Below are 57,671 nucleotides of genomic sequence, written 5' to 3'. Positions count from 1 at the left end.
CGAGCGAGACCCGCGAGTACCTGGACAAGCAGGGCGCCGGGACGAAGATCAACTACGGTTCCTTCCAGTTCCCGATGCCCGAAGGCGCCACGCACGACACCGTCGAGCAGATGTCGATCGGGTTCTCGGTGACCAAGAAGGCCAAGCACGCCGAGGCGGCCAAGGCGTTCATCGCCTACTTCCTCAACAAGGATCTGCTCGCCGGGATCCCCGTGGTGGCCGACAACCTCGTGCCGCGCGCGGACCTCGCCGTGCCGGACGACCTGAAGCAGGTCAAGGCCGCGCTGGACGACCCGAAGAAGGAGCACGTCCTGCAGTACGACGGGATCGACGGCATCGCCGGCGGCAAATGGCAGACCGACGTCTTCGACCCCGCCGACATCGCGCTGCTGAAGGGGCAGATCACCCCGCAGCAGTTCGTGGACCAGCTCGCCACCAAGGGCGCCGAGTTCTGGAAGAACCAGGGCTGATGGCGACGGTCACGAATCCGCCGGCGCGGGCCGTGAAGGCCGGGGCGCACCTGAGTCGCAAGAAACGGCTGTTCTGGCCGTTCGCCGCGCCGGCGCTGGTGCTGTACCTGGCCTTCCTGGTCCTGCCGACGATCGCGACCGTCGTGCTGAGCTTCACCAGCTGGGCCGGGGCGGGGGACACGCCGGAACCCAACGGCGTCACCAACTACACGCAGATGTGGGCGAGCGACTCGTTCCAGTACGCCTTCCGCAACACGCTGATCTACGTGTTCCTCGGCGGGATCGGCACGTTCGCCCTCGCGTTCCTGTTCACCATGGTGCTTCGGGACATGAAGGGCGGCAAGATCGTCCGCGCCATCCTGTTCTTCCCGAACATCGTGGCGCCGGTGGCACTCGGCATGTTCCTCGGCTTCGTCTTCAAGTACCAGCCGGGAAAACAGGGACTGGCGAACTACGTACTGGAAAGCCTCGGCGCGGACGCGGCGAAGTTCCTCGCACCGTCCAATGTGACCGGTGTGGTGACGGCATCGCTGATCTGGGCCAGTTCGGGTTTCTACATCACCATCCTGATGGCCGCGGTCGACCGCATCCCGCCGTACCTCTACGAGGACGCGGAGCTGGGCGGCGCGTCGCCGTGGCAGAAGTTCAAGAACATCACGCTGCCGATGACCTGGGACGTCGTCGGCGTCGCGGGGGTGCTGTGGACGATCAACGCGCTCAAGATCTTCGAGCTGGTGTTCGTGCTGGCCGGTCCGGGCACCTACGCCCCGCCCAACGAGGCGTGGACGCTGGGGATCTACGTCTTCGACCGGACCTTCGGCTCGAACGGCACCCCGGACTTCGGCGCCGCCTGTGCCTGCGCGGTGGCGATGATCGCGCTGGTGTCCGTGCTCGTCGTCCTGCTCCGCCGGCTGATGCGCCGTGACGCGATCCAGTTCTGAGGGAGACGAAATGTCCGTCACCGACGTCGAGGCGCCCGCACGGCGAGCGGCGAAACCGGTGCGCAAGCCGCCACGCAAACCACGTCCGGCACCCGGGTCGAAACGGTTCAGCCCGTTGCGCGTCCTGGGTTCCACGATCGTGTGGCTGTTCACCGCAGGCAACATCCTGGTGCTGTACTGGCTGCTCACGGCGTCGTTCAAGACACCGGTGGAGATCTTCACCAAGCCGTTCGACCTGCCGTACCAGTGGTTCAAGGTCGGCAAGCCGTTCCGGAACTTCATCTACGCCTGGAACAACGCCGGCTTCGGCGAGGCCGTGCTGACCACCGTGGTCCTGGTCGGGCTCGCGACGGTCGTCACGGTCGCCGTCTCGGCGCCCTGCGCGTACGCCCTGACCAGGCTCGGCGTCCGCGGGGCCGGGCCGATGACGAACGTCGTCGCGATCGGGATGGGCGTGCCGTTCCAGACCGTGATCATCCCGCTGTTCGTGGTGCTCAGCAAAGTGCACCTGGACAACGAATACGGCCTGTTCGTGCTGTACGTGGCGCTGTCGATCCCGTTCACGGTGTTCCTGATGACCGGGTTCTTCCGGTCGCTGCCGGACGAACTGGAGGAGGCGGCCGCGCTCGACGGCGCGTCGCCGATGCGCACGTTCTTCTCGGTCATGCTGCCGCTCACCCGGGGCGGCATGATCACCGCGCTGACGCTGAACGCCATCGGGTTGTGGAACGAGACGCTGCTGGCGATCGTGTTCCTCAAGGACCAGGCGCATTTCACGCTGTCGCGCGCGCTCTTCACCTTCTACGGGGCCGCGAGCTACCAGTCGGAGTACGGCGGACTGATCGCCGGTGTGGCGATCGTCGTGCTCCCGATGCTCGTGCTCTACCTCGTACTCGCCCGCCGGATCATCACCGGCCTGACCCTCGGCGCCGGAAAGTAGGACCTGATGGCCACCGTGACCTTCTCCGACACCACCCGGTTCTACGCCGGGGTGGACCGTCCCGCGGTCGACGGCCTCGACCTCGAGGTCTCCGACGGCGAGTTCCTGGTGCTGGTCGGCCCGTCCGGCTGCGGGAAGTCGACCACGCTGCGCATGCTCGCCGGGCTGGAAGGCGTCGACGACGGCTCCATCCACATCGGCGACCGCGACGTCACCGAACTCCCGCCGAAGGACCGGGACATCGCCATGGTGTTCCAGAACTACGCGCTCTACCCGCATATGACGGTGGGGGAGAACATCGGCTTCCACCTGAAGCTGGCCAAGATGCCCAAGACCGAACGCGAGCGCAAGGTGCGCGAGGCCGCGGCCGTGCTCGACCTGACCGAGTACCTGGACCGCAAACCCGCGAAGCTGTCCGGCGGTCAGCGGCAGCGCGTCGCGATGGGGCGGGCGATCGTGCGCGAGCCCAGTGTGTTCCTGATGGACGAACCACTGTCCAATCTGGACGCCAAACTCCGGGTGCAGACGCGGACCCAGATCGCCTCGCTGCAGCGGCGGCTGGGCATCACGACGCTGTACGTCACGCACGACCAGGTCGAGGCGATGACGATGGGGGACCGGGTCGCCGTGCTGAAGGACGGGATCCTGCAGCAATGCGACACACCGGTCGGGCTGTTCGCCAAGCCGGTCAACGTGTTCGTCGCCGGGTTCATCGGCTCGCCCGCGATGAACCTGCTGGAGACCACTGTGGACAGCGACGGCGCCGTCGCCGGTGGCACCCGGCTGCCGCTGACCCCGGCACAACGTTCGGCGCTGACCGGGCCCGGCATCGTCGTCGGTGTCCGGCCAGAGGGCTGGACGATCGGTGACGGCGGTTTCGAAGCCATCGTCGAGGTCGTCGAGGAACTGGGTAGTGACCAGTACCTCTACTGCCGTGACGGCGACCGCGTGCTGACGGTCCGCACCCCGGGGATGGCCCCGTGGCAACGCGGCGAGCCGATCTCCCTGACGCCGCAACCGGGCGCGGTGCACCTGTTCGACGCCGCGACCGGCGACCGGCTCCCGGACGCATGACCAGCCTGTACCGCACCGGGCTGGTGCTCCCGGCCGCCGAGCTGGGGCCGGAGAACCCGTTGCCGCCGCTCCGGAAACCCGAGGCGGTGGCCAAGGTGTCCAATGTGGACGAGTTGCCGCCGGACCTGGCGGAGAACATCGGCTACGGCCGGTTGGACACCACGCTGCCGTGTCTCCTGCAGGACGACTACACCCGCGAGCGCACCGAGCGTGAACTCCCGGCGGTGGTGCTGGAGAACGACAAACTCCGTGCCACCGTGCTGCCGTCGCTGGGCGGGCGGCTGTATTCGCTGGTCCACAAGCCGTCCGGACGCGAGCTGCTCTACCGCAACCCGGTGTTCCAGCCCGCGAACCTCGCGCTGCGGGACGCGTGGTTCGCCGGTGGTGTCGAGTGGAACCTCGGCAGCACCGGGCATACGACGCTGACCTGCGAGCCGATGTTCGCCGCGGAGATCGAGGGACCGGACGGCACGCCGGTGCTGCGGCTGTGGGAGTGGGAACGCACCCGCGACCTGCCGTACCAGGTCGACTTCTGGCTGCCCGAGGGGTCGGAACACCTGCTGGTGGCGGTGCGGGTGCGGAACCCGCATCCCTACGACGTCCCGGTGTACTGGTGGTCGAATATCGCGGTGCCGCGGAACGAGGGCACGCGGGTGCTGGCGCCCGCGACGCAGGCCTGGCACTACGGCTATTCGGGACGGCTGGATCTGGTCGACGTGCCCGGCGAGCTGACCTATCCGGCTCGCGCCGAGGCCGCGGCGGACTACTTCTTCGAAGTGACCGGGCGACCGTGGGTCGCGGCCGTCGAGCAGGACGGGACGGGGCTGGCTCAGCTGTCCACCGGCCGGTTGCGCGGCCGGAAGCTGTTCCTGTGGGGTGAATCCGACGGCGGACGGCGCTGGCAGGAGTGGCTGGCTCCGGGAGCCGGTGGCTATCTGGAGATCCAGGCCGGGCTGGCCCGCACCCAGCTGGAGCATCTGCGGTTGCCGCCGGGGGAGAGCTGGGACTGGCTGGAGGCCTATGGCCCGGTCGCCGCCGATCCGGCCGCGGCGCATGGTGACGACTGGACAGCGGCTCGCGAAGCCGTCGCCGCCGGTCTGCCGTCGGCGGAGACCATGGACGAGTACCACGACGACTGGCGCAAGATCGCCGACGTCACCCCGGAATCCTTCCTGGCCACCGGTTCCGGCTGGGGTGCGCTGGAGAACCGGCGCGCTCCCATGTGTCTTCCGGGCACGCCGTTCCCGGACGAGTCACTCGGGCCGGACCAGGAACCGTGGCTCGCGTTGCTCGACGGGACGCCGCCGGACGGCGATCCGCTCGCCGTTCCCCCGGCGACGCTGGTGAACCGGTACTGGGCGGATCTCATGGAGTACGCCCCGAAGAACTGGCTGACCTGGTACCACCGCGGCGTCGCGCACTGGGCGGCCGGACGGCAGTCGGACGCGGTCCGCGCCTGGCGTGAGTCCGTGTCGGCGGCCGAGAACCCTTGGGCCCTGCGGAATCTCGCGATCGCCACGGCCGGGCACGAGGCCGCCTGGCTGTACCGGCGGGCGGTCGCCCTCGCGCCGTCGCTGCGTCCTCTGGTCGTCGAGGCCATCGCGGCGCAACTCGCCGCGGGGCTCCCGGACGAAGCGAGCGTGCTGCTGGAGGGGCTGCCCGTGGCAGGGCGGATCGCCCTCCTGACCGCTCGAACCCGGCTCGCGCTCGGCGACGTCGCCGGGGCCAAGGCCGTGTACGACAGCGGTTTCGAAGTCGCGAACATCAGGGAAGGGGAAACGTCTTTGTCCGACACCTGGGCGGCGGTTTCCGATGAACCGCTGCCGGAACAGCACGACTTCCGGATGAAGTGACCGGCTGGGCCATTCGACCGGCGTGCCGCTCGCGGTGGACAACCGCGATGCAGCATACTGCTCGAAACAGTGGCCAACAGCGCACCGGTATGCGCGATAGGCCGCAGCGAGCTAGGAGTGGCGCCGATGGCCCGGCACGAACGGCTGAGCACCCTGCTGGACCTGCTGGGGCAGCGGGAGAAGATCGACGTCGAGGACGTGGCGGAGGAGCTGAACGTTTCCGCCGCCACGATCCGGCGCGACCTCGATCACCTGGCGGAGCAGCAATTGCTCACCCGCACCCGAGGCGGCGCGGTGGCCAACGACCTCGCCTACGATCTGCCGTTGCGCTACAAGACCGCGCGGCACGTGCCCGAGAAACAGCGGATCAGTGTCGCCGCGGCGGCGCTCGTCGCGCAGGGCATGGTGGTCGGCCTCAACGGCGGGACGACGACGGCCGGGGTCGCGCGATCGCTGGCCACCCGATCCGACCTGGCCGGACGCGGTGATTCACCGGGGCTGACCGTGGTCACCAACGCGCTGAACATCGCGCACGAACTCGCGGTGCGGCCGCATGTGAAGATCGTGGTCACCGGCGGTGTCGCGCGTCCGCAGTCGTTCGAGCTCAGCGGGCCGCTGGCCACCCGCGTGCTCAGCGAACTGACGATCGACCTGCTGTTCCTCGGTGTCGACGCGTTCGATGCCGACGCCGGCGCCTTCGCTCACCACGAGGGTGAAGCGAGTATCAACCGGCTGATGGTCGAGCGGGCGGAACGCGTCGTCGCGGTCGCCGACGGATCGAAGCTGGGGCGTCGCGCGTTCGCACGGATCTGCGCGACGCCGCAGGTGCACGCCCTGGTGACCGATTCCAACGCCGACCCGAAGGTGCTGCGGGCGTTCGAGGCCGCCGGCGTCGAGGTCCAGGCGGTCTGACCCGCTCACTCCCGGATGTCATGAAAGGGTCGTTCAGGACAAAAGATGTCCTGAACGACCCTTTCATGACATCCGGGGCACGAACACCCGTTGCCGCATAAGGATCTTCACACGACCCGACGAAAGTCGGCAGCACCGCTTCGGCGGATGACTTTGCGCGAACCGTGCGCTATACAGAGACCCTATTGCGTATTCATGCGCGAAAGGTGTCTCGAATGAGCAGAGTTGCGCAATCCTTGAGTTGTTTGGCCGCAGTGGCCCTTCTCGGGCTGTCTCCGGTCGCCGCACACGCCGACCCGGCCGCGGCGGCATCCGGCAAGCTGGGCGATCTGACCGGGATCTCCACCGAAGGCTCCACGGTCACGCTGAATTCGGGAAGCGCCGCGGTCCGCGTCGGCTTCCCTGCCGAGGGCGCGGTCCGGGTTTGGCTGGCGCCGGACGGCACGTTCACCGATCCGGCCGGGAGCAAGATCGTGCTGCCGCGCACCGGCGCCCCGATCACGCCCAAGACGGCCGACAAGGGGGACTACTGGGCGGTTTCCACGGCCAAGGCGACGTTGCGGGCGTACAAGCACCCGCTGCGGCTCGCGTTGTACGACGGCGCGGACCGCAAACGGCTCTGGGAGGAGTCGGCGCCGCTGTCCTGGACCGGCAAACAGACCACGCAGACCCTGGCGCGGACGGCGACCGAGCAGTTCGTCGGCGGCGGCGAGCAGAACGGCCGCTTCAGTCACCGCGACCAGACGATCCGGATCTTCGCCGACTACAACTGGAACGACGGCGGGGCCCCGAACTCGCAGCCGTTCTACGCCTCTACAGCGGGATACGGCGTGCTGCGCAACACCTTCGCGCAAGGTACCTACGCCTTCACCGAACCGGTGCGCACCACACACGACGAACGCCGCTTCGACGCGACGTACGTCGTCGGTGAGGGGCTCAAGGACGTCATCACCGGCTACACCGATCTGGTCGGGAAGCCTTTCCTACCACCGCTTTACGGGCTCGAACACGGTGACGCCGACTGCTACCTGCACAACGCCAACCGCGGCGAGCGGCACACGCTGGACGCGGTGAAGATCGCGGAGGGCTACACCGAGCACGGGATGCCGAACGGCTGGATGCTCGTGAACGACGGCTACGGCTGTGGTTACGAGAACCTCCAGCAGACGGGCGAAGGCCTGCGCAAGAACAACATGCAGCTGGGCCTGTGGACCGAGAACGGCGTGCCGAACCAGGTCGAAGAGGTCAAGGCCGGGGTGCGGGTCCGCAAACTCGACGTCGCGTGGGTCGGCCCTGGCTACCAGTTCGCGCTGGACGCCTGCGACACCGCGCACAAGGGCATCGAGGACAACAGCGACGCTCGCGGCTTCGTCTGGACACCGGTCAGCTGGGCGGGCGCGCAGCGCTGCGGCGTGCTGTGGAGTGGCGACCAGGCCGGTTCCTACGACTACATCAAGTGGCAGATCCCGACCTACGCCGGCGCCACGACCTCGGGGATCGCTTACAACACCGGCGACATCGACGGTATCTTCGGCGGCAGCCCGCAGACCTACGTCCGCGATCTGCAGTGGAAGGCCTTCCTGCCGGTCTCGATGACGATGGACGGCTGGGCCGCGTCGGACAAGCAGCCGTGGCGGTACGGCGAGCCGTACACCTCGATCAACCGCAAGTACCTGCTGCTCAAGGAGCGGCTGCTGCCCTACACCTACAGCCATTCGGTGGAGGCGCACGAGTCCGGTGTCGGCCAGGTCCGCCCGCTGGCGCTCGAATACCCCGACGACCCGAACGTGTGGGGCGAGAAGGCGAAGTACGAGTTCCTGTCCGGCAAGGACTTCCTCGTCGCGCCGGTGTACGAGAACTCCACCGTACGCAACGGCATCTACCTGCCGAAGGGCACCTGGGTCGACTACTGGAGCGGCAAGACCTACACCGGTCCGACCACTGTGGACGGTTACGACGCGCCGCTCGACACGCTTCCGTTGTTCGTCCGCGCCGGTGCCGTGGTGCCGATGTGGGCCGAGGGCACGAAGTCGTGGCAGACGCGGGACAAGGGCGTGCTCGATCTAGACGTCTACCCGCAGGGCAAGGGCTCGTTCACGCTCACCGAGGATGACGGCGTGACGAGGGCGTACAAGAACGGTGACCAGGCGAAGCAGACGTTCACCGTGGACGCGCCGACGTCCGGGCTGGGCACGGTGACGGTCGGGATCGGCGCCAGTTCCGGTACCTACGCCGGAAAGCCGGCGTCGCGGAACTACCAGCTGACCGTCCACACGGGAAGCAAGCCCGCGACGGTGCTGGCCGGGAACTCGATCCTGCGGCAGTACGGCAGCAAGGCCGAGCTGGACGCGGCGCCATCGGGCTGGTGGTTCGATCCGGCCACCGGCGGGGTCGCGCGGGTCAAGACCGGCAAGATCGGCGCCGGTGACCGCCAGGACGTCCGGCTGTTCGGCACGAGCGCCGTCGGCGGGATCTTCCCCGAAGACCGCGATGGCTCGGTCACGCTGTCCGTCCCGGCGGTCGCCGGCCCCGGACAGACCGCGACAGGCACGCTGAGCTTCACCAACGGCACGCCGCTGCCGGTCCGGGACGTCACGTTCTCGTTGCCCGCCAACGGCTTCCGTGTCGAGGTGCCCGCCGGTCCGCGACTGGTGATGCCCGGCGCGACCGTGCGTGTCCCGGTGAAGGTGACACCGGACGCGGGCATCGAACCGGCTGACTACCAGCTCACGGCGTCGGCGTCGTACCAGGCGCGGCTCGGGGAGAACCGGGTCACCGACTCGGTGACGGTCACCGTCCCGCACGGTTCACTGGCCGCGGCTTACGGCAACGTCGGCGTCACCGACGCGGCCCACGTCGCGGTGGGGGACATCGACGGTGGCGGCAGCAGTTTCCGGGCGGAAGGCCTCGCCGAGGCAGGTCTCAAACCGGGCGCCGGCTTCTCCGCGCTCGGTGCGCGGCTGACCTGGCCGCAAACCGGTACGGGACAGAAGGACAACGTCCTCGCGTCCGGCCAGACCATCGCGGTGCGCGGCACCGGGGCGAAGCTCGTGCTGGCCGGAACCGGTACCGGCACGGCGAAGGGCACCGTTGTCGTCCGCTACGCCGATGGCAGCACGAGCCAGGCCGAACTCGGCTTCCCCAACTGGTGCTGCGCGGATCCCGCCCAGTACGGCGCGACCACGGTGGCCACCGTACTGGGCAAGAACACCCGCACGGGAGCCGCGTATCCGACCACGCCGTACCGGGTGTTCGCGAACTCCGTCCCGCTGACCGCGGGCAAGGAGGTCGTCGCGGTGACGCTTCCGTCCAACACCGCGATGCACGTGTTCGCGGCGGGCATCGGCTGAGTCAGGCCGCCACCGGCGTCCACAAGGCGTCGATGGCGCGCTCGGCCTCGGCCTGGCTCTCGTCGGCCAGCGGGATGAGGTCCGCCATCGCCGGGTTGACCTTCGCCAGGGTCAGCTCGGCGGTGACGAACCGCGGCTCAAGCCCGGTCAGCGAGAGGCCGTGGGGGATCCAGGACTGCGCGTGGTCCCAGCCTTCGCGGGGCGTGCCCGCGCCGTATCCGCCGCCGCGCGCGGCGAGGACGATGAAATCGCGTCCGCTCAGGAGGCCTTCCCTGGTCTCCATGTCGATCGACAGCCCGGGCGCGATCAGGTGGTCCACCCAGGCCTTGACCGTGCTCGGCGGGCCGAAGTTGTACAGCGGCAGGCCCAGCAGGATCGTGTCGGCCGCCTTGACCTCGTCGACGAGCTCGTTGATGAGCCGCCAGGCGGCGGCCTGGTCCGGGGTGTGCTGCTCCGGCGGCGTCGTCCTGGCGATATTGGTCACCGCGTCCAGATGGGGCAGCGGGTCGGCGCCCAGGTCGCGGTAGGTGACGGTGCCTTCCGGATGCGCCGCACGCCAGGCCGCGGCGGCCCGCGCGGTGAGACGACGGCTGGTCGAGTGTTCGCCCGTGATGCTGGAGTCGATGTGCAGCAGATTCGTCATGCCTACTATCTTGCATAGATAGTTTGTGTAACGCAAACCATTGATGTTGTGGTGGTCATCATGTGGGAACGTACACTTGACACGTGTCCGAACTCCCGGTCGTGAATCAGCCCCCGCATCGCTGCGGCGCGCTGCTCGACCACGTCACCCGCCGGATCCGGCTGCGCAGCGAGTCCGTTCTGGCCCCGCTCGGCCTGCGTCCCAGGCATCTCGTCGCGCTGACCGTGCTGCGCGACCTCGGCGGCTGCTCGCAGCAGGACCTCGCGAAGACGCTGGAGATGGACAGCACGAACGTCGTCGGGCTGTTGAACGACCTCGAATCCGCGAACCTGATCGAACGCAGGCGCTCACCGGAGGACCGGCGGCGGCATATCGTCGAACTCACCGACGTCGGTGTCAAGCAGCTGGTCAAGGCCGAGTTCGCCCTCGCCGGAGTCGAGGACGAAGTGCTCGGCGGGCTCGGCAAGGACCAGCGCGAAACGCTGTACAACCTGCTGTACCAGGCGGCGGGCCACGCCGAAGCCGCCGCCTGCGTCGAATCCGCGCATATCGACGACTGCTAGGCCCCGAGGCCGAACAGGTCGTGAAGCTGTTTCGTGGCTTCGGCGCCGTACATGACGCTTCCGACCGGGACCTCGCTTCCCACGGCTTCGATCACCCGTGCCGTCCAAACTGGACCGAACGCGCCGCACAGCTCGATCAGCTGCGCGCCCTCGTCGACCAGCCGCCGGGCCGCGGCGACGACCTGGTCCACGCGGCCGACACCGATCAGCACCGTCAGGCATTTCCCACTGTCCACACGGGACACGTCCCGCGCCGGGTCGCAGCCGTCGGCCAAATAGACGAAACCCCACTGTCGCATGACGATTCTCCTTCGTTCTCGAACACCGTGAGGTAATCGCGAAACGAGGGGCACCGTCCACGAGGCGGATCCGAACGGCCCTTCGGCGTCACCGAACAGGAGAGGTCGGGCGGGCCGCGCGGAAACCCGTTGTGGGCGCTGTCATACCAGCGCCGCGATCCGATCAGAGGACTCGTGCGCCGGATCCCACACGAGCGCGTGCCGGACGACAGGTGCCTTCCGCAGCGGCAGCCGTCGCAGACCTTCGGCCGGTTCTTCCTCGGGGCGCAAGGCGACGACGTCGCCGCCGTGCCGTAATTCGGCGACGAACAGCGACCGGCGGGGCGGCCCGGAGCGTACGTGGGCCGGCCGCCAGCCCGCCGCCGCGCAGTCCGCGAGCAGCGCGTCGTGATACCCCGGGGCCAGCTTCCGTTCGTACAGAAGGAGGTCGAGTCCGGCGAGGTCCTCCCAGCCCACGGTGTCCAGCCGGGCCAGCGGGTGGGTCTCCGCGACGAGCACATCCAACGGCCTCTCGCTCACGACGACCACCCGCAGACCGTCCACCTGCTCCGGAAGGGCGAGCAGACCGGCGTCGAGCGCGCCGCGACGGAGGAGTTCGAGCTGCCGTGCCGCGGAGATGTCGTCGATCTCGACCGCTTCCGCGTACAGGGCGGGGAGTACCGCCGCCGGCGCGCCCGGTGTCACGCCGATGCGGAGCGGCCGGCCCACGGTGTCGCGGACGGCCCGTGCGCCGAGGTCGGCCTCCTCCAGCATCCGGCGGGCGTGGGGGAGCAGCGCCAGCGCGGCGGCGGTGGGCGTCATTCCCGCTTGTGTGCGGACGAACAGCGTCGCGTCCAGTTCCCGTTCCAGTGCGATGATCTGCTGGCTGAGCGACGACGCCCGGATGCCGAGGCGCTCCGCGGCACGGGTGAGATGTCCTTCGTCCACCACGGCGCACAGATATCGAAGACGTCGTAACTCCACAGCCGCACAGTAGCCCCGGACCAGGCAGAATCGACGGGGTGAGTGAATGGCGCAACACCACGCACGACTGGGCCGGTTCCGTGGACTTCGACCATCTGGCGCGCATCCGCCGGGACCCTGGGGAGTTCGCTCCCGGCGGGGTTCCCCACCTCGTCCTCGAAGTGCTCGCCTATGCGGCGGAGGAAGCCGAAAGCACCGGCGGCGGGCATGCCGTCGTCACGGTCCATCCCGACGGCTCGGTCTCCGTTGCCGACGATGGGCGGGGCACCAACACCCGAGCCGACGGTCACGGCGGCTTCGTGAAGAAGCCGGTCATGTCGACCAAGGATCTGCGTTTCTTCGATTTCCCCGAGGCGCAACGTCTCCCGGACGGTCATCCGCGCCGCGGTCTGTCGGTTGTGGCCGCGCTGAGCGAATGGCTCGTGCACACCAACCGGCGTCGCAACGGCTCTTGGACCCAGCGTTACGAACGTGGCGTCCCGGTCACCGATCTGTCGCCGATCCCGGACGATGGCACGACCGGTACGACGGTGCGTTTCCTGCCAGGGGCGGAGATCGGCCCGATACGACTGCCGGAGGTCGGCGGGTGGCCGTACCTGAGCGTGGAGGTCGTCCGATGAGAAAGTGCCTGGCAGCGGCCGCGTCGGTCCTGGTCCTGCTCGCCGGGTGCTCCGCCGAGCAGGGGCAGCCGCCCGCCAAACCCGTCTACGACCTCCCCGCACGGGAGGTCCGGCCGGACGAGACCGCGCTGCACCTGCCGACCGCGCTCAACGGGGAGACCGAGTTCTCCCTCATCGGGCTGGCCGCCGGACTCCCCAGCCTCACCGGCAGCCACACCGAGTTCGAGGCGAAGGGACAGTTCGTACGGCTCCGGCTTGTGGTCACGGGCAAGGGGGTGTCCGGAATCCTCTTCGACACGCGGCGCCAACAGCTGGTCACCGATTCCGGCGCGGTGATCGCGGTCGACAACCAGGCGATGACGATCAAGCGGCAGCCGGACAAGTTCGAGCTGGGGCGCGGCGTGCGGGTCGAGTTCGACCTCTACTTCGATCTCCCCAAGGAGGCGAAACCGGTGGTGCTGCGGGCTTTCGGCGGTCCGACGCTGACCGACATGAAGAACCTCTCCGGCACCGACATCAGACTGGCATGAGAAGGCCCCGCCGCGGAAGCGACGGGGCCCTTCTCGAAAGGCGTCAGACGCCCAGGTCGCCACCGAGGTAGGCGGCCCGCACCTGCGGGTCGTCCAGCAGCTCGGCGCCGCGGGCGCTCTTGACCACTTCACCGGTCTCCAGCACGTACGCGCGGTCGGAGAGCTTCAGCGCCTGCTGCGCGTTCTGCTCCACCAGCAGGACCGTGGTCCCGCGCTTGTTGATCTCGCGGATGATGTCGAAGATCTGCGCGATCAGCATCGGCGCCAGGCCCATGGACGGCTCGTCGAGCAGCAGCACCTTGGGTTTGGTCATCAGCGCGCGGCCGATGGCGATCATCTGCTGCTCGCCACCGGACATCGTGCCGCCGAACTGGGTCTTGCGTTCGTTCAGCCGCGGGAACAGCTCGTAGACCTCGTCGAGGTCGGCCTTCAGGTCGTCCTTGCGGGTGTAGGCACCCATCAGGAGGTTTTCCTGCACCGTCATACCGGGGAACACACCCCGGCCTTCCGGTGACTGGCCGATCCCGAGTTCGACCCGCTTGTGCCCGGGCGTCTTCGAGATGTCCTTGCCGTCGAAGAGGATCCGGCCGCTGGTCAGCGGACGCAGGCCCGAGATCGTCTTCAGTGTCGTGGTCTTGCCGGCGCCATTGGCCCCGATGAGCGAAACGATCTCGCCCTCGTCGACCTCGATGGTCATGCCCTTGAGCGCGGCGATCTTCCCGTAGTGGACGTTGATGTCCTGGACCTCAAGAAGCATCTTCCGCCACCCCCAGGTAAGCCTCGATCACCTTCTGGTTGTTCTGCACCTCGTGGGGGAGCCCTTCTGCGATCTTCTGGCCGAAGTCGAGTACGGCCAGCCGGTCGGCGATCTGCATGACCAGGCCCATGTCGTGCTCGATGAGCAGCACGGTCTTGCCGTCGTCGCGGATCTTGCGGATCAGCTGCTGCAGCGAGTTCTTCTCCGCCGGGTTCATCCCGGCGGCGGGCTCGTCGAGCAGCAGCAGCTTCGGGTCGGTCGCTAGCGCACGCGCGATCTCCAGGCGGCGCTGGTCGCCGTAGGAGAGGTTCTTCGCGGTGTTGTGCTCGACCCGCCCGATGCCGACGAAGTCCAGCAGCTCCCTCGCCAGCTCGCGGCCCCGCTTCTCTTCCTTGCGGTGCGTCGGCAGACCGAGGGTCGCGGTGATCGCCCCGGTCTTGTGGTGCGAGTCGGCGCCGACCATCACGTTCTCGAGCGCCGACATGTTGTGGAACAGCCGGATGTTCTGGAACGTGCGGGCGATCCCGGTCTGGTTGATCTTGAACCGCTTCATCCCGTTGATCTTGGTGCCGTTGAACCGCACCTGGCCTTCGGTCGGCTGGTAGACACCGGTGACCACGTTGAACACCGTGGTCTTGCCCGCGCCGTTCGGCCCGATCAGCGCGAAGATCTCGCCCTGGTTGATGGTGAGGTTGACTTCCTTCAAAGCCGTGACACCGCCGAAGCGCATGGTCACGTTGTCGAATTCGAGCAGTGCGCTCACTTCGTCACCTCCGCCGAAGCCTCGGAATCCGGACCCGCGACTTCGGCGCCCATGGCACCCATCCCGCCCGTTCCTTCTCGTAGTTCCGCCTTGCGCTGCCGCGACGGCAGCAGACCCTCCGGCCGGAGCGCCATCATCACCACGAGCACGGCACCGAAGATCAGGATCCGGTATTCCGACAGGAACCGGAACCGCTCCGGGAGCCAGGCGACGAGGAAGGCACCGAGGATCACGCCGGGCAGGTTCCCCGCGCCACCGAGCACGACGGCCGCGAGAATGGTCGCCGACAGGATGAACGGGAAGTTCTCGGGCGCGATGAAGACGGCCTTGCTGGCGTGGATACCGCCCGCGAAACCGCCGATCATGGCGCCGATGGCGAACGCCAGCAGCTTGAACTTGAACGTCGGGACGCCCATCAGTTCGGCGGCGTCCTCGTCCTCGCGGATCGCGGCCCACGCACGTCCCACCCGGCTCTTCTGAAGCCGTACCGAGAACACGATCGCGATCACGATCGCGACCAGGATCAGGTAGTAGTACGGCGCCGCGTCCAGCAGGAACTCCGTACCGAACACCGGTTCCGGGTGGGGGATGTTGGTGATACCGCGCGCGCCACCGATGGCGTCGGTGTTGTTCGCGGTGATCCGGACGATCTCACCGAAGCCCAGCGTGACGATCGCCAGGTAGTCGCCGCGAAGCCGGAGCGTCGGAGCGCCGAGGATGACCCCGGAGATCGCGGCGAGGAAGATACCGACCAGCAGTGTCGGCCAGACGAACCAGCCGTAGTTCACGCCCATGGTCGCGATCGTGTAGGCGCCGATCGCGAAGAACGCGACGAAACCGAGGTCGAGCATGCCCGCGTGGCCGACCACGATGTTGAGGCCGATCGCCAGGAGGATGTAGACCCCGATCGGGAAGATCAGGACGCTCGTCCAGTCCGAATCGGGGGACATGAACGAACCGATGGCGGGCGCCGGCAGGATCAGCGCGCCCACGATCAGGGCGAGGTACACGCCATAACGCTGCCAATGCGGAGCATCGGCCCACCAGTCCCGCAGACCGTCGAGGGGGTGGAACCCGGCGCGCGCGGGCTTTTCGTTCTCTGAGGACTTTTCAGCCACTTCTTCGTTGCCCTTCATGCGCGTGCCCTCTGCAGCGATTCACCGAGGATGCCGGTGGGACGGAACATCAGGACCAGCACCAAAACCACGAAGGCGGTGACGTCCTTCCATTGTGAACCGAAGAAGATCGAACTCCAGTTCTCCACCAGCCCGAGCACGATGCCACCGAGCAAGGCGCCCCGTAGGTTGCCGATACCTCCCAGCACGGCGGCGGTGAACGCCTTGATGCCGAGGAGGAACCCGATGCGGTAATCGGTGTTCTCGTATTCCATGACGTACAACGCCGCGGCGACACCCGCCATGGCGCCACCGAGCAGGAAGGTCAGGCGCACGATCTTGTCGATGCTGACGCCCATCAGCACGGCGGCTTCGGGATCCTGTGCCGTGGCACGGATACCGCGGCCGATGCGGGTGCGGCTGACCAGCTGGTCGAGACCGATCATCATGATCACGGCGCCGACGACGACGAACACGTGATCCGTGCGGACCACGCCGTTGCCGATGTGGAACAGCTCCTCGTGCGGGATGAACCGCGGCGCGTTCTGTTGCACACGACCGGATTTCCCGGTGATCCATTCGATGATCTCGAGGCCGAACAGCTCCTGCAGGAACAGCGAGGCGCCGATGGCGGAGATCAGGGCGGCCAGCCTGGTCGCGCCCTTCTTGCGGAGCGGCCGATAGGCCACTTGCTCCAGCACGACCGCCGCACCGCCGGATACGGCGGCCGAGGCGATGATGATCAGCAGTAGCACGGCGATCATTCCGAACACGCCGAGCGTGATCGGGGCGGTACCGCCCGCGATGGTGATGAGGATGAACAGGGACGTGACCGTCCCGATCATGAAGATTTCGGAATGCGCGAAGTTGATGAGCCGGAGCACGCCGTAGACCATTGTGTAGCCGAGGGCGATGAGGGCGTAGATGCTTCCGGCGACCAGCCCGCCGATGGTGCTACCGAGGAACTGGGCTTGCAGATCTTGAAGCATGACGTGGATGCCTTACGGGACGGGGCGAGGATTCTTTCGCCACATTTGCGGGAAGCGGGGGTGCTGTGTCCACACAGCGCCCCCGCTTCCGTTAGGTGTTCCTATCTGCTCCGTCAGCCGTTGAGCTTGGCTTCGGTCGAGACGCCGAGGTTCTTCAGGACACCACCGGTGACCTGGTAGATGTTGATCGCGTCCGTCGACGGTTCGCCGTTCTCCTTGAACTTGATCTGCTTCGAGGCACCCTTGAAGTCGATCGTCTTGAGGGCCTCGTTGATCTTCTCCGAGGTGGTGGCACCCGCCTTGACCGCGTTGATGATGGCGGTCGCGGCGTCGTAGCCCTCGCTCGAGTAGATCGCCGGGTCGATCTTGTACGCGGCCTTGTACTTGGTGCTGAACTCGTCGGTGGAGCCGGCGTCCGGGATGTTGCACGGGCAGCCGACGACGGCCTTCTCGGCGGCGGTGGCGCCCGCACCGCTGATCAGCTGGGCGTCGAGCGAACCGTCACCGGTCGCGAAGGTGGCGGTCACGCCGCCGTCACGCAGCTGCTTGAGCAGACGGCCACCCTGGGCGTAGTAGCCACCGAAGAGGATGATGTCCGGGTTCGCGGCCTTGACCTTCTGCACGGTCGAGGAGTAGTCCGACGCGTCCTTGGCGAACTTGTCGCGCTCGGTCGGGACGTTCTTCTCCTTCAAGGTCTTCTCGAAGTTGTCGGCCAGGCCGACGCTGTATTCCTGGTCGTCCGAGATGATGTAGGCCTTCTTGGGCGACTTCGCCGTGACGAGGAAGCTGGCGATCGCCGGACCCTGGCTGGCGTCGCTCGCGACGACGCGGTGCCAGTACTTCCATCCGTTCGAGGAGAGGCCCGCGTTGGTCGCCGAGGGCGAGACACTCGGGATCTTGTTCTGCTCCAGCTGACCACCGATGGCCTTCGACTCACCGGAGAACGCCGGGCCGATCAGGGCGGTGATCTTGTCCTGGCCGACGGCGGTCGCGATCAGCGACGTCGCCTGCTCGGGCTTGCCCTGGCTGTCGTATTCCTTGAGCTCCAGCTTCGTCGCCGGGTTCGTCTTGTTGTACTCGTCGATAGCGAGCTTGGCGCCGTTGCGGGGCGGGATCACGATCCCGGAGTTCTCACCGGTGAGGTCACCCATGAACCCGATCTTCAGCGTGCTGCTGTCACCGCTGCCGGACGAGCTGCTGCCGCCGGCACAGCCCGCCAGCGCCAGCGACGCAGCCGCCGCGACGGCGAAAACCCGTCCAAAACGCACTCCTGACACCGACTACCTCCCATGACCAACCAGCCGCCGGTAGGCGTTGCCCCCGACACAGGGGCTAGGTTAGGGCAGGAAGATATCCCCCTTCGCCATGATCTGCCCAGACGCCCATCACTCTGTGTCCACATCGTGACGGTCGAAACCAGAACGAATTGCACGAAAAGGCGAATGTTGCCAGTTGACGAGTCTTCGCTGGTCACGCTGAGGATTCACCGCTACCACGTCGATCATGCTCGCGGGTAATGATCATGTTTCAGCCGCGTATCTTGCGTTTTTTCAGCTCCTTCGTGGGCGGCCGTTCGTCGTAGCAATGCTGCCCCAAAGGGCGTCAACGGTGCCCCCTCTTCCCTGGTGCCATGACAACCGATGGTTGTCGTCGCGGTCCGAACGGCTGTTGGATCTCGGCCCTGACCTCGCGATTAGCTGTTCTCATGACGATGAGTGATGAAGCGATCGAAGGCGTGGCCGCGGGGGTCCCGTTCGTGGCGCTGCCGCCGTCGGACGGCAAGCGTCCGGCGCCGCTGGTGCTGACCTGGCATCTGCTGGGCGCGCCGTTCAGCGAGGCGGCCATGGCGGCGGCGCTGCCGATGCGGGACCTGCACGCGTGGCGGGTGCACCTCGGGTTGCCGCTGACCGGGAAACGGTTTCCCGAAGGCGGTTTCGAGGGCTTCTTCCGGCTCGCGAGCGAGGACAACGTGCTCAACGTCGTCGAACCGCTCACCAGGCAGGTCGAGGCGGAGTTCCCGGCGGCGGTGGCGGAACTGCGCTCCCGCTTGTCCATTGAGGACGGTCCGGTCGGGCTGGTCGGCGGTTCGCAGGGCGGCGGGGTCGCGCTGCAGATGCTGACCCACGCCGAGATTCCGGTGGCGGCGGCCGCGCTGGTGAACCCGGTGACCCAGCTGGCGCCGGTGATCGCGGCGAACGAGCGGGTCTACGACGTCACCTACCCCTGGTCGGACCGCTCTCGCGCGGTCGCGAACGAATACGACTACGTGCGGCGGGCGGACGAACTGACCGCGCCGATCCTGCTCGTCATCGGCGAGGAGGACGACGTCTCGATCACCGAACCGGCCGAAGCCCTGCACAAGGCGCTGGGGGAGCGGCGATCCGAACTCGTCACGATCCCGGGGATGGCGCACGAATTCGCCGAAGCGCCCGGCCTCGAAGCCGCTCCGCAGACCGGACACGCGAAGCTGATCGACGCCGAGCTCACGCGCTGGTTCGCCCGGTACCTAGCTGTTTGAGGTCGTCGTCCGGCAGCCAGGACCGCTCGGGATCGTAGGCGCACCAACCTTCTTCGTGGCTGGTCCGGCCCGCGAGCGCCAGCAGGCGCCGCAGGGCCGGGCCTTCGCCGCGCCGCCACACCACCGACCACGGGAAAAGCGGCGACGGCTCGAACGGGAGGACTCGCAGATTGAGGTCGGAGGCGAGGTCCATGTCGGCGCCGGCGAGGGTGACCCGCTGCTTTCCGTAGCGCGTCTGTTCCAGTGTGTGCCGGAGGTCGTAACTGACCCCGGAGTCGTCGATCGGGACGCCGAATTCTTTGCATAGGCGTTGCAAATAAGAAAGCCATTCGATCGGGCCGCCCAATTGCGGAATCCAGATGCCCTCGTGGCGGAGATCGGACAATTTCAGGACATCGTTCCCTGCGAGCGGGTGTTCCGGCGCGAGAAGGGCGACCAGTGGTTCGAGCCGGACGAGCCGGTGTTCGAGCTCGGCGGGTACTTCGCGGCCGAGGTCCGCGACCCGGCCGAACGCGAGGTCGATCTCGCCGCGGACCAGCGGGTCGAGGGCGTTGGCCAGCCCGCGCCCGGCGACGCGCTCGACCGCGAGCGCCGGGTCTCGCTGAGCGATGCGCCGCAGCATGTACATGGGGGAGAGGCGCGGATCGATGACGTCGAGGCGGGGCGGGCGGTCCTGCAGGCCCATCGCGGCGACGGCGGCGTCGGCCGCGCGGATCAGCTCGCGCGCGTGCGGGAGGAAACGGTCGCCGTCGGCGGTCAGCTCGACGGACCGGTTGGTGCGGCGGAAGAGCTGGACCGATAGCGCGTCCTCGAGCTTCCGGATCCGCTTCGACAGCGCTTGCTGGGTGAGGAACAGGGATTCCGCCGCGCGACCGAAATGGCCGTGGTCGGCGGTCGCGACGAACGCGCGCACCTGGGCCGTGTCGAGATCCACGTCGCTCAAAGTACGTGAAGGCCCCCTTCATGTACCTAGGCGCAAGGAAGGGGGCCTTCATGTACTTCGGGCGTCTCGTGAGCGCGGGTTGGCGTTCCGCCGGCTTCACGGACCTCCGGTGCATGCCCACGGCGGTCCCGAGTGTCATGAAAGGGTCGTTCAGGACGAAAGATGTCCTGAACGACCCTTTCATGACACTCCGGAGGGCAGCTCAGGCGCCCGGCGGCCGCTCCCGCACCACGCAGGTCAGCCGCGCCGTGCACGAGCGGCGGCCCTGGTCGTCGGTCAGCACGATCTCGGCGGTCACGGTCCCGCGGCCGACGTGCACCGGCGTCGCGACACCGGTCACCCGCCCGGACCGGACCGCCCGGTGGTGCGTGCACGAGAGTTCGAGCCCCATCGTCGCCTTGTCGGTGCCGGCGTTGAGCGCGCAGACCATCGAACCGAGCGCTTCCGCGACGACGGCGTTCGCGCCGCCGTGGAGGAGGCCGTAGGGCTGGAGGTTGCCCTCTACCGGGATGCTGCCCACGACGCGTTCGGGACCGAATTCGCTGATCTCGAGCCCGAGCTTGTCGTTGAGCTGCTGTCCGGCGAAGGCCGGGTCGATCCCGGCGAAGGATTCGAGGGCTTGTTCGGTCACGCAAAGCTCCTTAACAGACACGACAGGTAGGACTGTCAGACCCTCACCCTAGACTCGCTCCCGTGAGCCCGAGTGAGAACACGACCGTTGCCAACGCCACACCCGCCACCGCACAGGCCGAGCGGCCCAAACTGCTGCTGATCGACGGCCATTCGATGGCGTATCGCGCCTTCTTCGCGTTGCCCGCGGAGAACTTCAAGACGAAGACCGGGCAGACGACGAACGCGGTGTTCGGGTTCACCTCGATGCTCATCAACCTGCTGCGCGACGAGGCGCCGACCCATCTGGCGGTGGCGTTCGACCTCTCCCGCAAGACGTTCCGGTCGGAGACGTTCGCGGAGTACAAGGCCAACCGCAGCAGCACCCCGGACGAGTTCAAGGGCCAGGTCGGGCTGGTCGAGGACGTGCTCAAGGTCCTCGGCATCCCGGCGCTGACCAAGGAGAACTACGAAGCCGACGACATCATCGCCACGCTCACGACACAGGCGACAGCAGAAGGTTTCGACGTCCTCATCTGTACGGGTGACCGTGACGCGCTCCAGCTGGTGACCGACCAGGTCACCGTGCTGTATCCGAAGCGCGGCGTTTCGGAGATGACCAGGTTCACCCCGGAGGCGGTCGAGGAGAAGTACGGCCTCACTCCGGCGCAGTACCCGGATTTCGCCGCGCTGCGTGGCGACCCCTCGGACAACCTGCCCAGCATCCCGGGGGTCGGCGAGAAGACGGCCGCGAAGTGGATCAGGCAGTTCGGCTCCTTCAACGAGCTGATCGACCGGGTCGACGAGGTCAAGGGCAAGGTCGGCGACGCGCTGCGCGAGCACCTCGGCGCGGTGATGCTGAACAGGCAGCTCACCGAGCTGATCCGCGACGTCGAGCTGGAGCTCGGCCCGACCATGCTCGAGCTGCGCCCGTGGGACCGCGAGGCCGTCCACGCGCTGTTCGACGAACTCGAGTTCCGTGTCCTGCGAGACCGGCTCTTCGCCACCCTGCAGAGCGCCGAGCCCGAAGCCGAGGAGGGTTTCGAGGTCAGCGGTTCGAAGCTCGCGCCGGGCGCGCTCACGGCATGGCTGTCCGCGCACACCGGCACGGACCAGCCGGTCGGCCTGGCGTTCCGCACCACCGGCGCCTCGGTCCGCTCCGACCTGAAGGCCATCACCTTCGCGGCCGCGGACGGCGAAGGCGCGTACGTCGACGTCACCGCGATGGACGCCGAGGACGACAAGGCGCTCACGGCCTGGCTCGCCGACGAGAAGATCCAGAAGATCGGCCACGAGCTCAAGGTCCCCCTGCACGCCGTCCAGGCACGCGGCTGGACGTTCGCCGGGCTCGTCATGGACACCGCGCTCGCGGCGTACCTGGTCCGTCCCGGCCAGCGCACCTTCGAGCTCGACGATCTGGCCCTGCGGTACCTGCACCGTGAGCTGCGGTCCGAGGCCGACACCGGGGACGGGCAGCTTTCGCTGCTCGACGGCGGCGCCGAGGACATGGAGCTGAAGGAGATCCAGGCCGAACTGGTCAAGGCCCGCGCGGTCGCCGAGCTCGCGGGCGCGCTGACCAAGGAGCTCGAAGAACTGGGCGGCGCGCAGCTGCTCGCCGAGCTCGAACTGCCGTTGTTGCAGGTGATCACCGGGCTCGAGGCGGCGGGTATCGCGGTCGACATCGAGCACCTGACCGACCTGGAAGCGCATTACCTCAGCCGGGTGACGCAGGCCGCGGAGGACGCGTACGCGGTCATCGGCAAGCAGGTCAACCTCGGTTCGCCGAAGCAGCTGCAGGTCATCCTGTTCGACGAGCTCGGCATGCCGAAGACCAAGCGCACCAAGACCGGCTACACCACCGACGCCGAGGCGCTGCAGAGCCTGTTCGAGAAGACCGAGCACCCGTTCCTGCAGCATCTGCTGGAACACCGGGACGCGACCCGCCTGCGCACCACGGTCGAGGGCCTGATCAAGGCGGTCGCCGACGACGGCCGCATCCACACCACGCTGCTGCAGACGATCGCCGCCACCGGACGGCTTTCGTCGGTGGACCCGAACCTCCAGAACATCCCGATCCGCACCGAAGAAGGCCGCCGCATCCGCGACGCGTTCGTCGTCGGCGACGGGTACGCCGAGCTGATGACGGCGGACTACAGCCAGATCGAAATGCGGATCATGGCGCACCTTTCGCAGGACGAAGGCCTGATCCAGGCCTTCAACAGCGGCGAGGATCTGCACACTTTCGTGGCGTCGCGCGCGTTCTCGCTGCCGCCGGAGGAGATCACGCCGGAGCTGCGGTTCCGGGTCAAGGCGATGTCGTACGGCCTGGCGTACGGGCTTTCGGCGTACGGGCTTTCGCAGCAGCTGCGGATCTCGACCGAAGAGGCCAAGGAACAGATGGAGGCGTACTTCTCCCGTTTCGGCGGCGTGCGCGATTACCTCCATTCGGTCGTGGGCGACGCGGCGAAGGTCGGCTACACCGAGACGATCTTCGGCCGCCGCCGTTATCTGCCCGATCTCAACAGCGACAACCGCCAGCGCCGCGAAATGGCCGAGCGGATGGCGCTCAACGCCCCCATCCAGGGCAGCGCGGCGGATATCATCAAGGTCGCCATGCTCAACGTGCACAAGGCGCTGACCGAGGCGAAATTGAAGAGCCGCGTGCTGCTGCAGGTCCACGACGAACTCGTCCTTGAGGTCGCGGAGGGCGAGCGCGAGCAGCTGGAAGCGTTGGTGCGCCAGGGAATGGGCTCGGCCTACGAGCTGGCTGTCCCGCTTGAGGTCTCCGTCGGGTACGGGCGGTCCTGGAACGACGCCGCACATTAGGCTGCGTGAGTGGTAATGACGGTTCCAGCCGTCATTACCGCTCACTATCGGTAGGGTCTTTCGCGTGACTTCCGAGCGCAGACGCTGGCGGGTGCGGCTGCGCGATCATCGTGGGCGGATCCTGGGCGCCGGGACCATGCTCGACGGCGAACACCTCCTCACCTGCGCTCACGTGATCGAAGGCCACGACGGTGTCACGGTGGATTTCGTGGCGCTTCCCGGTGTGGAGCCCGGAATCGCCACGATCGTCGCGCAGGCGGCGCCCATCGGCGACGACGGCGGGGACATCGCACTGCTCCGATTGCGTGACCCCGAGGAGCAGATCTCAGGCGCCCCGCTCCACCGGACCGCGCTCGAAGACGACCAGCGAGTCCGGGCCTACGGTTTCCCGCCCCGTTCGGACGGCATGTGGTCGCTGGCGACCGTCGTCGGCGACGGCGGGCACGGCCTCGAACGCGTCCAGTTGCACCGCGTTCCCGACGCCGAGCCGATCACCCACGGCTTCAGCGGCTCCGCGGTGGTCGCCGACCGGACCGGCCACGTCGTCGGCATGGTCGCGACCACGTATACGACCGAGGCCGCCCGTGTCTCCTGGATGATCCCGGTCGAGACCATGCTCGGCTATCTGCCGGAACTGCGCCGCTGGGCCGAAGGCAGCCCCGCGATCGACCCGAGTTTCGTGCAGGACCCGGAGCCGCCCGCGCTCGATCCGCGGTTCGCCAGCGAATTCGCCCGATGGCTCGGTGGGCACGGCCGGGCCGACGTCCGGGTGATCATCATGGGGCAGGACGATTCCGCCGTCGCCGCCTCCTTGCGGCGCGCCGTCGTCCTCGCCGACCGCGAACGCGGTGCCGGCCGGACCGCCACCGGGCCGACGGTGCCGCCGGTGGGCAGTGTCGTGCTCGCCGTCGACGCGATCGGCAAGACCGCCGACGAGGTACGCCGCCGCATCTCCGACCGGCTCGACGTCGCCGCGGATTCGCCCGCCGGCCGCCACGGTTCCGGCCGCACCGTCGTCGTCTACGGGATCGACGAAGCCGCCGAACCCGACGAACTCGTCGGTGAGGTGCTCGTGCCGCTGGCCCAGCGTGCGCACGAACTCGGGCTGCGGCTCGCGCTGGCGTTCCGCGAGGCGACTTCGCCGGGGGTGAGCGTGGTCCGGTCGAGTACGGACGTGCTGCCCGTGGACGAGGACGACATCGAGGGCCGTTTCGCCCTCCTGGAAACCCGGTTGGGTGAACTCGCCAAGCTGGAGAAGGACAATGCGGGCGACGCACCCCGCTTCTCCGGAGCCCCGCACGTTCATCCGAAGGAGCGGCGGCTGCGTGGCGCGTTGACGCAACTGCGTTCGGCGGAGCGGGACGGTGACACGGATTGGGTGAAACGGCAGCTGCCGGTCTGTGAGCGTGCCGTGGCCAAAACCCTCGATCGTGCTCGCGACCTTCGCCGCCTCCTCGACGAGTACCTCGCCCGGCGTGCGGAACTGCGCGCCCGGCTCGACGCGTACGGGGAGATGGCCCGTAACAGCGGACTCGTCGAAGACGTCGAATTGGATACCGCCTACGCCTCTGCCTGGCGGATGCTCTTCGAAGGACCATGCGACCTCACGGCCGCGGCGGCCGACGTCGAGCGGTACGCGGACACCGTACGGAAACGGATCGACGGATGACGGCCTGCGGACACGACGGCTGCCCGGGTGTGCTGGGCAAGACCGGCTTCTGCAAGATCTGCGGATTGCCGCCCGGAACACCGGAAGAGCCGCGGGGGAAACCGACCCTGGTGATCCCCGGGCCCGGTGAGGCGCCGACCAGGATCACCAGCACGACGGTCACCCGCTCCCAGCAGATCGCGGGCCACACCGGGGCGGACGACCGGGTCCCGCTTCCCATCGTCGAACTGCCGGACGTCGCGGGCCGCCTGCTCACCGAGCCGCATGTCCCGGAGGAGGAACGGTTCTGCGGCAAGCACGGGTGCACGTCCACGCCGGTCGGCCGCTCGATCGGCGGCGGTCCCGCGCCCACCGAAGGGTTCTGCCCGGTCTGCCGGACGCCGTTCTCCTTCTCGCCCAAGCTCGCGGCGGGTGACGTGGTGGACGGCCGCTACCAGGTCGTCGGCTGCGTCGCGCGCGGCGGACTCGGATTCGTCTATCTGGCAACGGATTCCGGGCTCGGTGACCGGTACGTCGCGCTCAAGGGCCTGATCAACACGAACAACACCGCCGCCGTCCGGATCGCGGAGACCGAGAGCCAGGTGCTCACCGCGCTGGATCACCCGAACATCGTCCGGATCCTCGACGTGGTGGAGCACGACGACTTCCGGTACATCGTGATGGAGTTCGTCGACGGCCTTTCCTTGCGGGAGGTCAAGAACCGCGGCCGGGCCGGGCTGGACTCCAGCGAGGGACGGCTGCTGGTCGAGCACGTCGTGGCGTATGGCCGCGAGATCCTGACCGCGCTCGACTACCTGCACGGCGAGGGCCTGCTGTACTGCGACATGAAGCCGGACAACGTGATCCACGGCGAGAAGCGGATCAAGCTCATCGATTTCGGGGCCATCCGCAAGATCGACGACGACGAAAGCCCGATCGTCGGAACCGAGCACTATCAGGTGACCCCGCGGGAACGGGCGACCCACGGTCTCACCGTCCGGTCCGATATCCACACCGTCGGCGTGACACTGCGGGAACTCTTCCAGGCCAGCGACGGCTGGTCGGTCACCACCGACGCGCGCGGCGTCCGGTTCGGTATCGAATCGTTCCTCCGCGTACTCGACCGGGCGACCGCCCCCTTCGAACAGCGGTTCGCGACCGCGCGCGAAATGCTGGTCCAGCTCGACGGCGTGCTCGGCGAGATCCTTTCCTTGCGGGACAAGCAGTCCCGGCCCGGCGGATCGACGCTGTTCGCCGAGGGGGCGGTGCTGCTCGACGCGGGACTCGGCCAGGCTCCGCCGCTGGAGCACTGGACGCGGGGGACACCCGTCTCGCTCGGCGCGCGGCCGTCCGCCGAGGAGATCGCCCTCGGGTTGCCGGTACCGCGTGAGGATCCGGACGACCCGCAGGCGAACTTCCTCCGTGCCGTCCGCGCGCCCGACGCCGCGCGGCTGCTGAAGAAACTCGACAAGGTGCCCGGTTCGCCGGAGGTCGGGTTCCGCCGGTGCCGGGCGCAGCTGGAACTCGGGGCCGTCATCGAAGGCACACTGGCGGTGGCGGAGGCCGAACGGCTGCTCGGCGAACGCGCCGCTCACGACTGGCGGGTGGCGTGGCACCGAGGGCTGCTCGCGCTCGGCGAAGGCGACTTCGCCGCGGCCAAGGAGAAGTTCACCGCCGTGTACCGCGACATCCCGGGTGAGGAGCCGCCGAAACTCGCGTTGGGGCTCTGCGAGGAGCACCTCAACGGGGTGGCCGCCGCCGAGCGGTACTACGACGCCTTGTGGGTGCGGGACCGGGCGCAGGTCAGTGCGGCGTTCGGGCTCGCACGGGTCCGCTTGTCCCGAGGCGACCGTGCCGCCGCCGTCGAGATCCTCGACCAGGTCCCGGAATTCTCGCGCTACGACGAGGCGGCGCGGATCGCCGGCGTGCGGGTGCTGTCCGCGCCGATGCCGGAGACGGGTGACCTTCCGGCGTCCGCGGAACTCGACGACGCCGTGGTGCGGCTGACCGCGCTGGATCTCGACGGCGACGCCTTCGACAGGCTCGTGACGGCAGTGCGCGAGACCGGGCTGGCGGGGGTGCTGCTCGGACAGGACGGGATCACCGACGGGGAGATCCTGCGCGCGAACGAGACGGGCGCCCGCACCGTGCTGGACAAGTCGTACCGGCGGCTCGCCCACCACGCGCCCGCGCCGGAAGCGCACGACGTGCTGATCGATCTCGCGAATTCCGTGAGACCGGTGACTCTGGTGTGAAGGGGAGGGAGCGAGCGATGAGGGAGCCGGGGCTGGGCCTCGAAGTGCACCAGAACAAGTTCCTGGCCGAGGGGGACCGGGCGATGACCGCGATCGTCCGGGTCGTCGCCCGCGGCGGTGAGGCGTCCGCCGCCAGGACGGCCGCCGAGGTCCTGATGATCGACTGTTCCAGTTCGATGCGCTTCCCCAGTACCAAGATCGGCGAGGCCCGGCGTGCGGCCGCGGCGGCCATCGACGTCCTCCCCGACGGCGTGCGGTTCGCCGTCATCCAGGGCACCGACCGCGCGAAGATGATCTACCCGGCCGAGGACGGCCTGGTGCCCGCTTCCGACCGGACGAGGGCGGAGGCGCGCGCCGCGGTCGAGCATCTCGCGGCCGTCGGCGGTACCGCGATGGGTGCCTGGCTCGCCAAGGCACGCGACCTCTTCGACGGCGTACCCGACGCCGTCCGTCACGCGATCCTCCTCACCGACGGCCGCAACGACTCGCAGACCAGGGCCGACCTGATGACCGTGCTGAACAGCTGCGAGGGCCGGTTCGTCTGCGACGCCAGGGGGATCGGCGACGGCTGGGAGCCCGCCGAACTCACCCAGATCGGCCGGGTCCTGCGCGGGAACGTCGACTCGGTCGTCGAGGACGACAAACTCGCCGAGGATTTCCGGCAGCTGGTCGAGAGTGCGATGACGAAGGTGCTTCCCGAGGTCCGGCTGCGGGTCGGCACCATGCCGTTCAGCAGGCTGCGGTCGATCAAGCAGGTGTTCCCCGACGAGTACGACCTCACCGACCGGTGCCGGGAGATCGCCGTCCGCGAGCAGGAGCTGTCGCTCGGTTCGTTCGCGAGCGACGAGACGCGGGACTACCAGCTGATCCTGGATCTCGATCCGGATCTCGAACCCAGCCACGGACAGGACCGTCAGCTCGCGTGGACGGAACTCGTTCCCTTACCGGGAGCCGCGGTCGAGGAGGACGCGCTGACCATCGCCGGGCGGTGGACGCGCGATCCGATCCCGCCGACGCTGATTCACCCGATGGTCTCGAAGTACGCCGCGCAGGCCGATCTCGGCGAGGCGCTGACCTCCGGTGGCGACGCCTACGCGGCAGGTGACCGGGCCGGGGCCGAACGGGACTGGGGCCGCGCGGTCGCCTTGGCCACCGCCGCGGGCGACGAAGAGACCCTCAGCCGTCTCTCGGGCGTCGTGGAGATCGTCGACGCGGAGAACGGAGTGGTGCGGCTGCGCCCGGACGCGACCCGCAGCCACGCGTTGCACGTCGTCATCCCGTCGAGGGTTTCGGAAATCGCTCTTCCGCAGGAAGATCGGCCGATGCCCGAAGGATCTCCGGTCGCCTGCACCGCCTGCCCCGCGCTCTCGCCCGCCGGGGCGAACTTCTGCGTCGGCTGCGGAAGACCGTTCGGCGAGGCGGTTTCGTGACGGCCACCCGGGTGCGGCTGGTCCGGCTCCGCACCGCACTGCTGGCGCTCACCCTCGCGGTACTGGTGGTCTCGCTGTGGGCGTTCCAGAACGTCCAGAACACGGCGGAGACCGTCCGCGACCGGACCGCGCAGGCGGTGCTCGAAGTGACCGCCGCGCGGGCCGCGCTGGTGGCCGCCGACGCCGCCGCGATCACGAGTTTCGCTTCCGGTGAGGCGAAACTGGCCGGGCCGGGGCAGGAGTACGCGAATCAGCTGGCGCTGGCGAGTCAAAGCCTCGCGCGGGTCGCGGAGTTCAACCAGGCGGGTGAGGCGGGTGGCAACGCGCTTCAGGTGATCGAAAGCCAGGTCGCGGCCTACTCGGGCTCCATCGGACAGGCCGACGTGCACTTCCGCCAGCCGGACGCCGCCGTGCTGGGTGCGGTCGATCTCTGGCACGCCTCCCGGCTGCTGCACGCTCCGGGCGGTGTCCTGGAAGAGCTGCAAGTGTTGCAGGGCAGGCAACGTGAGGCGCTGAACCGGCAGCTGTCGGCCACCGGGATGAGTCTCGCGATGCTCCCGCTGTGGCTTCTGCCGGTGCTGGCCCTGCTGGTGCTGCTGGTCCTCACCCAGCTGTATCTGCGGAAGCGTTTCCGGCGCGTGGCGAACGTTCCGCTGCTCGTGGCGACCGTGCTGATCGCCGCCATCGGGGTCGCCCTGGTGCTCACCCTGATCAGCCGCGGCAGGCTGGATTCGGTCGGGGAGCGGCTCGACGGTGTCGCCGCCGCGCGGTCTCAGCAGATCCAGGCGGCCGACGACGACGGTCAGCGACGGCTCGCCGAGCTGCTGACCGGGTACTGCGACGAGGAGCAGGGATGCGGGGTGACCGTCGACGAATTCCGGGCGCGGGCACGACAGGCCACGACGGTGGCGACGGACAACACCCGGGTCGCCTCGGCGGGCGCGAAGGCGGTGGCCTCCGACGCCTCCGCCGCGGCCGAATCCGGCGGGCGGGAGTTCCTGATCCCGGCGGGCACCCTGCTCGCGGGCGGACTCGTCCTGCTCGGGCTGCACGCCCGAATCGACGAATACCGGTATCGCCCGTGAAACGCCTGATGGCCGTGCTGACGGCGCTGTCACTGCTCGCGGGCGGCTGTTCGGCGTCGGCGGAGGACGAACCGGTCGTCGTCCTCGCGTCCTGGACCGGCGGCGAGGAAACGGCCTTCCGCCAAGTGCTGGACGCGTTCAAGGCCGACACCGGGATCGACTACCTCTACGAAGGCACCCGGGCCGTCGACCAGGTGCTCGCTTCGGACGTCCAGCGCGGCACGCCGCCGGACGTGGCCGTCCTGCCGAACGCCGGGGTGCTGGCGAAATACCGGAAGTCGGGTGACCTGCTGCCGCTCGGCGAAGACCTTTCCGCCGCCGTCACGCGGTCGTTCAGCCCGCAATGGGTGACCCTGCAGCAGATCGGCACCGAGAAGCTGTACGCGGTCGCGGTGAAGGCCGATCTCAAGAGCCTGATCTGGTACGCGCCGGCGCGGATGACCGGGATCCGCCCGACGACGTTCGCGGCGCTCCGCGAATACTCCGCCGGGCTGACGGCGGCCGGCGGCACGCCCTGGTGCGTCGGGATGGGCGCCCCGCCCGCCTCGGGCTGGCCGGGAACCGACTGGATCGAAGACATCCTGCTGCATTCGGCGGGGCCGGAGAAGTACTGGCAGTGGGCGTCCGGCGGGCTGCCGTGGACCTCGCCCGAAGTCAAACAGGCCTGGCTGGACTGGGGTTCCGTGCTCGAACCCACCGCGATCCGCGGCGGCACCGCGGCCGCGCTGCTGACCGATTTCGGCGACGCGGGCAAGCCGATGTTCGCCGATCCGCCGGGCTGCGCGCTCGAACACCAGGCGTCGTTCATCATGAGCAGGTACCAGAACGTCAAACGCCCTGACGGGACTTTCCCCAAGCCTGGTACCGATTTCGACTTCCTCTCCTTCCCGGGCCGCGACGTCTCCGAGGTCGCGGCCGACCTCGCCGGGATGTTCCAGGACACCCCGCAGGCGCGAAAACTGATGGAGTTCCTCGCTTCGGAGAAGGCACAGCGGATCTGGCCGTCGATCCCCCGCGCGAACGCCTTCTCCGCCAACCGGAAACTCGGTCTCGACGTCTATCCGGATCAGGTGAGCCGCCGGGTCGCGGACACGATCACTTCGGCGTCCGCGCTGTGCTTCGACGCTTCCGACCTGATGCCCGCGACGATGACCGGCGCGTTCCATCGCGCCGTCCTGGAGTACCTGAGCAACCGGGACCGGCTGGACATCCTGCTGAAGCAGCTCGACGACGTCCGGAAGAACATCCAGCCCGGCGAATGGTTGGAAATCCCCTGTGGACAGTGAGGAGCATCGGTGAACGACCTGGCACGGTTCCCGCTCGAAGGCGGCGGTTCGGTGGTCGTCGAGATCGACCCGGTCCCCGGCACCGCCAGGGTCTCCCGGCGGGACGACCTGATCGAGGACACCAAAGGGTCCTTCGAAGCGGCGCTCGCGAACGTCAAGGACGCGGCCGCGGCGGCACTGGACACCTTCCGCTCGATGGCCAGGGGGCCGGACGAGGTCGAGCTCAAGTTCGGCGTCAAGCTGACCGCGCAGGCGGGCGCGGTCATCGCGAAAACGGGGCTGGAGGGGAACTTCGAGGTCAAGCTGAAGTGGGTCCGGGAGACAGACAGCTGAAGGACGTTTCGCTGAGGTACATGAAGGCCCCCTTCCTGTACCTAGGCGCAAGGATGGGGGCCTTCATGTACTTGGCAAGGCGAAGGGAGCCTTCAGCTAACGCCCGAGGCCCCGGATCAGCACCATCACCGATTCCCGCACGTCGGCCCTGGTCCGTTTCGGCTGGAACACCTGCCAGTCGAGCGCGACCACCAGCATCGTGCCGAACAACCCCGCCGCGGCCGTCTGGATCTGGACGCCGTCGGGCAGCCGCCCGGCGGCGTCCAGCCGGTGGAGTTGTTCGCGCACGATGGAAATGATCTCCTCGCGCAGCAACGTCAGCGTTTCGTGCCAGGTGCCGGGCGTGCGCCACATCTCGCTCACCAGGATCTGCGAAAAACCGGGGTATTCGGCGATGAACTCCAGCGCACCGTCCACTTGCGACTCGATCACGTCCATCGGGTCGCCGTCGCCGGTCGCCGCGCGCAGCCGGTCCGCGAGCACGCCGACGCCGTAGCGCAGCAGTGCGTCGACAAGACCGTCCTTGCTGCCGAAGTTGTAGTAGACGGTGCCCTTCGCGACCTTCGCCTCGGCCGCGATGTCGTCCACCGTCAGCCCTACGAGGCCACGGCTGGCGGACAACCGCAGCGTCGCTTCGAACAGCTTCTGCTTCGTCGCCTCACCCCGGGGACTCACAACGCCAGCTCGGGTTTCAGCGCCGAAACCGTCCAGGTGCGCCGTTTCCGCGCCGCCAGCGTCGAGACCAGGATCCCGCCGACGAGATAGGCGAGAAGGACACCGATGTCACCGAGGATCTCCATCGAGGCGCCACTGTAGAGCAGGTGCCGGAATCCGTCGATCGCGTACCCCATCGGCAGCGCGATGTGCAACGGGTACAACGCGTCCGGGATCGTCTGCCACGGGAACGTGCCGCCGGCACTCACCAGCTGGAGCACCAGCAGTACCAGGCCGAGGAACTTCCCGACGGCGCCGAAGAACGCGTTCAGCGCGTGCACCACCGACGTGAAGGTCAGCGACACCAGCACCGCGAACCCGATCGCGCCGAGCGGATGCGCGACGTCGATGCCGACCAGCCAGGTGACCGCGCCGAACAGCACGATCACCTGCGCGATCCCGAGCAGTGCCGAGGACAGCCAGCCGCCGAGGGCGACCTTGAACGGTGACGCGCCGGCGGTCAGCGCGCGGGTCGAGAGCGGGCGCAGCAACAGGAACAGCACGAACGCGCCGATCCAGGTCGCGAGCGAGATGAAGAACGGGGCGAGGCCCGCGCCGTAGGTCCCGGCCGAAGCGACGCCGGAGGAGTTGACCGCCACCGGGTCCGCGATGGTGTTGGCGGTCGCCGCACGGGTGGGGTCGTCCGGGTTCGGGATCTCCTTGAGCCCGGCCGCGAGGCCGTCGCGCAGCTGCACCGCGCCGTCGGCGAGCTGGTTCGTGCCGTTGACCGCGGTCTTCTCGCCGTCGTTCAGCTTCGCGGCGCCGTCGCGGATCTGCGCGGAAGCGTCGGCCGCCTGTGCGATGCCGCTGGTGAGCTGCGGTGTGGCGGAGGCCAGCTGGTGTGCGCCGTCGGACACCTGCCGGGCGCCGGACGCGAGCTGGATCAGCTGGCTGTTCGCGCCCTGGATCTTCGTGTTCGCCTGATCGACCGGCGACCGGAGGGTGTCGAGGCGGCTCAGGATCTCCTGCACCTTCGCCTCGGGGACTTCGGCGGCGCGCAGATCCTGCGCGAGCTGGGTGCGGTAGCCGTCGAGTTTGGCCTGGATGTCCCCGGAAGCCGTCGCCGCGAGCGAGGCGGCGTCGGCGACCTTCTGGTTCCCGTCGGCGACCTGACCGGCGCCGTCGGCGAGCTTCTGGGTCTGCGCGGGGAGCTGGGCGGTACTGGATTTCAGGGTGCCGAGCCCGGTCGCCAGCTGGGAGCTGCCGGAAGCGAGCTGATTGGCGCCGTCGGCCAGCTGCTGTTGTCCGGTCTTGAGTTTGCCGGCGCCGTCGGCGAGCTGCGAAGCACCCGTCGAAGCCTCCTGGATCTTGCCGTAGATCGTGGAGAAGCCGACCAGGAACTTGTCCGCGGCCTCGCTGCCGACCTTCTCCGCGATCGTCTTGCGGACCTGCTCGGCCACCTGTTTCGCGATGGTCCCGGACAGATAGTTGTTCGCGTCGTTGGTGGTCAGCGTGATCGTCGCCTGCTGGGGCTGGAAGTTGCCCGAGGACAGCAGTGCCGTGGAGAAGTCGCGCGGGATGCCGATCGCGAACGAGTACTTGTCGTCGCGGACGCCCTTCGCGGCCTCGTCCTGGGACACCTCGTGCCACTGGAACGTGCCGGATTTGACCAGTTCGTCGGTGACCTCACGGCCGACATTGCGTTCCACACCGGCCGAGTCCTTCGCGCCGGTGTCGGAGGTGAAGACGGCGGCGGGCAGCTTGTCCAGGCGCGAGTACGGGTCGAAGTTCGCGTAGAGGTAGAAGGACGCGTAGAGCAGCGGCACCAGGACGAGCGCGGCCATGGCGAGCTTCGGCAGGGTGCCACTGCTCAGCCGGCGCAGCTCGTTGGCGGCGATCCGGACGGGATTCATTCCTGGTCTCCTGAAGTCTCTTCGATCTCAGCGGTTTCGACCGGCGCGCAGCGCACGGGGTCGGGCTGCTCGAGGGCGCCGCAGCGGGCGGGCTTCTCCGGCAGGGCCGAAACCGGGGTGGTGGCGGTCAGCACGATGACGGCGAGGCCGCGCCCGGCGTGCTCGCGGGCGAGCCGCGCCCAGCTGTCGACGTCGCTGGTGTGCCGGTCCGGGGTGTCGAGCACGAGGACGCCGACACCTTCGCGGCCCGCGGCGAGCGCGGTGAGCAGCCGGGTGCGCGTCACCGGTTCGATGTTTTCGAAGCGGGTGGTGGCGAAGGCGGCGGCGTCGTGCTCGGCCAGCCAGCTCGCGACGGCGGCCTTGTTCGCCGGGCGTTTCGCCAGTTCGAGTTCCTCCCCGACGACGACCTGCAGCGACAACGCGCCGTCCGGCTCGCTCACGCCGGGGGAGTCGACGATCGCCACGACCTTGTGCGCGTCACCGCCTTCGACGGTCACCGTCCCGGTGGCGGGCTTCAGCCTGCCCGCCAGCGCCAGCCCGAAGGCGGTGACGCCGACCCCTGGCTCGCCGTGCACGATCGCCAGCTCACCACCCGAAACGGTGAGCGAAGTAGGCGACAGCAACGTGCCGTGGGGTCCGGTCACGGACACCCTGTCGGCTTGAACCCGCACGAAGAACTCCCAGGTCGGTGACTCGTGGAACTTAAACTGACTGGTCAGTTCAAAAGTTAGCCCTGACCTGGGAGGCGCACAACCTTGGGGGGCCCACGTCACACACAAGAGTGACGAAACCTCCGCAAACCGGACGACTAGCGCAGGGCCGACGCCGGATGGACCTCCCAGGACGTCCACAGTGGACGATAACCCTGCCGGTGCCAGAACACCGAGGAGAGCGGGTTGGTCGGGTTGTAATAGAGGTAGGTGCCGTCCGCGCCGTCGGCGGCGAACTCCTTGTGCACCACCGACATCAGTGTGCGGCCGAGTCCGCTCCCGCGCAGGCCGGGCACGGTGACGACGTTGTTGACGTAGCCCCAGCGGCCGTGGGGGAGAAGTTCGGCCTCGGCCGACCCCGGCGACGAGATGATCCACGCGCCGTGCGCGAACGCCACGACGCGGGCGTCCCGTTCGGCCAGCCACAGCAGCGGGACGTCCTTGTCGAGCGCGCGTTCCAGCGCCGGGGCGAGCAGTTCGGCGGCGTTCGGGCGGTGCCGGGTGGCGATCTGGCCGATGTAGTCGTGGGTCGACACGGCCAGCGCGAGCACGGTGTCGAAGTCGTCGCGGCGGGCCCGGCGGACGGCCACGCCCTCGCCGACCGGGGTGTCCCGATGGCTTCCGGTGCGCACGGCGAGCGCGGACATCGGTACCAGCCCGTGGTCGAGGAAGGCGCGGATCGCCTCGGCGTCCCGGCTCGGCCAGTTGACCACACAGGACGAGTCCTCGCCGGGGGATTCGGCGTCCATCCAGGTCCGCCACGCGCGCAGCAGCACGTCCATGCCCTCGGTGCCGGTGTTCCCGATGAACGGGAAGAGTTGTCTCACGTCGGCCGCCGACCACAACAGGGGGACGTCGTCCGGGCCGTGCAGCTGACGCTGCACCACTCCGGTGACCTGGACGCCCGCCGCGGTGGCCGCGTCCACGCGTTCGCCGACGACCGGGGCCGGTGCCGCCTCGGGCAGGAACCTGTCGATCGACGCGAACCGGGCGCGGTGCGCGTCGAACAAGGTCTTCTCGATTTCCATCCCGTCCCCAGGGTCGACCGCACCGGGCACCGCTACCGAAGGGCCGCGGCCGGGGCGGCCGCCCACGTCGTCCACAGAGGACGATAACCCTGCCGGTGCCAGAACACCGGGGACAGCGGATTCGCCGGATTGTACGAGACGAAGGTACCGCGCAGCGACGGCGAGAACAGCTCGTCGTGCGCGACGGCGGTCAGCGCGCGGCCGATCCCGCGCCCCCGTGCGGATGCGGTGACCGCGAGCGTTCCGACGTAGCCCCATTCGCCCGGCGGCAAGCGGCCGGCGAGCGCGTCGCCGGGGATCGGGGAGCGCTTTCCGCCGGTCACCATCCCGACCGTGAGACCTTCCTCTTCGGCGATCCAGACCCGGCCGCCGAACTGCAGGCCGCGCCGGACCTCTTCCGCGAGCAGGGCCTTGGCGCCGGGCCGTACGACACCGTGGCCGACGAGCGAGGTGTAGCGAAGTTCCTCGAACCGAAGGCCGACGATCTCCTCCAGGTCGCCCCGTGTCGACGCGCGGATGGTCACGCCCGGTACGGAATGCGCTTGCCCCGCCGCGGGCGCGCGGACGGCCAGCGCCAGTTGCGGCGCGAGCCCGTGGTCGAGCAGGGCACGTGAGACCGCGACGTCACGGCTGGGCCAGGTGACCGTGCACGACGAATCGGGTTCGGCGTCGGCGAGCGCGATCCGCTCGCGCCAGGCGGAGAGCAGCGCGCTCATGCCCGCGACGGCGTCGAGGGGGAGGACCGCGGAGAGGATCTGCAGATGCGCGGGGCTCCAGAGCCGTTGCCAGGAACCCGCCGCGAACCGCACGTGCGTGATCGTCCCGGCGGCGCCGCCCGCTTCGAGGGATTCGCCCGGCGGGAGCGGGGGCGGCGGCGGAAGCAACGGGTCGAGCGCGGCGAACCGCGCGCGCTGCCGCTCCGCCGCCGAGGTCATCCCCGCTGGGTGCAGAAGATCGCGGTGCCGGGGAAGAGCTTGCCGCGCAACGGGCTCCACTGTCCCCAAGTACGGGTGTGACCTTCCGGCCAAGCGGGTTCGATGAGATCCGTGAGCGCGAAACCGGCGTCGGCCAGCGCGCGGACGTAGTCGCCGAGGGTGCGGTGGTACTCGACGTACGTCGCGACGCCCTGTTCGTCGACCTCGACGTACGGCGTGCGGTCGAAGTACGGCTGGGTGACCGTGAGGCCCTGCGGCCCGGGATCGTCGGGGAAGATCCAGCGCATCGGGTGGGTCACCGAGAACACCCAGCGGGCGCCCGGCCGGAGCACCCGGCGCACTTCGGCGAACACGACGTCCACCGACGCCACGAACGGCACCGCGCCGAAGGCCGAGCAGGCCGCGTCGAAGCTCGCGTCGGCGAACGGGAGCGACTCCGCCGTCGCCTGCACGAGCGGGACGGGCGTGCCGGTCCGCTCGTTGCCCTCCCGCGCGTGCCGCAGCATGCCCGCCGACAGATCGGTCGCCACCGCGTCGGCGCCCTGCGTGGCGAGCCAGCGCGAGCAGGCGGCCTGCCCGCAGCCGACCTCGAGGATCCGCTTGCCGCCGACTTCACCCAGAAGCGCGACATCGGCTTCGCGGACGCCCTCCGGGCACCAGACGAAGTCCGCGTCGCCGAGGAATCCGCCGTGGGTCGCCTGATAGTCGTCGGCGTCGGCGTCCCACCACGCCAGGTTCGCGGCGGTCGCCTCGGGCGCCGAGACCGCCCGGTAGGCGACCCCCGCGGTGCCGAGCCGCTCCTCGGCCTGTGCGTGCCGTTCGGGCTCGGTGACGGACTGCTGGCTCAAACCGATATCCTTTCCCCAGGTCAGGGCTTCGCGGCATAGCTTATCCGCCCGCCGTGATCGTGGGGGCGACCCTGATTGTGCCGTGTACAGGGGGCCGCGTAGGATATCTGTTAGCGCAGTGGGTTCGCGCTACTCTTTCCCCCGGTTCGCTCAGCGTCCGGGTCAGGGGGTCGCGTACCGGATGCGGTGATGCTCGCGGTCGTTCCCTGTGGACGTTTGCTTATGCGGTCGCCTCATGTCGGAAGCCCATGGTGCCCTAACTGCAAACCCACTACTTCCCATCCACCGGAGCAACCCGCCTAATGACGACCGACACCGCCACCGCCCCGACCGCCCCCACCGGGCCCCAGCAAGTCGCTATCAACGACATCGGGTCGGAGGAAGACTTCCTCGCTGCGATCGACAAGACGATCAAGTACTTCAACGATGGCGACATCGTCGAAGGAACCATCGTCAAGGTCGACCGTGACGAGGTCCTGCTCGACATCGGCTACAAGACCGAGGGTGTCATCCCCTCGCGCGAGCTCTCCATCAAGCACGATGTCGACCCGGCTGAGGTTGTCACCGTCGGCGATGAGGTCGAAGCCCTGGTTCTCCAGAAGGAGGACAAGGAAGGCCGTCTGATCCTGTCCAAGAAGCGTGCGCAGTACGAGCGCGCCTGGGGCACGATCGAGGAGCTCAAGGAGAAGGACGAGCCCGTCAAGGGCACCGTCATCGAGGTCGTCAAGGGCGGCCTCATCCTGGACATCGGCCTCCGCGGCTTCCTGCCCGCGTCGCTGGTCGAGATGCGCCGCGTGCGCGACCTGCAGCCGTACGTCGGCCGCGAGCTCGAAGCGAAGATCATCGAGCTGGACAAGAACCGCAACAACGTGGTCCTGTCCCGCCGCGCCTACCTGGAGCAGACCCAGTCCGAGGTGCGCAGCGAGTTCCTCAACGCGCTCGCCAAGGGCCAGGTCCGCAAGGGCGTCGTGTCGTCCATCGTCAACTTCGGTGCCTTCGTGGACCTGGGTGGCGTCGACGGCCTGGTGCACGTCTCCGAGCTGTCCTGGAAGCACATCGACCACCCGTCCGAGGTCGTCGAGGTCGGCCAGGAGGTCACGGTCGAGGTTCTGGACGTCGACATGGACCGCGAGCGCGTCTCGCTGTCGCTGAAGGCGACCCAGGAAGACCCGTGGCGTCAGTTCGCCCGCACCCACGCGATCGGCCAGATCGTGCCGGGCAAGGTCACCAAGCTCGTCCCGTTCGGTGCGTTCGTGCGCGTCGAGGAGGGCATCGAGGGCCTGGTGCACATCTCCGAGCTGGCCGAGCGCCACGTGGAGATCCCGGAGCAGGTCGTCCAGGTCAACGGCGACGTGATGGTCAAGGTCATCGACATCGACCTCGAGCGTCGCCGCATCTCGCTGTCGCTGAAGCAGGCGAACGAGGGCGTCACGCCGGAGACCGAGTTCGACCCCACTCAGTACGGCATGGCCGCCGAGTACGACGCCGAGGGCAACTACATCTACCCCGAAGGCTTCGACCCGGACACCCAGGAGTGGCAGGAAGGCTTCGACAAGCAGCGTGAGGAGTGGGAGCGTCAGTACGCCGAGGCTCACACCCGCTACGAGGCTCACATGAAGCAGGTCCAGAAGGCCGCCGAGGCCGACGCGGAAGCTGCGGCCGACGCCGCGACCGGTGTCACCTCCGGCGACTCGGGCGAGCAGAGCTACACCTCCGCTCCGGCCGAGGCCAAGAGCGGTGGCACGCTCGCCAGCGACGAGCAGCTCGCGGCTCTCCGCGAGAAGCTGTCGGGCGGCGCGTGATCCAGGCGCTCAGCCAGTAGCTGACAGACAGCGGCCCCGGTCCACACGGATCGGGGCCGCTTTCTTTTGCCCGCATTCAGTCCTCTCGATGCGGTCCTTGCACGCGCGACTACCGCATCCAGAGGACTGAATGCGGTAGGAGAGGGAAGAGCGTCAGGAAGTGGCGGGCCGGACGGCCGGCACCCAGATGCGTTCGAGCGCCGCGGCACGGGCCTTGCGACGGAGTCCGGCGAAGCTGTGCTTGGCCGGAACCAGGAGCGCGCTCAGCCACGTGCGCCGATATTCGGCGAGAGCCTCGGCCACGGGACGATGGAGGACACAGTGCACCAGGCCCGGCGTTCCGAGCCGGTGCCTTCCGACGTGCTTGCCGTCTGCCATCTTTCCTCCGTGTGGGCTACCTTCGCCGCGCACGGTACGCAATCACGCCTCCGATACGGCGTAACCGCCCGGCGTGTCACCCATAAAGGTCGTGTAACGCGTCACTATGAACTTGCCTTTTGCATCCGTCTGTGCCGGATGTGTACCTCTCGTGACCCTGCGCGGTCGCCCCAGGTCGCGCCACTAGGCTGATCGACATGCTGCGTGTGGGCCTGACCGGCGGGATCGGCGCCGGAAAATCGACGGTGGCGAACCGGCTTTCCGAGCACGGCGCCGTCCTCATCGACTCCGACAAGATCGCCAGGGAGGTCGTCGAGCCGGGGACGCCGGGGCTCGCCGAACTCGTCGAGGCTTTCGGGGAGGACATCCTGGCGTCCGACGGTGCGCTCGACCGGGCCGCGCTCGCCGCGAAGGCGTTCGCCGACGAGGACTCGCGCAAGCGGCTGAACTCGATCGTCCACCCGAGGGTCGGCGCCAGGACGGCCGAGCTGATGGCGGCCGCCGCGCCGGACGCGATCATCGTCCACGACATCCCGCTGCTGGTCGAAGGCGGGCTGGCGCCGATGTACCACCTCGTCGTCATGGTCGACGCGCCGGAGGAGGTCCGGGTCCGCCGCCTGGTCGAGGCACGGGGCATGGCCGAACCGGACGCGCGCGCCAGGATCAAGGCGCAGGCCACGACCGATCAGCGCCGGGCGGTGGCCGACGTGTGGTTCGACAACAGCGGAGCGCCCGACATCGTGCTCGCCGAGGTCGACGCGCTGTGGGCGGACCGGCTGACCCCGTTCGAGGCGAACGTGCGGCTCCGCAAGCCGCGTGCGCCGATGTCGCCGAAGATCGCGCCGTACGACGAGACGTGGCCAGTGCAGGCCGAGCGGGCGCTCGCGCGGATCCGCGTGGTGGCGGGCGACAACGCCGTGCGGATCGATCACATCGGTTCGACGTCCGTGCCGGGGCTGCCTGCCAAGGACATCCTGGACCTCCAGCTGACGGTGTCCACTTTGGACAAGGCCGACGAACTGGCGGACGCGCTCTCCGACGCGGGGTTCCCGCGGGCGGAAGGGGAGTGGTTCGACGATGCGCACGGCGAAGAGGGCACCTGGCCCAAGCGGTTCCACTTCGGTGGCGACCCCCGGCGTCCGGTCAACCTGCACGTCCGCTCGCAGGAGACCCCGGCCTGGCGGCTCGCGCTGCTGTTCCCGGAATGGCTGCGACGGAACCCCGACGAACGCGACGCCTATGCCGCGGTCAAGAACGCCATGGCCGCGAAGCACGCCGGTGACGGGACCGTCGAGCAATACACCGACGAGAAGCAGGTCTGGGTCGACGCCGCCTTCACGCGTGCCGACGCCTGGGCGGAATCGACCGGCTGGACCCCGTAGGCCTCAGCCTCCGAGAAGTCCCTGTTCGAACGCGGTCGCGACGGCGGCGGCGCGGTCCTTCACCCCGAGCTTGGCGTAGGCGTGCACGAGGTGCGTCTTCACGGTGGCCTCGCTGATGAACAGCTGTTTCGCGGCCTCCTTGTTGGACGAACCGCGCGAGATCAGGGTGAGGATCTCGAGCTCCCGCCGGCTCAGCGGTTCCGGGGCGGGCGCGCGCATCCTGCCCAGGATCAGGTCGGCGACGGCGGGGGAGAGCACCGCCTCGCCGCGTGCGGTCGCCCGGACCGCGCGGAAGAGTTCTTCGCGGGGCGAGTCCTTGAGCAGATAACCGGTCGCACCCGCCTCGATCGCCGGGACGACGTCGGTGTCCGTGTCGTAGGTCGTCAGCACGAGAACCCGCGCGGGATTTCCGAGCCGCGCCAGCTTCGCGATCGCCGCAACCCCGCCGGAGCCCGGCATCCGGAGATCCATCAGCACGACGTCGGGGCGGAGCTTCTCCGCCAGCGCGACGGCTTCGTCGCCGGACGACGCTTCCCCGAGCACTTCGAAACCCTGGTCCGCGGTGAAGATGCCGCGCAGCCCGTCACGGACGATGGGATGGTCGTCGGTGATCAGCAGCGTGATCGTCATGGCCGGGCCTCCAGCGCGGGCAGATTGGCCGAAACGGCGGTCCCGCCGCCAGGCTCCGATTCGAGGTGCAGTGTTCCCGCCAGCCGCGCGACGCGGGCACGCATCCCGGGGACACCGAAGCCGCCGTCACCCGCCGGACGCGTCCCCACCGAGCCCGGCTCGAAGCCGCGGCCGTCGTCCCGGACGTCGACGGTCACCTGATCGGCCATGTAGGACAGCGTGAGCCCGACGATGGTGGCGGCGGCGTGCTTCTCGACGTTGGCCAGTGCTTCCTGCGTGATCCGCAGCAACGTCGCCTCGATCTCGGGATGCAGTGCCCGCGCGGTCCCGGTGGTGGTGAACCGGACTTCGACGCCGGTCCGGCCGCTCCACAACCGGGACACCTCGTCGAGCGCGTCAGGCAGGGTCGCGGTGGCCAGCGGCTGTGGGCCGAGCGCGCGTACCGACCGCCGGGCCGCGGTCAGGTTCTCCCGGGCCAGCGCCATCGCCGAACCGACGTGCCGCTGCCACTCCGCGGGGTCGCCCTTCGCCTCGTCGGCCGCCTCCAGCTGGGTGATGATGCCGGTGAAGCCCTGGGCGAGCGTGTCGTGGATTTCCTGGCTCAGCCGCTGACGCTCGTCGAGGACGCCCGCTTCGCGTGCCTGGCTCAGCAGCTGCCGTTGCAGTACCGCGTTCTCCTCTTGAGCGGCGGCCAGTTCGTCGAGAACGCGCTTGCGTTCCGCGTGCTGCCGCGCCATCGCCGCCGACGCGAGCCCGCCTCCGCCGACGGCGGCCGTCTGCACCAGCGTGATCACGGTCCACAGCGCGGGCTGGTCGGCGAACGCGCGCAGCGGGCCGCCGTTGGGCATCGTGTTGATCAGGGCGGAAACCGCGAAAATCCCGGCCAGCGCCAACGGGGCGGGCCGGAGCCGCATCGCGTCGAAGAATCCGGTGATCATGAAGATGAGGAAGATCGTGTCGTAGCCTTCGAGCACCGCCGCGACAGCGACGAGCCCGGTGAAGGAAACCGCGGCCACGACCGGATGCTCGGCCCACCGCCCCGGCAACAGTGTGAAGGTGAGCAGCAGCCAGACGGCGGCTATCCCCACCAGCCCCAGGGTGACCGCCGGATCGCGCCCGGAGAGCAGAAGACTGAGGACCGTGCCGAGCGCCAGCAACGCGTACGGCAGGAAGTTCTCGATCCGGTCGCTCCACGGCCGATCCCCGTCGCCGGGTGACGGCCACAGCGAGTCCTGCCACCGGATCCAGCTGGTCATACCCGGAATTCTCGCAGTCCCGGCCACGCCGTGGCCCAGGCCTCGGTATGGCCGGTGACCAGCCAGATCGGCATCCCGCGGCTCACGTTCCGGACGCCGTCCGCGTTGTCCACGCGGGAAACGATCCGCGCGTCGGTGAACGAACGCAGCAGCCTCGCCGGATCGGGGCCGACGAACAGCACGCTGTCCGCGGTCTCGGGCGGGTGGCCGAAGTACCAGAAACCCCGGCTGGGGCTGTACACGGCGGGAAGCCCGAAGTCGGCGCCGTACCGGTCCAGCGCTCCGGCCTGCCAGTATCCGGCGGTCACGAGTGTGGTGCGCGCTCGCTGGTCCGGCGGGAGGCGGTGATAGGCGTCCGCGACCGACCTGGCGAGGTCCGGCCAGCCGATCTCCTCCAGCGCGTACGCCGGGCGCGGTACGTCGCGGCCCTCCGCGAGCCACGCGGTGGGCCATACCGGCAGCGCGTACGGGAGGGTGTACAGCGCGGAGAGCAGGAACACCGGCCAGGTCGGGATCCAGCGGAACCACAGTGACGGCTTCAACTGTCCGAAGTGGACGGCCGCACCCGCCCAGAGGACGCCGAACATGCCCGCCGCGTAGTAGTACCGGCCGTTGGACAGGATGAACAGCGCGATCACGCCGACGGCGGTCCAGCCGAGGAACCGGTATTCGCGCAGCCTGGACGAGAACAGCAGGACCCAGAGTCCATAAAGGACACCGACGACGCCGATGCCGAGCCCGGCGCCGGTCAGCAGCGCGGGCAGGAACCCGGCGCGGCCGCTCCAGCCGCCGGTGGTCTCGTGCGCGATGACGTCGCCCATCTCCAGCTGTGGCCAGCCGTTCGCGGCCTGCCAGCAGAGGGTGGGCACGAGCGAGAGCGCGGCGATTCCCGCGCCGATCCAGAGTTTGGGCCTGCGCAAGAGATCCCGGGGTCCGAAGACCAGAATCGTGAGGCCGGCGGCGACCCAGAACGTCGCGATGAGGAGTTTGACGTTCAGCGCGACGGCGGTCGCCACGCCCAGCCAGAGCAACAGGTTGTCGTCGCGGGTCCGCATCCATCGCACGAGCAGCCACGCGATGAGTGCCCACAGTGCCGGGTCGACCGTCGAGGTGGCCAGGTAATGCCCGCTCCCGAGGAACTGCCCGCAGATCGCGTACGCGGCGGCGGCGCGGGTCTGCGCCCGGCGGTCCCCGCCCATCTCGTAGGCGACGAGCCCGGTGAACACGACACCCGCGGCCGTCGCGAGAACGGCGGGCAGACGGAACACGAAGACGTTGCCCGGCGCGAGTGTGTCCATCACCAGCGCGAGGAACGGAAGCACCGGCGGCTGGTCGGCGTAACCCCAGGCCAGCCGCTTGCCCGCGGAGAGGAAGTACAGTTCGTCGCCGAAGTAGCCGTAGCGCCATGCCGTCGCCAGCAGGGCCGCCGCGGCCGCGGCGGCGAGCAGCGCCACCGGGAGCCGCGCGAACGCCGCACTGGACACGGTCGGTGTTTCGGCCGCGCGGGCGGCTTCCATCCATTCCTCGCAGATCCCTCGGGTGCCGGTCCTCTCGCACCTTACGTGCCACCGGCGGAGCGCGTCGGTCGTGAGAGGACCGGCGAGGCTCAGAAGCCCCAATCCGTGAGTTTCGGCCACACCGTGTCCCAGCTCTCGTTCCGGCCGGTGGCCAGCCAGATCTTCATGCCCTGACTCACGTTCGGGACCCCGGCCCGGTTGTCGAGCGCGCCGACCTCGCGTACCTGCGTGAAGTACGGCACAAGCCCCGACGGGTCGTTCCCGACGAACAGGATGTCCCGTGCGGATTCCGGCGGCCTCGGCAGAGTCGCGTAGCCGCGGTTGGGACTCGACGGCGACGGAAGCCCGAGCGCCGGTCCATAGTGGTCGATCGCGCTCGCCTGCCAGTACTTCGCCGCGACGACCCCGGTCCGGGCCGGATCGGGCACGGTCCGGTACGCCAGCGCCACCGACTCCGTGATCTCCCGCCAGCCGATCTCCTCGGCGCTGAAGGCCGGCCGGGCCCACTCCGGGCCACTCGCCAGCTCCGCCCGCGGGAGGACCGGGAGCGATAGCGGGATCGCGACCGCCGCGGCCACTACGTACACCGGCCAAGTGGCGATCCACCGCCAGTACTTCGACGCCTGGCCCGCTTCGATCTCCACCGCCGCGGCCGCGAACAGCGGGGCGAACATCCCCGCCGCGTAGTAGTAGCGCCCGTTCGCGAGCAGGAACAGGGCGAGGACGCCGAGCGCGGTCCAGCCGAGGAAGCGGTACGGCCGCAGGCGTTCGGATCGCAGCAGCCGCCACAGGCCATAGCCGACCAGGATCATCCCCACCGGCACTCCGGCGCTGATCACCAGTGTCGGGACGAACGAGGCCCGTCCGCCCCAGCCCGCCGAGACCTCTTGGGAGATCGCCGCGCCCATGGTCAGTTGCGGCCATCCGTTCGCCGCCTGCCAGACGAGCGTGGGCGCGATCATCGCGGCGGCGATCAGCGCGCCGAACCACAGCGCCGGACGGCGGACGAGGTCGCGGGGCCCGAACACCGCCGCGGCGATCAGCGCGACGAGCCAGAAGCCGCCGATGAGGAACTTCGTGTTCAGCGCGAATCCGGTGACCACGCCGCTCCAGACCAGCAGCCCGTCCGCACGGGTCCGCACCCACCTGACGAGCAGCCAGACCAGCAGTGTCCACAGGAACGGGTCGATCGTGCTGGTCGCCAGGTAGTGCCCGCTGCCCAGTATCTGGAGGGACACCGCGAAGGTCGCCGCCGCGATCGTCTGCGCTTTGCGGCCACCGCCCAGTTCCCTGGCGATGAGCGCCGTCAGCACGACGCCCGCGACCATCGCCAGCATCGCCGGGATCCGCAGGACGAACGGCGAATCGGCGCCGAACCCGTCCATCAGCCGGGCCAGAAGCGGCAACAGTGGCGGCTGGTCGGCATACCCCCAGTCCAGATGCCGACCGGCCGCCAGGAAGTACAACTCGTCGCCGAAGTAGCCGTAGCGACCTGCCGTCGCCGCGAGAACCGCTCCCATCGCACCGGCGATCGCCAGCACCGGTGCTCTCGCGAACGGCGCGGTTTCCGCGCGTTCGCGTCCATCGGATCGTTCCCGGAGTCCCTCGGTCTCGATGACCACGGGTATCCGCCCCCTCTCGATCGGTTACTCCGTGATCGAGAGTCCCGCAGGGGCGACCCTCCGGGTATCCATCGGCCGGTCGGGATCCGCTCGCCCAAGGGATGAGCCAGGATCAACCGATCGATGGATACCGGTGGCTCAGTGCCGTCGCCAGCCGAGCGTGATGTCCTTTGTGGACAGCCAGCCGCGCAGGTCGTGGCCGTGGGTGGCCAGCCCGTCCACGGTCGTGTGACTGACACCGAGCGCGCGTTCGCCGTCGGCGGGGGAGAGCAGCCCGGCGGTGACCGCGGCGAGGAGTTCGTCGGTGTCGATCACCTGGACGGACTTCTTGTCCCGCAGGACGAGATCGAGATAGAGATCGGTGGCCACCCAGACGCCGTCCTCGCGGCGGATGTCGACGACGTCGAGGTAGAAGTCCTGATCGCGTTCGTGGCCTGGGTTGAACCAGAAGTCGGTGATCCGCAGGCCGAGATCGGGCAGCAGCCAGGACTCGAGGTAGTGGAACTGCGTCCGCCCCGGCGTCGGCCGCGCCATGTAGAGGCCGAAGGGCTCTTCGCGGTATTCGTCGACGTCCCTCACGACGCCCTTGGGGTCGGTGTTGGTCTTCGCGGCCGGATCGAAGTACTCGACCTTCGGCGGATGCAGCGCGGTCATGCGCCCATCTTGGAAGGCGCCGACGCCCGCGAACACCGCCCAACCGGGTGGACGATCACGGTTTCGCGGTTCCGCGGGAGTGGAGCCGCCTGGCCGGATAAGGTGCGCTGGTTCCGCCATAGGGGTGAGTGGGGAGTCGACGTATGTTCGGAATCATCAGGCCGTGCCGCCACCGGCTCTCCGCGGGTCTGCACGCGGACTGGCTCGCCCATCTCTGCGGTCTTTGCCTGGCACTGCGGGACGAACACGGACAACTCGCCCGAATGGTGACGAACTACGACGGCCTGATCATCTCGGCGCTCGTCGAAGCCCAGTCGCCGCGTGCGGAGGGGCGGCGCGACGCCGGCCCCTGCCCGCTTCGGGCGATGAAGGGAACGTCGGTCGCGAAGGGCGGTGGCGCCCAGCTCGCGGCGGCGGTCTCCCTGGTGCTGGCGTCGGCCAAGATCAGCGACCACGTCGAGGACCGGGACGGCGCTTTCGCGAGGCGTTCCGTCGCTCTCGCCGCGAGGCGCGTCGCGACGCGTTGGGCGGACCAGGGGAGCCGCACGGGCACCCGGATCGGCTTCGACACGGCGGTCTTGACCGAAGCCGTCGACCGGCAGGGCGAGATCGAACGCGCCCTTCACCTGGGTGATTCCGCCGTGCTCGCCACCGAACCGGCCGAACTGGCGACGGCGGCCGCGTTCGCGCACACCGCGGTCATCGCGGGCCGCCCGGAGAACGCCGCGCCGCTGGCCGAGGCCGGGCGCCTGTTCGGCAGGGCCGCACACCTCCTCGACGCCGTCGAAGACCTCACCGAGGACGAGGCCGCCGGCGCGTGGAACCCGTTGACGGCCACCGGCACCGGCCTCGCCGAGGCGCGACGGCTGTGCGACGACGCCGTGCTCGGTGTCGAACTCGCCCTTCGCGAAGTGAAGTTCGACCAGCCGAAGCTGGTTCACGCGCTGCTGGTGCACGAACTGCGGCAGGCGGTGCGACGTTCCTTCGGGCACCACCTCAGCGGTCACGGGCACGGCCCCCAGCAGCCGCCGCCGGGCTGGATCGGGCCGGGGCCCCAGCCGCAGCAGCATCCCCACCAGCCCTACCCGCCCCAGCAGTATCCGCAGGGCGGCTATCAGCCTCCGCCTCCGCCGCCGGGCGCCCCTGGCGGCGGGGGCCCGCCCCAAGAGCCGCCGAAGAAGGGTAAGCACAGAAGCGGCGGCCCGGTCGACGGTCAGGGCGGAGCCTGCTGGACGCCGAAGTTCCGGGTCCCGCCGAAGCCGAGGGGATTCTTCCTCGGCTGCGCGGTGGCGACCTACATGTGCTGCTCGTGTCAGATCTGCTGCCGGGACCCCTTTCCCGGGGCGTGGAGCGGGAAGCCGCACGAGGCCTGGTGCAACAACTGTGACGGTTGTGACTGCTGCTGCAACTGTTGTGACTGCTCCTGCTGATCCGACCAGGCGAAACGGAAACTGTCGGACCCAACGCCTACTCTGGTTCCCGTGGCTTTCGCATCCGAACACCCCGTGCTCGCCCAGTCGGACTTCCGCCCCGTCACGGACATCCCCCGGACCGGCGGCCGGTTCGAGGTGGTCAGCGAGTACAAGCCCGCCGGTGACCAGCCGGCGGCCATCGACGAGCTCGAACGCCGGGTCAACGCGGGCGAGAAGGACGTCGTGCTGCTCGGTGCCACGGGTACCGGCAAGTCGGCGACGACGGCTTGGCTGATCGAGCGCGTCCAGCGCCCGACGCTGGTGATGGCGCCGAACAAGACGCTCGCCGCGCAGCTGGCGAACGAGCTGAGGGAGCTGTTCCCGCACAACGCGGTCGAATACTTCGTCAGTTACTACGACTACTACCAGCCCGAGGCGTACATCGCGCAGACGGACACCTACATCGAGAAGGACTCGTCGATCAACGACGACGTCGAGCGGCTGCGGCACTCGGCGACGATGAACCTGCTGTCCCGGCGCGACGTCATCGTGGTCGCGAGTGTCTCGTGCATCTACGGCCTCGGCACACCGCAGTCGTACCTCGACCGGTCGACGAAGCTGAAGGTCGGCGAGCAGCTCGACCGCGACGTCTTCCTCCGCGCGCTGGTGGACGTGCAGTACACCCGCAACGACATCGCCTTCGCGCGCGGCACCTTCCGCGCCCGCGGCGACACGGTCGAGATCATCCCGGCGTACGAGGAGCTGGCGATCCGCGTCGAGTTCTTCGGCGACGAGATCGAGAAGCTCTACTACCTGCACCCGCTCACCGGCGACATCGTGAAAGAGGTCGACGAGGTCCGCATCTTCCCGGCCACGCACTACGTCGCGGGCCCGGAGCGGATGGAGAAGGCCATCCGCGGCATCGAGGCCGAGCTGGAGGAGCGGCTGGCCGAGCTGGAGAAGCAAGGCAAACTGCTTGAGGCGCAGCGGCTGCGGATGCGCACCGCGTACGACATCGAGATGATGCGCCAGGTCGGGTTCTGCTCCGGTATCGAGAACTACTCGCGGCATATCGACGGCCGTGCCGCCGGGTCCGCGCCCGCCACGCTCATCGACTACTTCCCGGACGACTTCCTGCTGGTCATCGACGAGTCGCATCAGACGGTCCCGCAGATCGGCGGCATGTTCGAAGGCGACATGTCGCGGAAGCGGAACCTGGTCGACTTCGGGTTCCGGCTGCCCAGCGCGGTCGACAACCGGCCGCTGACCTGGGAGGAGTTCAGCGACCGGATCGGGCAGACGGTGTACCTGTCGGCGACGCCGGGGCCGTACGAGATGGGGCAGGCGGGCGGCGAGTTCGTCGAGCAGGTCATCCGGCCCACCGGCCTGGTCGACCCGAAGGTCGTCGTGAAGCCCACCGAGGGCCAGATCGACGACCTGGTGCACGAGATCCGCGAGCGGGCGGAGAAGGACGAGCGTGTCCTGGTCACCACGCTCACCAAGAAGATGGCCGAGGACCTCACCGACTACCTGCTGGAGCTGGGCATCCGGGTGCGGTACCTGCACTCCGAGGTGGACACGCTGCGCCGGGTCGAGCTGCTGCGGCAGCTGCGCGCGGGCGATTTCGACGTACTGGTCGGCATCAACCTGCTCCGTGAGGGTCTCGACCTGCCCGAGGTGTCGCTGGTCGCGATCCTCGACGCGGACAAGGAGGGCTTCCTCCGCAGTGGCACGTCGCTGATCCAGACGATCGGCCGTGCGGCGCGAAACGTGTCGGGCGAGGTGCACATGTACGCGGACAAGATCACGGACTCGATGCAGCACGCCATCGACGAGACCGATCGCCGCCGCGCCAAGCAGGTCGCCTACAACGAGGAGCGGGGTGTCGACCCGCAGCCGCTGCGGAAGAAGATCGCCGACATCCTGGACCGCGTCTACAGCGAGGCCGAGGACACGGAGTCGGTCGCCGTCGGCGGTTCGGGCCGGAACTCCTCGCGTGGCAAGAAGCCCGAGCAGGGCGACCGCGTACGCAGCTCCGGCATGCTCGCGGACAAGGACGTCGCCGGGATGCCGCGCGCCGAACTGGCCGACCTCATCCAGCAGATGACCGATCAGATGATGCAGGCGGCGCGCGACCTGCAGTTCGAACTGGCGGCCCGGCTGCGGGACGAGGTCTCGGATCTCAAGAAGGAGCTCCGGGGAATGGACGCGGCCGGTATCAAGTAAGCCGCGTTTCGTCCTCTGGATGCGATCCTTGCGCGTGCAAGTACCGCATTCAGAGGACGAAACGCGTGAGGGTGCTCAGAGGCGACGGCGCTCCAACATGGTCAAGTCGGCGTCGAAGTCCGGGAACCCGGCGGGCGCCGAACGGGTGCTGACACCCGGCGAAACCGGAGGCAGGCCGGCCCACCGCCGCACGGTGTTCGTCGCTTCGGCGGCCTGCGCCGTGGGAAGCTGCGAAATCCGGGCGCCGTGGTTGCCGCCCGGCACCGTGTAGCTGTAGGAGTCCTTCGTGCCGAAGCCGAGCCTGAACGGCTCGGCACCCCACGGGTCGTTCCCGCCGTAGACGAACATCAGCCGCTTCCCCCGCGACTTCACCCAGAAGTCGATGTCCGGCATCGCCAGATGATCGAACCGCGGGATGTCGACCGACTTCGGCACGAACGTCCGCGACACGTTGGAGCCCGGGTAGCGCAGCAGATCCCGGAGATAGCCTTCGTAGGACTCGGGGGCGCCGAGCTGGTAGGCCGCCTGGAAGTAGTACGGGACGTAGACCTCGAGGTTCTGGTCGGAGTAGGTGTTGAGGCTCTCGACGCGCTCGAACCAGGCGTAGACCTCGGCCGCCGGGGCACCCGCCTTCGGGATCGTCGCGCAGTCCGACTGCCTCTGGTACTGCCAGAAGGCGAAGTACGAGTCGATCACCGAGATCTCCAGCGACACATCGGCCGAGCCGACGGTCTCGAACGTGTAGCCGTTCTTGGCCGCGTCGGCGGCGGCGAGCGCCGCGAACTCGGAGCGCCGGGTCAGCACGTCACGCTGGATCGCCTTCAAGGCCGAACGGCAGGCCGGATCGTCGCCGACGTTCGCCAGGAACCGGTTGTAGCGGTCGTGCTCGTTGATGACGTCGTTGGGCGCGACGTAAGGGATCGTCGCGTCGACGTCGTCCGGGAAAAACCTACGGAAGTAGGTCGCCGTCATGCCGCCCTTGCTGCCGCCGGTCGCGAGCCACTTACCCGGGTAGAGCCGCTTGAACGCCTCGACGGCGCGGTGCTGATCGGCGGCGGCCTGCCAGATCGTCAGCTGCTTGCCCCAGTTCGGCCGCTCCGGCCGCGAGGGGGTGAAGAAGCGGTATTCCATCGACAGCTGGTTGCCGTCGACGAGCTGTGTCGGCTCCGAGCGGTTGGGCGATTGCGACACGTTGTACCCGCTCGTGTACACCACGGTCGGCGAGCGGAATTCCTTGTGCAGCAACGTGAAACGCTGCTGGAAGGTGCCGCTGTCCGGCTTGCGGTGGTCGACGGGCTGGGTGTAGGTGAGTTTGAAGAACCGGTATCCGGTCGGCGCCGGGTTCTCCGAGACGACGGTCAGGCCCGGGATCCGTCCGAGCGCGTCCTTGATGTCCTCAGGTGCCGCCTGCGCGGCCGGGGTCAGCCCGGCCAGTGCGAGCACGGTGATCGCCAGAACCGGCCACGCGGCCGTGAGCTTCCGCATCCATGTCCTCCCCATCGGGACCCGTTGAGCGGTCGGATACTCACAGAGTCCCCGCCGGTGGGCAATCGCCTATCCGGTCGAGCTTGAATTCAGCCTTGGCCGCGCAGCACCGTGTCGACATAGGCCTTGATGGCCGCGCGGGCTTCGGGGGAGCTCCACAGTTCGAGGACGTGGGCGTCGTCGCCGGTGCGGTGTTCGGCGATCCGCTCGTGGAACGGCTGGTGCAGTTGCGCCTTCGTGTGCGCGTACGCGGCGGCCGGGATCTCGGCGAGTTTCCTGGCGACCTCCACCGCCCGCTCGACGACGTTCCCGGGCGCGGTCACCTCGTTCACCAGGCCGAGCCGGAGCGCGTCCGCAGGAAGGTGGGTCTCCCCGAGGAACGCGAGTTCGGCCAGTATGCCGGCACCGAACCCGGACCGCAGGATCTCCAGCGCCGCCAACGGGAACGGCACGCCGACGAGCAGTTCGGTGATCCCGATCCGGCCGGGCCCGTCGGCGAGGACACGGCGGTCGCAGGCGGCGGCGAGCACCGCCCCGCCGGCGATCGCGTGTCCGTTGACGGCCGCGATCACCGGACCGGGGAACCCGAACACCGAGAGGAACGCGTCCGACAGCGCGGGCAGGAAGTCCTCCAGGTAACCCGAGCCGCCGTCGTGCACCCGCCGCAGGTCGACGCCCGCGGAGAAGATGCCGCCGGTGCCGGTCAGCACGACACCGCGATAGCCGCCGAGCTGAACGTCTTCGAGCCGGACGATCAGCTCCTGGCAGAACTCCGTGTCGAGGGTGTTCGCTTTGCCGTGCTGCAGGGTGACGACGGCGATCCCGCCTTCGTCGTCCACACGGATCGAGGAGGTGGCCATGGGCCGACCGTACCCGAGCCCGCGGGGACCTACAGTGGACCGCTCAGACCGCGCCTAGTCCTTGAGGCGCACGGTGACCGTCGGGCTGAAGGACCGTTTGCGGTTCCAGCCGGTCTCGGCGCCGATGCTGAGCTGGATGGCGCGGTCGGCGGGCGCCCAGTAGCCGGTACGGACGAAGTAGGCGTCCATCGAGCACAGCCTGCTGCAGGATTTGCGGTTGCAGATGGTCTCCCAGCCCCATTGCCTGCCGCTCTCCTCGACGCCGTTGCGCCGGACGAACAGATGCGGGTTGCCGATTTCGCGGCAGTAGGTGCTGCCCTCGGAAATGTAGAGGACCCCGTCGATCTTGTAGAACCGATTGTTGTCGAGAAGTGTCACCTGGCCCGAGACGGCGAATCCGACCCGGCCACCCTTGCCGGCGTGCATGGTCCAATCAAGAGAGAATTCTTGGACCGGGGTCTCGACTGACTGGGTCATGGTGACGTCCCCGCTTTCTTCTCGCGTCGGCACCTTTCCCCTGAAGATAAGGATTTCTCGGAGGTCTCCGAAGGTGAATCCGAACTTTTCACCCAATGAGTCGATGATCGGAAAAAGGATGCTCGCATGCGCATGAAACACCGGTTACCGGCGCTAATGGGTGAAGGTCGCCACAGGCAGTGAAAACCGGGGCCCACCAGGGAAGAGAATTCGTCTTCCCGGTGGACCCCGGTGATTTTCCGGTACGGAAATGCTCTCAGCTGGTGATGTCCTTCGTCGCGAACCGGCGGCCCGCCAGGAGGAAGAACATCGTGCCGTACAACGCCGCCGACAACATGCCGTTGGCCATGTTCGTCCAGTCGATGTCGGTCGAGATCAGGTCCATCCACGAGAACGCGAAATGCGTCGGCAGATAGTCCCGCAGGCCTTCGAGCGCGGTGATCTGGTCGAGGATCTGCGAGACGATCGCGACGATCACCGCGCCGCCGACGGCGCCCAGCGGGGCGTCGGTGGCGACCGAGAGCAGCATCGCCAGCCCGGCCACCCACGCCAGCTGCAGGATGATGTAGATCGTCGCCAGACCCATCGCGATGAGACTGTCGCCGAACGACACCGCGTCCCCGGTCGGGCTGATCGCGTCGCCCGCGCCGTAGAAGATGACGCCGACCACCAGCGACACCAGCGGCAACAGGATCAACGCGGCCGCGGAGAGGATGCCGGAGACGATCGCCTTCTGCCGCAGCACCCGATGCCGGGGGACCGGCATGGCGAGCAGGTATTTCAGGCTCGACCACGACGCCTCGCTCGCGATCGTGTCGCCGTAGAACAACGCCACGATCATCGGGAGCAGGAACGTCCCGGAGACGAACAGCGCGAGCACCACGAAGTTCGGCGCGCTCGCGGTCGCGAGGTCGACGAAGCCGCCGCTGCGGCGGTTCGGGTTGGCCTGGCCGATCTCGAACGCGATCACCAGGATGAACGGCAGCAGCGCGACGAACCCCAGCATCAGCTGGGTCCGCCGCCGTTTGAGCTGCCGCTTCAGTTCGACGCCGAGCCGCAGCGTCCGGTCGGCGCGGTACCCCGCCACCGCCCCGTCCGGGCCGACCTCGGTCGGCTCGTGCGACGCGACTTCGGTCAGCTCCAGCAGTGCCGCCGGATCGGTGTGCACGCCGTGATCCGCCCGGGTCGCCGGGCCGGAACCATTGGTCTTACTCACCCTTCGAGTCCTCTCCGACCAGCTGCAGGAACGCGTCTTCCAGACGGCGCCGCGGCCCGGCCTGCTCGACCGCGACCCCGGCCCGCACCAGGGCGGCGACCGCTTCGGCGCGGGCGAGACCGTCGAGATCCGCGTGGACCAGTTCCCCGTCGACGTCGACGCCGGAAACGCCGCCGACCTTTCGCAGCGCTTCGGCCGCTTCGGCGGGCTTGTCGACGCGGAACGTCGCCTCACCACTGGACGCGGCCAGTTCGCCGACCTCACCCGAGGCGACCAGCATGCCGCGGTGCATCACGACCACGTGCGTACAGGTCTGCTCGACCTCGGCCAGCAGGTGGCTCGAGACCACCACGGTGCGCCCCGTCGCCGCGTAGCGCTGGAGCACCTCGCGCATCTGGTGGATCTGTGGCGGGTCGAGCCCGTTGGTCGGTTCGTCGAGCACCATGAGCTCCGGCAGGCCGAGCATCGCCTGTGCGATCGCGAGCCGCTGCCGCATGCCCTGGCTGTAGGTGCGGACCCGCCGGTTCACCGCGTCGCCGAGCCCGGCGATCTCCAGTGCCTCGGCGAAATGCGCCTTGTCCTCCGGGCGGCCCGTGCTCGCCCAGTACAGTTCCAGGTTCTCCTTGCCGGACAGATGCGGCAGGAAGCCCGAACCCTCCACAAAGGACCCGATCCGGGACAGCACCGGCGCGCCGGGCGCGATCAGATGGCCGAACACGCGGATGGTGCCCGCGGTCGGCGTGATGAGCCCCATCAGCATGCGCAGGGTCGTCGTCTTGCCCGCGCCGTTCGGCCCGAGCAGGCCGAGCACCTGGCCGGGTTCGACCCGGAACGACAGATCCTTCACCGCGACGAACCCGCCCGCGTAGGCCTTTCGCAGCCCTTCGATCACCAGCGGCGTCTTCGCCAGGCTCTCGTCGACGTCGTGCGCGCGGCGGCGGCGGAACGCGGCGATCACCGCGATCGCGATACCCGCGAGCAGCGTCCCCGTGATACCGAGCAGCTGCGCGACGGGCGCGCCCGCGCCGACCGAGTTGCCGTGGACGACCGGGACGGCGAGCCGTCCGCCGTCCGCCAGCCCGATGCGGAACACCGCGGGCTCGACCGGCGTCGCGAACGCCTGGTCCGTCGTGCCGACGACCAGCCTGAGTGTGTGCCCGGCTTCCAGCGGCCGCACGATGCCCGGCAGGGTCACCGTCACCTCGACCGGACTGCCGTCTGCGGGCAGACCGGAGACGCGGAAGGGCGCGACGGCGTTGGCCGGAAGCGTGCGGACGCCTTCCGAGTTGACGTCGTAGAGCTTCGCGAACAGGACGGCTTCCTTCCGCGGAGTCCCGGTGGAGGGATCCGCGGAGACCTGCAGCCGGACCGTCGAGGAACCGGCCGCGATCGTCTGCGCGTCGAGCGGCGGCGTCGCGAACTGCGCGGCCTGCCCCGGCGGGTCCAGGCTGAACAGTCCGGAAAGCCGCGACGAGCCCGCCACCGCGCCGTTCAAACCGGGGATCCCGCTCACCGCGGCGGGATTGCCGCCGGCGGGCCGGACGACGGGCTGCGCCGGGCCCGCCAAGGTGAACTGCCGCCGCTCGGTGGCCTCCCCGGTCGCTCCCGGGTACGCCGGGGCGCTGACGGTCCGGACCGACGGGGCGCCGTTCGCCCGCAGCGTGCCCTGGATGTCGTAACTGAACCCGGTGCCGGGATCGGTGCCCTGCCCGGTGAGGGAGAACTTGAGGAAGTCGGCGATCTGCGCGCGCAGCTTCTGCCCGGGCTTCCCGCCGTCGTGGCCGCCGGTGTACCAGATCGTGCGGACCTTGCCGCCCGCGGCGGAGATCTGCCGGGCGGTCGCGTCGGACTGGTCCAAGCCGAACAGGGTGTCGCTTTCGCCCTGCACCAGCAGGGTCGGCACGGTGATCTTGTCCGTCACGGACGCGGGGGAGACCCGGCGGAGCAGGTCGACGGTCTTCTGGCTCGCCTTCCCGGTGGTGGCGAGTTCGGTGTAGGCCTGGCAGACGTCGGCGGTGAACCGTCCACAAGGGTCGGCGGGGCCGGACGGCGGACGCTGCCCGTCCGGGCCACCGAGCGGCAGCGACTGGGCCGCGGCCCCCGCCGCTCCCGTGCCCTGTGCCGCACCGGATTCGCTCGTCTCGTCGCCGGCTTCGGGCGCGTCGTTGGCGGGGGAGCCGCTTTGCGCCGCGCCGGAACCGGCGGAGAAGAAGATGCCCGCCCACGACTTCTTGAAGACGCCGTCCGCGGAGAACGCGCCGGCGGCCGGGGTGGTCGCGTTCGGCGCGGCCGGGGCGGCGGCGTTCGGGAAGAGGCCCTGCGCGAGATCGTTGTAGGTGATCACCGGCGCGATCGCGTCGACCCGCTTGTCGGTCCCGGCGAGCAACAGCGAAAGCGCGCCGCCGTACGAAGCGCCGGACACTGCCACCTTCGGGTCGCCGTTCTCGCTGAGGACCTCCGGACGGCCGGCCAGGCTGTCGATCAGCTTCCGGGCGTCGGCGACCTCGCGGTCCGGGTCGTTCAGCGCGATCTTCCCGGTGCTGCGGCCGAAGCCACGCGCGGACCAGGTCAGCACGACGAAGCCCTTGTCGGCGAGTTCACGGGCTTCGGCGGCGACACTGTTCTTGTCACCGCCGAAACCGTGGGCGAGCAGCACGGCCGGAGCCGGGGTCTGTTCGGGCAGATACGTGGTCGTGTCGATCTTGACGACCTCGGACGAGCCCGGCGTTTCGGGCAGATCGAGGGTCGCGTCCTGGGTTCTGACCGCGGACGGGGCTGGTTCGCTGTTCGTCCACACGACGGCCGCGGCGGCCAGGACCACCACGACCGCGGCGAGCGCGGTGAGCTTCGCGCCTCGCGTGCGAGGGAGCGGGATTCGGGGCACGGAATGACCGTATTTCACCGAACCTGAGAGTCGCTTCTCCAGCACACAGGGACCACACATGTGTGCG

Annotated in this window: 49 protein-coding genes (1 of these 49 only partly in view); 22 read left to right on the top strand and 27 right to left on the bottom strand. The window is 68.8% G+C overall.

Going from position 1 to position 57,671, the window contains the following annotated elements; all coding sequences use genetic code 11:
- From ACIBTM_RS44875 to ACIBTM_RS44845, 7 genes are all read left to right on the top strand, one after another.
- Positions 1 to 470, top strand: the 3' end of a protein-coding gene (locus tag ACIBTM_RS44875; RefSeq protein WP_395883216.1) for an ABC transporter substrate-binding protein. It extends 922 nt beyond the left edge of the window; 470 of the gene's 1,392 nt are visible here — the last part of the coding sequence; the start codon falls outside the window, past its left edge; it ends in the stop codon at positions 468 to 470.
- A complete protein-coding gene (locus tag ACIBTM_RS44870; protein ID WP_395883215.1) occupies positions 470 to 1,411 on the top strand; it encodes a carbohydrate ABC transporter permease in 942 nt (313 codons plus the stop codon). Before ACIBTM_RS44875 ends, ACIBTM_RS44870 begins: the two co-directional genes overlap by 1 nt.
- Positions 1,412 to 1,421: 10 nt before the next feature.
- On the top strand, positions 1,422 to 2,351 hold the full coding sequence (locus ACIBTM_RS44865) for a carbohydrate ABC transporter permease (protein WP_038511254.1): 930 nt from the start codon (positions 1,422 to 1,424) through the stop codon (positions 2,349 to 2,351).
- Positions 2,352 to 2,357: 6 nt separating this feature from the next.
- The gene (locus tag ACIBTM_RS44860) at positions 2,358 to 3,425 is read left to right on the top strand and encodes an ABC transporter ATP-binding protein (protein WP_395883214.1); all 1,068 of its coding nucleotides are present in this window, start codon (positions 2,358 to 2,360) and stop codon (positions 3,423 to 3,425) included.
- On the top strand, positions 3,422 to 5,278 hold the full coding sequence (locus ACIBTM_RS44855; RefSeq protein WP_395883213.1) for a DUF5107 domain-containing protein: 1,857 nt from the start codon (positions 3,422 to 3,424) through the stop codon (positions 5,276 to 5,278). Before ACIBTM_RS44860 ends, ACIBTM_RS44855 begins: the two co-directional genes overlap by 4 nt.
- Before the next feature lie 126 nt (positions 5,279 to 5,404).
- On the top strand, positions 5,405 to 6,190 hold the full coding sequence (locus ACIBTM_RS44850; protein ID WP_016335505.1) for a DeoR/GlpR family DNA-binding transcription regulator: 786 nt from the start codon (positions 5,405 to 5,407) through the stop codon (positions 6,188 to 6,190).
- 254 nt (positions 6,191 to 6,444) lie between these two features.
- Positions 6,445 to 9,540, top strand: a complete 3,096-nt coding sequence (locus ACIBTM_RS44845) for a TIM-barrel domain-containing protein (RefSeq protein ID WP_395883228.1) — start codon at positions 6,445 to 6,447, stop codon at positions 9,538 to 9,540.
- 1 nt (position 9,541) lies between these two features.
- Here the strand turns inward: ACIBTM_RS44845 and ACIBTM_RS44840 are convergent, their stop codons facing one another.
- Positions 9,542 to 10,183, bottom strand: coding sequence for an FMN-dependent NADH-azoreductase (locus ACIBTM_RS44840; protein WP_395883212.1), 642 nt, complete (start codon positions 10,181 to 10,183; stop codon positions 9,542 to 9,544).
- A gap of 83 nt (positions 10,184 to 10,266) precedes the next feature.
- On the opposite strand from ACIBTM_RS44840, the gene ACIBTM_RS44835 reads away from it, so the two are divergent.
- Positions 10,267 to 10,746, top strand: a complete 480-nt coding sequence (locus ACIBTM_RS44835; RefSeq protein ID WP_395883211.1) for a MarR family winged helix-turn-helix transcriptional regulator — start codon at positions 10,267 to 10,269, stop codon at positions 10,744 to 10,746.
- Here the strand turns inward: ACIBTM_RS44835 and ACIBTM_RS44830 are convergent.
- Positions 10,743 to 11,045, bottom strand: a complete 303-nt coding sequence (locus ACIBTM_RS44830) for a DUF6506 family protein (RefSeq protein ID WP_395883210.1) — start codon at positions 11,043 to 11,045, stop codon at positions 10,743 to 10,745. The genes ACIBTM_RS44835 and ACIBTM_RS44830 overlap by 4 nt on opposite strands.
- Before the next feature lie 141 nt (positions 11,046 to 11,186).
- Positions 11,187 to 12,008, bottom strand: a complete 822-nt coding sequence (locus ACIBTM_RS44825) for a LysR family transcriptional regulator (RefSeq protein WP_395883209.1) — start codon at positions 12,006 to 12,008, stop codon at positions 11,187 to 11,189.
- 38 nt (positions 12,009 to 12,046) lie between these two features.
- On the opposite strand from ACIBTM_RS44825, the gene ACIBTM_RS44820 reads away from it, so the two are divergent.
- Positions 12,047 to 12,628: an ATP-binding protein gene (locus ACIBTM_RS44820; protein ID WP_395883208.1), complete on the top strand. Its 582-nt coding sequence runs from the start codon at positions 12,047 to 12,049 to the stop codon at positions 12,626 to 12,628.
- On the top strand, positions 12,625 to 13,158 hold the full coding sequence (locus tag ACIBTM_RS44815; RefSeq protein ID WP_395883207.1) for a hypothetical protein: 534 nt from the start codon (positions 12,625 to 12,627) through the stop codon (positions 13,156 to 13,158). The genes ACIBTM_RS44820 and ACIBTM_RS44815 overlap by 4 nt, the downstream gene beginning before the upstream one ends.
- Before the next feature lie 43 nt (positions 13,159 to 13,201).
- Here ACIBTM_RS44815 and ACIBTM_RS44810 read toward each other — a convergent pair whose 3' ends face one another.
- From ACIBTM_RS44810 to ACIBTM_RS44790, 5 genes are all read right to left on the bottom strand, one after another.
- Positions 13,202 to 13,915 (bottom strand): ABC transporter ATP-binding protein, encoded by a 714-nt coding sequence (locus ACIBTM_RS44810; RefSeq protein ID WP_005159391.1) that lies wholly within the window; start codon positions 13,913 to 13,915, stop codon positions 13,202 to 13,204.
- Positions 13,905 to 14,678 (bottom strand): ABC transporter ATP-binding protein, encoded by a 774-nt coding sequence (locus tag ACIBTM_RS44805; protein ID WP_395883206.1) that lies wholly within the window; start codon positions 14,676 to 14,678, stop codon positions 13,905 to 13,907. The genes ACIBTM_RS44810 and ACIBTM_RS44805 overlap by 11 nt, the downstream gene beginning before the upstream one ends.
- Complete coding sequence (locus ACIBTM_RS44800; RefSeq protein WP_395883205.1) at positions 14,675 to 15,814, bottom strand: branched-chain amino acid ABC transporter permease; 1,140 nt, start codon at positions 15,812 to 15,814, stop codon at positions 14,675 to 14,677. The genes ACIBTM_RS44805 and ACIBTM_RS44800 overlap by 4 nt, the downstream gene beginning before the upstream one ends.
- A complete protein-coding gene (locus ACIBTM_RS44795; protein ID WP_005159385.1) occupies positions 15,811 to 16,782 on the bottom strand; it encodes a branched-chain amino acid ABC transporter permease in 972 nt (323 codons plus the stop codon). Before ACIBTM_RS44795 ends, ACIBTM_RS44800 begins: the two co-directional genes overlap by 4 nt.
- Before the next feature lie 113 nt (positions 16,783 to 16,895).
- Positions 16,896 to 18,050, bottom strand: coding sequence for a branched-chain amino acid ABC transporter substrate-binding protein (locus tag ACIBTM_RS44790; protein ID WP_395883227.1), 1,155 nt, complete (start codon positions 18,048 to 18,050; stop codon positions 16,896 to 16,898).
- Between the two features lie 437 nt (positions 18,051 to 18,487).
- Between ACIBTM_RS44790 and ACIBTM_RS44785 the strand changes: the two genes are divergently transcribed.
- Positions 18,488 to 19,300, top strand: a complete 813-nt coding sequence (locus tag ACIBTM_RS44785; protein ID WP_395883204.1) for an alpha/beta hydrolase family protein — start codon at positions 18,488 to 18,490, stop codon at positions 19,298 to 19,300.
- On the opposite strand, the gene ACIBTM_RS44780 is transcribed toward ACIBTM_RS44785, so the two are convergent.
- The gene (locus ACIBTM_RS44780; protein ID WP_395883203.1) at positions 19,266 to 20,234 is read right to left on the bottom strand and encodes a LysR family transcriptional regulator; all 969 of its coding nucleotides are present in this window, start codon (positions 20,232 to 20,234) and stop codon (positions 19,266 to 19,268) included. The genes ACIBTM_RS44785 and ACIBTM_RS44780 overlap by 35 nt on opposite strands.
- Positions 20,235 to 20,445: 211 nt before the next feature.
- The gene (locus ACIBTM_RS44775; RefSeq protein WP_038511292.1) at positions 20,446 to 20,874 is read right to left on the bottom strand and encodes a PaaI family thioesterase; all 429 of its coding nucleotides are present in this window, start codon (positions 20,872 to 20,874) and stop codon (positions 20,446 to 20,448) included.
- Positions 20,875 to 20,936: 62 nt separating this feature from the next.
- Here ACIBTM_RS44775 and polA point away from each other — a divergent pair, with 62 nt between their 5' ends.
- From polA to ACIBTM_RS44740, 7 genes are all read left to right on the top strand, one after another.
- A complete protein-coding gene (gene polA, locus ACIBTM_RS44770) occupies positions 20,937 to 23,678 on the top strand; it encodes a DNA polymerase I (protein ID WP_395883202.1) in 2,742 nt (913 codons plus the stop codon).
- A 64-nt stretch (positions 23,679 to 23,742) separates the two neighbouring features.
- Positions 23,743 to 25,347: a serine protease gene (locus ACIBTM_RS44765; protein ID WP_395883201.1), complete on the top strand. Its 1,605-nt coding sequence runs from the start codon at positions 23,743 to 23,745 to the stop codon at positions 25,345 to 25,347.
- Positions 25,344 to 27,581: a tetratricopeptide repeat protein gene (locus ACIBTM_RS44760; protein ID WP_395883200.1), complete on the top strand. Its 2,238-nt coding sequence runs from the start codon at positions 25,344 to 25,346 to the stop codon at positions 27,579 to 27,581. Before ACIBTM_RS44765 ends, ACIBTM_RS44760 begins: the two co-directional genes overlap by 4 nt.
- A 17-nt stretch (positions 27,582 to 27,598) precedes the next feature.
- A complete protein-coding gene (locus ACIBTM_RS44755; protein ID WP_395883199.1) occupies positions 27,599 to 29,011 on the top strand; it encodes a VWA domain-containing protein in 1,413 nt (470 codons plus the stop codon).
- Positions 29,008 to 30,096 (top strand): hypothetical protein, encoded by a 1,089-nt coding sequence (locus ACIBTM_RS44750; RefSeq protein ID WP_395883198.1) that lies wholly within the window; start codon positions 29,008 to 29,010, stop codon positions 30,094 to 30,096. Before ACIBTM_RS44755 ends, ACIBTM_RS44750 begins: the two co-directional genes overlap by 4 nt.
- Positions 30,093 to 31,382: an ABC transporter substrate-binding protein gene (locus tag ACIBTM_RS44745; protein ID WP_395883197.1), complete on the top strand. Its 1,290-nt coding sequence runs from the start codon at positions 30,093 to 30,095 to the stop codon at positions 31,380 to 31,382. Before ACIBTM_RS44750 ends, ACIBTM_RS44745 begins: the two co-directional genes overlap by 4 nt.
- A gap of 9 nt (positions 31,383 to 31,391) precedes the next feature.
- The gene (locus ACIBTM_RS44740) at positions 31,392 to 31,715 is read left to right on the top strand and encodes a CU044_2847 family protein (protein WP_395883196.1); all 324 of its coding nucleotides are present in this window, start codon (positions 31,392 to 31,394) and stop codon (positions 31,713 to 31,715) included.
- Positions 31,716 to 31,811: 96 nt separating this feature from the next.
- On the opposite strand, the gene ACIBTM_RS44735 is transcribed toward ACIBTM_RS44740, so the two are convergent.
- The 6 genes from ACIBTM_RS44735 to ACIBTM_RS44710 all read right to left on the bottom strand — a co-directional run bounded on the left by ACIBTM_RS44735 (position 31,812) and on the right by ACIBTM_RS44710 (position 37,803).
- Positions 31,812 to 32,390, bottom strand: coding sequence for a TetR/AcrR family transcriptional regulator (locus ACIBTM_RS44735; protein ID WP_037345486.1), 579 nt, complete (start codon positions 32,388 to 32,390; stop codon positions 31,812 to 31,814).
- Positions 32,387 to 34,282, bottom strand: a complete 1,896-nt coding sequence (locus tag ACIBTM_RS44730; RefSeq protein WP_395883195.1) for a YhgE/Pip family protein — start codon at positions 34,280 to 34,282, stop codon at positions 32,387 to 32,389. The genes ACIBTM_RS44735 and ACIBTM_RS44730 overlap by 4 nt, the downstream gene beginning before the upstream one ends.
- Positions 34,279 to 34,953: an ABC transporter ATP-binding protein gene (locus tag ACIBTM_RS44725; protein ID WP_395883194.1), complete on the bottom strand. Its 675-nt coding sequence runs from the start codon at positions 34,951 to 34,953 to the stop codon at positions 34,279 to 34,281. Before ACIBTM_RS44725 ends, ACIBTM_RS44730 begins: the two co-directional genes overlap by 4 nt.
- Before the next feature lie 137 nt (positions 34,954 to 35,090).
- Positions 35,091 to 36,020, bottom strand: coding sequence for a GNAT family N-acetyltransferase (locus ACIBTM_RS44720; RefSeq protein ID WP_395883226.1), 930 nt, complete (start codon positions 36,018 to 36,020; stop codon positions 35,091 to 35,093).
- A 32-nt stretch (positions 36,021 to 36,052) separates the two neighbouring features.
- Positions 36,053 to 36,955: a GNAT family N-acetyltransferase gene (locus ACIBTM_RS44715; protein WP_395883193.1), complete on the bottom strand. Its 903-nt coding sequence runs from the start codon at positions 36,953 to 36,955 to the stop codon at positions 36,053 to 36,055.
- Positions 36,952 to 37,803, bottom strand: coding sequence for a class I SAM-dependent methyltransferase (locus tag ACIBTM_RS44710; protein WP_395883192.1), 852 nt, complete (start codon positions 37,801 to 37,803; stop codon positions 36,952 to 36,954). Before ACIBTM_RS44710 ends, ACIBTM_RS44715 begins: the two co-directional genes overlap by 4 nt.
- A 302-nt stretch (positions 37,804 to 38,105) precedes the next feature.
- On the opposite strand from ACIBTM_RS44710, the gene rpsA reads away from it, so the two are divergent.
- On the top strand, positions 38,106 to 39,605 hold the full coding sequence (rpsA, locus tag ACIBTM_RS44705; RefSeq protein ID WP_395883191.1) for a 30S ribosomal protein S1: 1,500 nt from the start codon (positions 38,106 to 38,108) through the stop codon (positions 39,603 to 39,605).
- Between the two features lie 153 nt (positions 39,606 to 39,758).
- On the opposite strand, the gene ACIBTM_RS44700 is transcribed toward rpsA, so the two are convergent.
- Complete coding sequence (locus tag ACIBTM_RS44700; RefSeq protein WP_037345494.1) at positions 39,759 to 39,983, bottom strand: hypothetical protein; 225 nt, start codon at positions 39,981 to 39,983, stop codon at positions 39,759 to 39,761.
- Positions 39,984 to 40,180: 197 nt separating this feature from the next.
- Between ACIBTM_RS44700 and coaE the strand changes: the two genes are divergently transcribed.
- Positions 40,181 to 41,365: a dephospho-CoA kinase gene (gene coaE, locus ACIBTM_RS44695; protein WP_395883190.1), complete on the top strand. Its 1,185-nt coding sequence runs from the start codon at positions 40,181 to 40,183 to the stop codon at positions 41,363 to 41,365.
- A gap of 3 nt (positions 41,366 to 41,368) precedes the next feature.
- On the opposite strand, the gene ACIBTM_RS44690 is transcribed toward coaE, so the two are convergent.
- From ACIBTM_RS44690 to ACIBTM_RS44670, 5 genes are all read right to left on the bottom strand, one after another.
- On the bottom strand, positions 41,369 to 41,995 hold the full coding sequence (locus tag ACIBTM_RS44690) for a response regulator (RefSeq protein WP_395883189.1): 627 nt from the start codon (positions 41,993 to 41,995) through the stop codon (positions 41,369 to 41,371).
- Entirely contained in the window at positions 41,992 to 43,251 is a 1,260-nt protein-coding gene (locus ACIBTM_RS44685) for a sensor histidine kinase (RefSeq protein WP_395883188.1), read from the bottom strand. Before ACIBTM_RS44685 ends, ACIBTM_RS44690 begins: the two co-directional genes overlap by 4 nt.
- On the bottom strand, positions 43,248 to 44,768 hold the full coding sequence (locus ACIBTM_RS44680; RefSeq protein ID WP_395883187.1) for an ArnT family glycosyltransferase: 1,521 nt from the start codon (positions 44,766 to 44,768) through the stop codon (positions 43,248 to 43,250). Before ACIBTM_RS44680 ends, ACIBTM_RS44685 begins: the two co-directional genes overlap by 4 nt.
- 89 nt (positions 44,769 to 44,857) lie before the next feature.
- On the bottom strand, positions 44,858 to 46,390 hold the full coding sequence (locus tag ACIBTM_RS44675; RefSeq protein WP_395883186.1) for an ArnT family glycosyltransferase: 1,533 nt from the start codon (positions 46,388 to 46,390) through the stop codon (positions 44,858 to 44,860).
- Positions 46,391 to 46,528: 138 nt separating this feature from the next.
- On the bottom strand, positions 46,529 to 47,044 hold the full coding sequence (locus ACIBTM_RS44670; protein ID WP_395883185.1) for a DUF402 domain-containing protein: 516 nt from the start codon (positions 47,042 to 47,044) through the stop codon (positions 46,529 to 46,531).
- Positions 47,045 to 47,187: 143 nt separating this feature from the next.
- On the opposite strand from ACIBTM_RS44670, the gene ACIBTM_RS44665 reads away from it, so the two are divergent.
- Together ACIBTM_RS44665 and uvrB are read left to right on the top strand one after the other, a co-directional pair.
- Positions 47,188 to 48,474, top strand: coding sequence for a DUF5685 family protein (locus tag ACIBTM_RS44665; RefSeq protein WP_395883184.1), 1,287 nt, complete (start codon positions 47,188 to 47,190; stop codon positions 48,472 to 48,474).
- Between the two features lie 51 nt (positions 48,475 to 48,525).
- Positions 48,526 to 50,682 (top strand): excinuclease ABC subunit UvrB, encoded by a 2,157-nt coding sequence (gene uvrB, locus ACIBTM_RS44660; RefSeq protein WP_395883183.1) that lies wholly within the window; start codon positions 48,526 to 48,528, stop codon positions 50,680 to 50,682.
- Between the two features lie 75 nt (positions 50,683 to 50,757).
- Here the strand turns inward: uvrB and ACIBTM_RS44655 are convergent, their stop codons facing one another.
- The 5 genes from ACIBTM_RS44655 to ACIBTM_RS44635 form a co-directional block, all read right to left on the bottom strand.
- Positions 50,758 to 52,167: a S28 family serine protease gene (locus tag ACIBTM_RS44655; RefSeq protein WP_395883182.1), complete on the bottom strand. Its 1,410-nt coding sequence runs from the start codon at positions 52,165 to 52,167 to the stop codon at positions 50,758 to 50,760.
- Positions 52,168 to 52,256: 89 nt separating this feature from the next.
- Positions 52,257 to 53,027 carry an enoyl-CoA hydratase/isomerase family protein gene (locus ACIBTM_RS44650; RefSeq protein WP_395883181.1) on the bottom strand — a complete coding sequence of 257 codons (771 nt, stop codon included), beginning with the start codon at positions 53,025 to 53,027 and terminating at the stop codon, positions 52,257 to 52,259.
- A 54-nt stretch (positions 53,028 to 53,081) separates the two neighbouring features.
- Positions 53,082 to 53,504, bottom strand: a complete 423-nt coding sequence (locus ACIBTM_RS44645; RefSeq protein WP_395883180.1) for a hypothetical protein — start codon at positions 53,502 to 53,504, stop codon at positions 53,082 to 53,084.
- Between the two features lie 256 nt (positions 53,505 to 53,760).
- A complete protein-coding gene (locus ACIBTM_RS44640) occupies positions 53,761 to 54,720 on the bottom strand; it encodes an ABC transporter permease (RefSeq protein ID WP_395883179.1) in 960 nt (319 codons plus the stop codon).
- Positions 54,713 to 57,622: an alpha/beta fold hydrolase gene (locus ACIBTM_RS44635; protein WP_395883178.1), complete on the bottom strand. Its 2,910-nt coding sequence runs from the start codon at positions 57,620 to 57,622 to the stop codon at positions 54,713 to 54,715. Before ACIBTM_RS44635 ends, ACIBTM_RS44640 begins: the two co-directional genes overlap by 8 nt.
- Between the last annotated feature and the right edge of the window lie 49 nt (positions 57,623 to 57,671).

This window comes from Amycolatopsis sp. NPDC049868 (assembly GCF_044461365.1).
Classification (GTDB): Bacteria; Actinomycetota; Actinomycetes; order Mycobacteriales; family Pseudonocardiaceae; genus Amycolatopsis.
Note: the sequence above shows the minus strand (reverse complement) of the source record. Positions and strands in the feature narration are given on the sequence as shown.

Excerpts from the sequence above, each read along its gene's own strand:
- ACIBTM_RS44870 (WP_395883215.1), top strand. The coding sequence starts at position 470 with ATGGCGACGGTCACGAATCCGCCGGCGCGGGCCGTGAAGGCCGGGGCG.
- ACIBTM_RS44865 (WP_038511254.1), top strand. The coding sequence starts at position 1,422 with ATGTCCGTCACCGACGTCGAGGCGCCCGCACGGCGAGCGGCGAAACCG.
- ACIBTM_RS44860 (WP_395883214.1), top strand. The coding sequence starts at position 2,358 with ATGGCCACCGTGACCTTCTCCGACACCACCCGGTTCTACGCCGGGGTG.
- ACIBTM_RS44855 (WP_395883213.1), top strand. The coding sequence starts at position 3,422 with ATGACCAGCCTGTACCGCACCGGGCTGGTGCTCCCGGCCGCCGAGCTG.
- ACIBTM_RS44850 (WP_016335505.1), top strand. The coding sequence starts at position 5,405 with ATGGCCCGGCACGAACGGCTGAGCACCCTGCTGGACCTGCTGGGGCAG.
- ACIBTM_RS44840 (WP_395883212.1), bottom strand. The coding sequence starts at position 10,183 with ATGACGAATCTGCTGCACATCGACTCCAGCATCACGGGCGAACACTCG.
- ACIBTM_RS44830 (WP_395883210.1), bottom strand. The coding sequence starts at position 11,045 with ATGCGACAGTGGGGTTTCGTCTATTTGGCCGACGGCTGCGACCCGGCG.
- ACIBTM_RS44815 (WP_395883207.1), top strand. The coding sequence starts at position 12,625 with ATGAGAAAGTGCCTGGCAGCGGCCGCGTCGGTCCTGGTCCTGCTCGCC.
- ACIBTM_RS44810 (WP_005159391.1), bottom strand. The coding sequence starts at position 13,915 with ATGCTTCTTGAGGTCCAGGACATCAACGTCCACTACGGGAAGATCGCC.
- ACIBTM_RS44800 (WP_395883205.1), bottom strand. The coding sequence starts at position 15,814 with ATGAAGGGCAACGAAGAAGTGGCTGAAAAGTCCTCAGAGAACGAAAAG.
- ACIBTM_RS44795 (WP_005159385.1), bottom strand. The coding sequence starts at position 16,782 with ATGCTTCAAGATCTGCAAGCCCAGTTCCTCGGTAGCACCATCGGCGGG.
- ACIBTM_RS44785 (WP_395883204.1), top strand. The coding sequence starts at position 18,488 with ATGACGATGAGTGATGAAGCGATCGAAGGCGTGGCCGCGGGGGTCCCG.
- ACIBTM_RS44760 (WP_395883200.1), top strand. The coding sequence starts at position 25,344 with ATGACGGCCTGCGGACACGACGGCTGCCCGGGTGTGCTGGGCAAGACC.
- ACIBTM_RS44755 (WP_395883199.1), top strand. The coding sequence starts at position 27,599 with ATGAGGGAGCCGGGGCTGGGCCTCGAAGTGCACCAGAACAAGTTCCTG.
- ACIBTM_RS44730 (WP_395883195.1), bottom strand. The coding sequence starts at position 34,282 with ATGAATCCCGTCCGGATCGCCGCCAACGAGCTGCGCCGGCTGAGCAGT.
- ACIBTM_RS44720 (WP_395883226.1), bottom strand. The coding sequence starts at position 36,020 with ATGGAAATCGAGAAGACCTTGTTCGACGCGCACCGCGCCCGGTTCGCG.
- ACIBTM_RS44715 (WP_395883193.1), bottom strand. The coding sequence starts at position 36,955 with ATGACCTCGGCGGCGGAGCGGCAGCGCGCGCGGTTCGCCGCGCTCGAC.
- rpsA (WP_395883191.1), top strand. The coding sequence starts at position 38,106 with ATGACGACCGACACCGCCACCGCCCCGACCGCCCCCACCGGGCCCCAG.
- ACIBTM_RS44700 (WP_037345494.1), bottom strand. The coding sequence starts at position 39,983 with ATGGCAGACGGCAAGCACGTCGGAAGGCACCGGCTCGGAACGCCGGGC.
- coaE (WP_395883190.1), top strand. The coding sequence starts at position 40,181 with ATGCTGCGTGTGGGCCTGACCGGCGGGATCGGCGCCGGAAAATCGACG.
- ACIBTM_RS44690 (WP_395883189.1), bottom strand. The coding sequence starts at position 41,995 with ATGACGATCACGCTGCTGATCACCGACGACCATCCCATCGTCCGTGAC.
- ACIBTM_RS44685 (WP_395883188.1), bottom strand. The coding sequence starts at position 43,251 with ATGACCAGCTGGATCCGGTGGCAGGACTCGCTGTGGCCGTCACCCGGC.
- ACIBTM_RS44680 (WP_395883187.1), bottom strand. The coding sequence starts at position 44,768 with ATGGAAGCCGCCCGCGCGGCCGAAACACCGACCGTGTCCAGTGCGGCG.
- ACIBTM_RS44670 (WP_395883185.1), bottom strand. The coding sequence starts at position 47,044 with ATGACCGCGCTGCATCCGCCGAAGGTCGAGTACTTCGATCCGGCCGCG.
- ACIBTM_RS44665 (WP_395883184.1), top strand. The coding sequence starts at position 47,188 with ATGTTCGGAATCATCAGGCCGTGCCGCCACCGGCTCTCCGCGGGTCTG.
- ACIBTM_RS44655 (WP_395883182.1), bottom strand. The coding sequence starts at position 52,167 with ATGCGGAAGCTCACGGCCGCGTGGCCGGTTCTGGCGATCACCGTGCTC.
- ACIBTM_RS44650 (WP_395883181.1), bottom strand. The coding sequence starts at position 53,027 with ATGGCCACCTCCTCGATCCGTGTGGACGACGAAGGCGGGATCGCCGTC.
- ACIBTM_RS44645 (WP_395883180.1), bottom strand. The coding sequence starts at position 53,504 with ATGACCCAGTCAGTCGAGACCCCGGTCCAAGAATTCTCTCTTGATTGG.